The sequence below is a fragment of the Longispora albida DSM 44784 genome (genome assembly GCF_000379825.1).
Taxonomy (GTDB): domain Bacteria; phylum Actinomycetota; class Actinomycetes; order Mycobacteriales; family Micromonosporaceae; genus Longispora; species Longispora albida.
Window position 1 is genome coordinate 450,487 of the sequence record NZ_KB903835.1, and the last position, 55,349, is coordinate 505,835.

Annotated in this window: 56 protein-coding genes (2 of these 56 only partly in view); 32 read left to right on the plus strand and 24 right to left on the minus strand. The window is 70.1% G+C overall.

Annotation, left to right across the window (positions count from 1 at the left end; genetic code table 11):
• From A3G1_RS0125440 to A3G1_RS0125455, 4 genes are all read left to right on the plus strand, one after another.
• On the plus strand, positions 1-1,390 hold the 3' portion of the coding sequence (locus tag A3G1_RS0125440) for an MFS transporter (protein ID WP_425411409.1). Its footprint begins 365 nt before the window's first position; only the last 1,390 of its 1,755 coding nucleotides appear in the window; the start codon falls outside the window, past its left edge; its stop codon occupies positions 1,388-1,390.
• A gap of 3 nt (positions 1,391-1,393) precedes the next feature.
• A complete protein-coding gene (locus tag A3G1_RS0125445) occupies positions 1,394-1,936 on the plus strand; it encodes a hypothetical protein (protein ID WP_018352322.1) in 543 nt (180 codons plus the stop codon).
• On the plus strand, positions 1,933-3,090 hold the full coding sequence (locus A3G1_RS0125450) for a M23 family metallopeptidase (protein WP_018352323.1): 1,158 nt from the start codon (positions 1,933-1,935) through the stop codon (positions 3,088-3,090). The genes A3G1_RS0125445 and A3G1_RS0125450 overlap by 4 nt, the downstream gene beginning before the upstream one ends.
• 83 nt (positions 3,091-3,173) lie before the next feature.
• Positions 3,174-3,920 (plus strand): phosphotransferase family protein, encoded by a 747-nt coding sequence (locus A3G1_RS0125455; protein ID WP_018352324.1) that lies wholly within the window; start codon positions 3,174-3,176, stop codon positions 3,918-3,920.
• A gap of 10 nt (positions 3,921-3,930) precedes the next feature.
• On the opposite strand, the gene A3G1_RS0125460 is transcribed toward A3G1_RS0125455, so the two are convergent.
• The 3 genes from A3G1_RS0125460 to A3G1_RS0125470 form a co-directional block, all read right to left on the minus strand.
• Positions 3,931-4,779: a class I SAM-dependent methyltransferase gene (locus tag A3G1_RS0125460; RefSeq protein WP_018352325.1), complete on the minus strand. Its 849-nt coding sequence runs from the start codon at positions 4,777-4,779 to the stop codon at positions 3,931-3,933.
• A gap of 63 nt (positions 4,780-4,842) precedes the next feature.
• On the minus strand, positions 4,843-5,511 hold the full coding sequence (locus A3G1_RS0125465; protein ID WP_018352326.1) for an NAD(P)-dependent oxidoreductase: 669 nt from the start codon (positions 5,509-5,511) through the stop codon (positions 4,843-4,845).
• A complete protein-coding gene (locus A3G1_RS0125470; RefSeq protein WP_018352327.1) occupies positions 5,508-6,353 on the minus strand; it encodes an NAD(P)H-binding protein in 846 nt (281 codons plus the stop codon). Before A3G1_RS0125470 ends, A3G1_RS0125465 begins: the two co-directional genes overlap by 4 nt.
• Before the next feature lie 67 nt (positions 6,354-6,420).
• Here A3G1_RS0125470 and A3G1_RS0125475 point away from each other — a divergent pair, with 67 nt between their 5' ends.
• On the plus strand, positions 6,421-6,912 hold the full coding sequence (locus A3G1_RS0125475) for a MarR family transcriptional regulator (RefSeq protein ID WP_018352328.1): 492 nt from the start codon (positions 6,421-6,423) through the stop codon (positions 6,910-6,912).
• Positions 6,913-6,923: 11 nt separating this feature from the next.
• Here A3G1_RS0125475 and A3G1_RS0125480 read toward each other — a convergent pair whose 3' ends face one another.
• Complete coding sequence (locus tag A3G1_RS0125480) at positions 6,924-7,646, minus strand: VOC family protein (protein ID WP_018352329.1); 723 nt, start codon at positions 7,644-7,646, stop codon at positions 6,924-6,926.
• Positions 7,647-7,934: 288 nt separating this feature from the next.
• Here A3G1_RS0125480 and A3G1_RS0125485 point away from each other — a divergent pair, with 288 nt between their 5' ends.
• The 3 genes from A3G1_RS0125485 (at position 7,935) to A3G1_RS0125495 (ending at position 11,001) form a co-directional block, all read left to right on the plus strand.
• A complete protein-coding gene (locus A3G1_RS0125485) occupies positions 7,935-10,052 on the plus strand; it encodes a HelD family protein (RefSeq protein WP_018352330.1) in 2,118 nt (705 codons plus the stop codon).
• Positions 10,053-10,110: 58 nt separating this feature from the next.
• The gene (locus tag A3G1_RS0125490) at positions 10,111-10,512 is read left to right on the plus strand and encodes a hypothetical protein (protein ID WP_040479768.1); all 402 of its coding nucleotides are present in this window, start codon (positions 10,111-10,113) and stop codon (positions 10,510-10,512) included.
• 75 nt (positions 10,513-10,587) lie between these two features.
• Positions 10,588-11,001 carry a VOC family protein gene (locus tag A3G1_RS0125495; protein ID WP_018352332.1) on the plus strand — a complete coding sequence of 138 codons (414 nt, stop codon included), beginning with the start codon at positions 10,588-10,590 and terminating at the stop codon, positions 10,999-11,001.
• Here A3G1_RS0125495 and A3G1_RS42140 read toward each other — a convergent pair.
• From A3G1_RS42140 to A3G1_RS0125510, 3 genes are read right to left on the minus strand one after another with little or no spacing between them, the layout of a single operon-like run.
• Complete coding sequence (locus A3G1_RS42140) at positions 10,991-11,782, minus strand: NUDIX hydrolase (RefSeq protein ID WP_026212506.1); 792 nt, start codon at positions 11,780-11,782, stop codon at positions 10,991-10,993. The genes A3G1_RS0125495 and A3G1_RS42140 overlap by 11 nt on opposite strands.
• 32 nt (positions 11,783-11,814) lie before the next feature.
• Positions 11,815-12,240 carry an LIC_13387 family protein gene (locus A3G1_RS0125505; protein WP_157641390.1) on the minus strand — a complete coding sequence of 142 codons (426 nt, stop codon included), beginning with the start codon at positions 12,238-12,240 and terminating at the stop codon, positions 11,815-11,817.
• Positions 12,237-12,830, minus strand: coding sequence for a DUF2867 domain-containing protein (locus A3G1_RS0125510; RefSeq protein ID WP_018352335.1), 594 nt, complete (start codon positions 12,828-12,830; stop codon positions 12,237-12,239). The genes A3G1_RS0125505 and A3G1_RS0125510 overlap by 4 nt, the downstream gene beginning before the upstream one ends.
• A 94-nt stretch (positions 12,831-12,924) precedes the next feature.
• Between A3G1_RS0125510 and A3G1_RS0125515 the strand changes: the two genes are divergently transcribed.
• From A3G1_RS0125515 to A3G1_RS0125530, 4 genes are read left to right on the plus strand one after another with little or no spacing between them, the layout of a single operon-like run.
• Positions 12,925-13,485 (plus strand): TetR/AcrR family transcriptional regulator, encoded by a 561-nt coding sequence (locus tag A3G1_RS0125515; protein WP_018352336.1) that lies wholly within the window; start codon positions 12,925-12,927, stop codon positions 13,483-13,485.
• Entirely contained in the window at positions 13,482-14,417 is a 936-nt protein-coding gene (locus A3G1_RS0125520) for an SAM-dependent methyltransferase (protein ID WP_018352337.1), read from the plus strand. Before A3G1_RS0125515 ends, A3G1_RS0125520 begins: the two co-directional genes overlap by 4 nt.
• A gap of 40 nt (positions 14,418-14,457) precedes the next feature.
• Positions 14,458-15,543, plus strand: coding sequence for an NADH-quinone oxidoreductase subunit D (locus A3G1_RS0125525; protein ID WP_018352338.1), 1,086 nt, complete (start codon positions 14,458-14,460; stop codon positions 15,541-15,543).
• Positions 15,540-16,790, plus strand: coding sequence for a threonine/serine exporter family protein (locus tag A3G1_RS0125530; RefSeq protein WP_018352339.1), 1,251 nt, complete (start codon positions 15,540-15,542; stop codon positions 16,788-16,790). Before A3G1_RS0125525 ends, A3G1_RS0125530 begins: the two co-directional genes overlap by 4 nt.
• Before the next feature lie 36 nt (positions 16,791-16,826).
• On the opposite strand, the gene A3G1_RS0125535 is transcribed toward A3G1_RS0125530, so the two are convergent.
• A complete protein-coding gene (locus tag A3G1_RS0125535; RefSeq protein ID WP_026212508.1) occupies positions 16,827-18,065 on the minus strand; it encodes a hypothetical protein in 1,239 nt (412 codons plus the stop codon).
• Positions 18,066-18,675: 610 nt separating this feature from the next.
• Between A3G1_RS0125535 and A3G1_RS0125540 the strand changes: the two genes are divergently transcribed.
• The 4 genes from A3G1_RS0125540 (at position 18,676) to A3G1_RS0125555 (ending at position 24,029) form a co-directional block, all read left to right on the plus strand.
• The gene (locus A3G1_RS0125540) at positions 18,676-19,827 is read left to right on the plus strand and encodes a sensor histidine kinase (protein ID WP_018352340.1); all 1,152 of its coding nucleotides are present in this window, start codon (positions 18,676-18,678) and stop codon (positions 19,825-19,827) included.
• Positions 19,824-20,489 carry a response regulator transcription factor gene (locus A3G1_RS0125545; protein ID WP_018352341.1) on the plus strand — a complete coding sequence of 222 codons (666 nt, stop codon included), beginning with the start codon at positions 19,824-19,826 and terminating at the stop codon, positions 20,487-20,489. The genes A3G1_RS0125540 and A3G1_RS0125545 overlap by 4 nt, the downstream gene beginning before the upstream one ends.
• Positions 20,490-20,778: 289 nt before the next feature.
• A complete protein-coding gene (locus A3G1_RS0125550; protein ID WP_040479772.1) occupies positions 20,779-21,531 on the plus strand; it encodes an ABC transporter ATP-binding protein in 753 nt (250 codons plus the stop codon).
• Positions 21,531-24,029, plus strand: coding sequence for an ABC transporter permease (locus tag A3G1_RS0125555; protein ID WP_018352343.1), 2,499 nt, complete (start codon positions 21,531-21,533; stop codon positions 24,027-24,029). Before A3G1_RS0125550 ends, A3G1_RS0125555 begins: the two co-directional genes overlap by 1 nt.
• Before the next feature lie 52 nt (positions 24,030-24,081).
• Here the strand turns inward: A3G1_RS0125555 and A3G1_RS0125560 are convergent, their stop codons facing one another.
• The 4 genes from A3G1_RS0125560 to A3G1_RS0125575 all read right to left on the minus strand — a co-directional run bounded on the left by A3G1_RS0125560 (position 24,082) and on the right by A3G1_RS0125575 (position 27,029).
• Positions 24,082-24,891 carry a septum formation family protein gene (locus tag A3G1_RS0125560; protein WP_018352344.1) on the minus strand — a complete coding sequence of 270 codons (810 nt, stop codon included), beginning with the start codon at positions 24,889-24,891 and terminating at the stop codon, positions 24,082-24,084.
• Between the two features lie 67 nt (positions 24,892-24,958).
• Entirely contained in the window at positions 24,959-25,354 is a 396-nt protein-coding gene (gene panD / locus A3G1_RS0125565; RefSeq protein ID WP_026212510.1) for an aspartate 1-decarboxylase, read from the minus strand.
• Positions 25,354-26,160, minus strand: a complete 807-nt coding sequence (gene panC, locus A3G1_RS0125570; RefSeq protein WP_018352346.1) for a pantoate--beta-alanine ligase — start codon at positions 26,158-26,160, stop codon at positions 25,354-25,356. The genes panD and panC overlap by 1 nt, the downstream gene beginning before the upstream one ends.
• The gene (locus A3G1_RS0125575) at positions 26,157-27,029 is read right to left on the minus strand and encodes a Rossmann-like and DUF2520 domain-containing protein (protein WP_018352347.1); all 873 of its coding nucleotides are present in this window, start codon (positions 27,027-27,029) and stop codon (positions 26,157-26,159) included. Before A3G1_RS0125575 ends, panC begins: the two co-directional genes overlap by 4 nt.
• Positions 27,030-27,217: 188 nt before the next feature.
• On the opposite strand from A3G1_RS0125575, the gene A3G1_RS0125580 reads away from it, so the two are divergent.
• The 5 genes from A3G1_RS0125580 (at position 27,218) to A3G1_RS0125600 (ending at position 32,173) form a co-directional block, all read left to right on the plus strand.
• Entirely contained in the window at positions 27,218-28,051 is an 834-nt protein-coding gene (locus A3G1_RS0125580) for a septum formation family protein (RefSeq protein WP_018352348.1), read from the plus strand.
• 16 nt (positions 28,052-28,067) lie between these two features.
• Positions 28,068-28,907, plus strand: coding sequence for a septum formation family protein (locus tag A3G1_RS0125585; protein ID WP_018352349.1), 840 nt, complete (start codon positions 28,068-28,070; stop codon positions 28,905-28,907).
• 70 nt (positions 28,908-28,977) lie between these two features.
• Positions 28,978-30,564 carry an L-aspartate oxidase gene (locus A3G1_RS0125590; RefSeq protein WP_018352350.1) on the plus strand — a complete coding sequence of 529 codons (1,587 nt, stop codon included), beginning with the start codon at positions 28,978-28,980 and terminating at the stop codon, positions 30,562-30,564.
• An 11-nt stretch (positions 30,565-30,575) separates the two neighbouring features.
• On the plus strand, positions 30,576-31,409 hold the full coding sequence (nadC, locus tag A3G1_RS0125595; RefSeq protein ID WP_425411406.1) for a carboxylating nicotinate-nucleotide diphosphorylase: 834 nt from the start codon (positions 30,576-30,578) through the stop codon (positions 31,407-31,409).
• A gap of 2 nt (positions 31,410-31,411) precedes the next feature.
• Positions 31,412-32,173 (plus strand): type III pantothenate kinase, encoded by a 762-nt coding sequence (locus A3G1_RS0125600; RefSeq protein WP_026212513.1) that lies wholly within the window; start codon positions 31,412-31,414, stop codon positions 32,171-32,173.
• Here A3G1_RS0125600 and A3G1_RS0125605 read toward each other — a convergent pair whose 3' ends face one another.
• A complete protein-coding gene (locus tag A3G1_RS0125605) occupies positions 32,174-32,899 on the minus strand; it encodes a class I SAM-dependent methyltransferase (RefSeq protein ID WP_018352353.1) in 726 nt (241 codons plus the stop codon).
• An 867-nt stretch (positions 32,900-33,766) separates the two neighbouring features.
• Between A3G1_RS0125605 and A3G1_RS0125610 the strand changes: the two genes are divergently transcribed.
• Together A3G1_RS0125610 and A3G1_RS0125615 are read left to right on the plus strand one after the other, a co-directional pair.
• The gene (locus tag A3G1_RS0125610; RefSeq protein ID WP_018352354.1) at positions 33,767-34,123 is read left to right on the plus strand and encodes a histone-like nucleoid-structuring protein Lsr2; all 357 of its coding nucleotides are present in this window, start codon (positions 33,767-33,769) and stop codon (positions 34,121-34,123) included.
• A gap of 285 nt (positions 34,124-34,408) precedes the next feature.
• Positions 34,409-36,928: an ATP-dependent Clp protease ATP-binding subunit gene (locus A3G1_RS0125615; protein ID WP_018352355.1), complete on the plus strand. Its 2,520-nt coding sequence runs from the start codon at positions 34,409-34,411 to the stop codon at positions 36,926-36,928.
• Positions 36,929-36,987: 59 nt separating this feature from the next.
• On the opposite strand, the gene A3G1_RS0125620 is transcribed toward A3G1_RS0125615, so the two are convergent.
• Together A3G1_RS0125620 and A3G1_RS0125625 are read right to left on the minus strand one after the other, a co-directional pair.
• Positions 36,988-37,806, minus strand: a complete 819-nt coding sequence (locus A3G1_RS0125620) for a polysaccharide deacetylase family protein (protein ID WP_018352356.1) — start codon at positions 37,804-37,806, stop codon at positions 36,988-36,990.
• A 34-nt stretch (positions 37,807-37,840) separates the two neighbouring features.
• A complete protein-coding gene (locus A3G1_RS0125625; protein ID WP_018352357.1) occupies positions 37,841-38,704 on the minus strand; it encodes an HhH-GPD family protein in 864 nt (287 codons plus the stop codon).
• Between the two features lie 149 nt (positions 38,705-38,853).
• On the opposite strand from A3G1_RS0125625, the gene A3G1_RS0125630 reads away from it, so the two are divergent.
• Positions 38,854-39,468, plus strand: a complete 615-nt coding sequence (locus tag A3G1_RS0125630; protein WP_157641392.1) for a hypothetical protein — start codon at positions 38,854-38,856, stop codon at positions 39,466-39,468.
• 38 nt (positions 39,469-39,506) lie between these two features.
• Complete coding sequence (locus A3G1_RS0125635; RefSeq protein ID WP_026212514.1) at positions 39,507-40,598, plus strand: IS630 family transposase; 1,092 nt, start codon at positions 39,507-39,509, stop codon at positions 40,596-40,598.
• A 107-nt stretch (positions 40,599-40,705) separates the two neighbouring features.
• On the opposite strand, the gene disA is transcribed toward A3G1_RS0125635, so the two are convergent.
• From disA to A3G1_RS36835, 4 genes are all read right to left on the minus strand, one after another.
• A complete protein-coding gene (gene disA / locus A3G1_RS0125640) occupies positions 40,706-41,827 on the minus strand; it encodes a DNA integrity scanning diadenylate cyclase DisA (protein ID WP_051110653.1) in 1,122 nt (373 codons plus the stop codon).
• On the minus strand, positions 41,796-43,253 hold the full coding sequence (radA, locus tag A3G1_RS0125645) for a DNA repair protein RadA (RefSeq protein ID WP_018352361.1): 1,458 nt from the start codon (positions 43,251-43,253) through the stop codon (positions 41,796-41,798). The genes disA and radA overlap by 32 nt, the downstream gene beginning before the upstream one ends.
• A 101-nt stretch (positions 43,254-43,354) precedes the next feature.
• A complete protein-coding gene (locus tag A3G1_RS0125650; RefSeq protein WP_157641393.1) occupies positions 43,355-44,047 on the minus strand; it encodes a hypothetical protein in 693 nt (230 codons plus the stop codon).
• A gap of 131 nt (positions 44,048-44,178) precedes the next feature.
• Positions 44,179-44,859 carry a hypothetical protein gene (locus A3G1_RS36835; protein ID WP_018352363.1) on the minus strand — a complete coding sequence of 227 codons (681 nt, stop codon included), beginning with the start codon at positions 44,857-44,859 and terminating at the stop codon, positions 44,179-44,181.
• 356 nt (positions 44,860-45,215) lie between these two features.
• Here A3G1_RS36835 and A3G1_RS0125660 point away from each other — a divergent pair, with 356 nt between their 5' ends.
• The 4 genes from A3G1_RS0125660 to A3G1_RS36840 are packed head-to-tail and all read left to right on the plus strand — an operon-like array spanning position 45,216 to position 47,573.
• A complete protein-coding gene (locus tag A3G1_RS0125660; protein WP_018352364.1) occupies positions 45,216-45,701 on the plus strand; it encodes a CarD family transcriptional regulator in 486 nt (161 codons plus the stop codon).
• A 32-nt stretch (positions 45,702-45,733) separates the two neighbouring features.
• Positions 45,734-46,411: a 2-C-methyl-D-erythritol 4-phosphate cytidylyltransferase gene (gene ispD / locus A3G1_RS0125665; protein ID WP_026212515.1), complete on the plus strand. Its 678-nt coding sequence runs from the start codon at positions 45,734-45,736 to the stop codon at positions 46,409-46,411.
• Positions 46,408-46,893, plus strand: coding sequence for a 2-C-methyl-D-erythritol 2,4-cyclodiphosphate synthase (ispF, locus tag A3G1_RS0125670; protein WP_018352366.1), 486 nt, complete (start codon positions 46,408-46,410; stop codon positions 46,891-46,893). Before ispD ends, ispF begins: the two co-directional genes overlap by 4 nt.
• Positions 46,890-47,573, plus strand: coding sequence for a tetratricopeptide repeat protein (locus A3G1_RS36840; RefSeq protein WP_051110655.1), 684 nt, complete (start codon positions 46,890-46,892; stop codon positions 47,571-47,573). Before ispF ends, A3G1_RS36840 begins: the two co-directional genes overlap by 4 nt.
• Positions 47,574-47,724: 151 nt before the next feature.
• On the opposite strand, the gene A3G1_RS0125680 is transcribed toward A3G1_RS36840, so the two are convergent.
• Positions 47,725-48,888: a homogentisate 1,2-dioxygenase gene (locus A3G1_RS0125680; protein WP_018352367.1), complete on the minus strand. Its 1,164-nt coding sequence runs from the start codon at positions 48,886-48,888 to the stop codon at positions 47,725-47,727.
• 80 nt (positions 48,889-48,968) lie between these two features.
• Between A3G1_RS0125680 and A3G1_RS0125685 the strand changes: the two genes are divergently transcribed.
• Both A3G1_RS0125685 and fahA read left to right on the plus strand, forming a co-directional pair.
• Positions 48,969-49,781: a hypothetical protein gene (locus tag A3G1_RS0125685; RefSeq protein WP_245563591.1), complete on the plus strand. Its 813-nt coding sequence runs from the start codon at positions 48,969-48,971 to the stop codon at positions 49,779-49,781.
• Entirely contained in the window at positions 49,778-50,929 is a 1,152-nt protein-coding gene (gene fahA / locus A3G1_RS0125690; RefSeq protein WP_026212516.1) for a fumarylacetoacetase, read from the plus strand. Before A3G1_RS0125685 ends, fahA begins: the two co-directional genes overlap by 4 nt.
• A 210-nt stretch (positions 50,930-51,139) precedes the next feature.
• Here the strand turns inward: fahA and hisC are convergent, their stop codons facing one another.
• The 3 genes from hisC to hppD are packed head-to-tail and all read right to left on the minus strand — an operon-like array spanning position 51,140 to position 54,208.
• Positions 51,140-52,216 carry a histidinol-phosphate transaminase gene (gene hisC / locus A3G1_RS0125695; RefSeq protein ID WP_018352370.1) on the minus strand — a complete coding sequence of 359 codons (1,077 nt, stop codon included), beginning with the start codon at positions 52,214-52,216 and terminating at the stop codon, positions 51,140-51,142.
• Entirely contained in the window at positions 52,213-53,013 is an 801-nt protein-coding gene (locus A3G1_RS0125700) for an RDD family protein (protein ID WP_018352371.1), read from the minus strand. The genes hisC and A3G1_RS0125700 overlap by 4 nt, the downstream gene beginning before the upstream one ends.
• A gap of 37 nt (positions 53,014-53,050) precedes the next feature.
• A complete protein-coding gene (gene hppD / locus A3G1_RS0125705; protein ID WP_018352372.1) occupies positions 53,051-54,208 on the minus strand; it encodes a 4-hydroxyphenylpyruvate dioxygenase in 1,158 nt (385 codons plus the stop codon).
• Between the two features lie 84 nt (positions 54,209-54,292).
• Between hppD and A3G1_RS0125710 the strand changes: the two genes are divergently transcribed.
• Positions 54,293-54,796: an Lrp/AsnC family transcriptional regulator gene (locus A3G1_RS0125710; protein WP_051110657.1), complete on the plus strand. Its 504-nt coding sequence runs from the start codon at positions 54,293-54,295 to the stop codon at positions 54,794-54,796.
• Positions 54,797-54,809: 13 nt separating this feature from the next.
• On the opposite strand, the gene A3G1_RS0125715 is transcribed toward A3G1_RS0125710, so the two are convergent.
• Positions 54,810-55,349, minus strand: the 3' portion of a protein-coding gene (locus A3G1_RS0125715) for an SDR family oxidoreductase (protein WP_018352374.1). The gene runs 330 nt beyond the window's last position; 540 of the gene's 870 nt are visible here — the last part of the coding sequence; its start codon lies beyond the right edge, outside the window; it ends in the stop codon at positions 54,810-54,812.

The following is a 55,349-nucleotide window of genomic DNA, read 5'->3' on the forward strand; positions in this document are numbered from 1 at the left end:
GGCCAACGCGCTGCGCGAGCGCGCCTGGCAGCCCAAGGAGCTGTGGGGCTGGGCTGACCCGCTGGTGGAGAAGGCCACCAAGGCGGTGTACACCAAGGTCTTCACGGTCTTCGGCGCGCTGACCCTGGCGGTCGTCGGCCTCTACCTGCTGTGGCGCTCCCGCCAGTCGGACATGTCGGCGACGATGACCACGGCTGGCTGGGCGCTGTTCGTGCTGGTGATCGTGACAGCTCTGGCCACCTGGCCCACCAAGGCCGCAGGCCTGGCCGACGCCACCCTGACCGGCGGCCTGTCCGCCGTGCACGGCGCGGTCGGCCCGTCGGTGAAGGACATCCCGCCGGAGAAGTGCCCGCAGCCCAATCCTGCCGCGTGCAAGGACAACCGGCCGCCGGCCGTTCGCGCCGGCGACAGCGCCGTGGATACGTTGCTGTACAAGAACTGGCTGCGTGGCACGCTCGGCAGCGCGGACAGTGTGACGGCGCAGAAGTACGGCATGGCGCTCTACGACGCCAAGTCCTTCTCCTGGGACGAGGCCGAGCTGATGCGCAAGGAGCCGGTCCAGCGGCAGATCATCATCACCAAGAAGGCCGACGAGTGGCAGCGGGTCGCTGAGCAGATCAAGTCGGAGGACCCGGAGGCCTACGAGTACCTCCAGGGCATGCGCGGCACCGACCGGATCGGGGCCGGCTTCATCGCGATCCTCGCCTCCCTCGCGTACGCGTTCTTCGACATCACGGCCTCGGTGCTCGTGCTGCTCGGTTTCGTGCTGTTCCGCTGGGCGGTGATCGCGGCGCCCGTCATCGGTACGCTCGCGCTGCTCCGGCCAGCGAGCGCCGGTTTCCGCCGGCTGATGAACGCGGTGGTCGCAGCCGTGTTCAACATCCTCATCTTCGGTACCGGGGCGGCGATCTACCTCTTCGCCGTCGACCAGATCATGGGTACCGCTGCCCTGCCTGGCTGGCTGCAGGTGGTGCTGATCTGGCTGTGTGGCGTGGTCGGCTGGATGCTCCTGCGCCCGTACCGGCGGATCACCCAGATGGCTGGCAAGGAGTCGGGTGCCGCGGCCCCCGGCGCGAGCTGGCGGGAGCGCTTCTTCGCCGACCTGCGCTCGGCTGCGGTCGCCTCGAAGGCCTCCACGGAGCCGGAGCAGAAGGCCGCCGACCAGACCAGCACCACGAGCTCGCCGCGCGCGGAGTCCAGGGTGGAGGAGGCCCCGGCCCGCGCCGAGACGACATCCAGGCCCGAGTCGACATCCGCCCCGTCCTCGACACCACGCGAGGCTCCGGTACGGGAGGCCAGGCCGGCTCCGTCCGCCCCGCGTTCCCAGGCGGACACCTGGGGTGGCGAGGTGTACCGCCCAGCGGAGTCCCGAGCGGAGGAACGGGTGTAGCCGATGCGCTGGCTGTCCTATCTGGGTGCCCGGTACGGGATCGCACTCGGCCTCGCCCTGCTCATCGCCGGTCTGGTACTCACGGTCCGGCTCGCGGGGCCCGCGCCGGGCGGCGAGCCCGTCATGCCGGGCGGCACCGGTACCCAGGCTGTACCGGCCACGCAGGAGCACGCCGACGAGGGCCATGACCTGGAGCCCAGCCGGGCGCCGGCCAGCCCGTCGACGGGTGCGGGCTTCGCCCCGCCCGACGTCGTCGCGAAGACGTTCACGTCAGCGTGGCTCCGGCACACGGGTGTGTCGGGGGAGCAGTGGCTGACGGGCCTCAAGCCGTACGCGACCGCCGCGCTGCTCGACAAGCTCAAGGGGGTCGACCCGGCCGGCGTGCCGGCTGAGCGGATCACCGGCGACCCGGTACCGGGTGCGTTCGCCGGCCAGGCATTCGTGGAGTACCGGCTGCCGGTGGATTCTGGCACGCTGACCCTCCGTCTCATCGCCCAGAATGGACAGTGGCGGGTGGACACCATCGACTGGGAGCGCCGAAGGTGAGAAAGAAGGTGATCATTCCGGCGGTGATGGCCGGTGTGCTCGCCTTGCTGTGCTGCGCCGGTGGGATCACCGCTGCCCTGCTCGGCGGGCTCAACCCGCAGGAGGAGCAGCCTGGCCTGAATCTCGCGGCGTGCGGCTCCGGTTCCACGATCGATCTGCAGAAGCTCCCGAAGCTGTCCGAGATGACGCCGGAGCAGATGCGCAACGCCGCGCTCATCGTCCAGGAGGGCCAGCGGCTGACCGTGCCGCCCCGGGGCTGGGTGATCGCGATCGGCACGGCGCTCCAGGAGTCCAACCTGCGGAATCTGGCGAACAGCAACGTGCCGCGTTCCCTGAACATCCCGCACGAGGGTGTCGGCCGCGACCACGACAGCGTCGGCCTGTTCCAGCAGCGTCCGCTGCCGCCGGACGGCGCGGGTGGCTGGGGCACGGTCGAGGAGCTGATGACCCCGGCGACGAGCGCGAAAAAGTTCTACGACAAGCTGCGGACCATCCAGGGCTGGGAGCTGATGCGGCTCACGGACGCAGCCCAGCGCGTGCAGGTCAGTGCTTTTCCCGAGGCGTACCAGAAGTGGGAGCCGATCGCCGCGACCATCGTCGACGCGCTGACCGGCGGCGGGGCCCGCGCGATCGCCGTGTCCAAGCCCGACGAGCTCCGGTGTGCCCCGCCCGGCCAGGTGACGGCCGGCGGCTGGGCCGCCCCGGTCACGCACGAGGTGACCAGCTCGTTCGGCCCGAGGTCCGGCGGGTACCACTACGGCGTCGACCTCGGCTCCCCGCGCAACTCGGTGATCCGGGCCGCCTCGTCCGGCACGGTGATCACCGCGGAGTGCAACGCGCACGTGGGCGGCGACTACTGGGGCTGCGACCGGGACGGCGGCGTCTGGGTGAGCGGCTGCGGCTGGTACGTGGAGATCCGGCACGCGGAGAACATCGTCACCCGCTACTGCCACATGGTGACCCGGCCGAGCGTCCGCGTCGGTGACCTGGTCACGGTGGGCCAGCCGATCGGCATGATCGGCTCGTCGGGCAACTCTTCCGGCCCCCACCTGCACTACGAGGTGCACATGGACGGCGACCTGAGCAGCCGGGGCGCGGTCGACCCCGTGGTGTTCATGGCCGGCCGCGGCGCCCCGCTCGGCAACCCCGGCTAGCCTCCGGCAGCCACCGGTCCGGCTAAGAGGGCCTCACCAAGGATCTCTAAAACACGGCGACGGCTGCTGCTGGCCCCGTGATAATGGCCGGCGTGGATGAAGTCGAGGTTGTCGTCGCGCATTCCGAGCGAGCGACCCTGCGGGTCGGCGACGTGTTCCTGAAGGTCGACGCGGATCAGGCTCGCATGGATATCGAGGTCGCGGCGATGGCGATGGCGCCGGTCCCGACGCCGGAGATCCTGTGGCACAAGCCGCCGGCACTCGCGCTCGCTCCGCTCTCCGGTACAGCGCTCGGCCGCCTGGGCGAGCCGTCGACCGCGTCGCCAGCGGCGTGGGCCGCAGCGGGCGCCGCCTTGCGGAAGCTGCACGACGCGCCGCTGCCGCCCTGGCCCGGCAAGACCCGCGAGGAGATCACCGCGCGCCTCGATACCGAGTGCGCGTGGCTCATCGAGAACGCCGTCCTTCCCGCTGACCTGGTCACCCGCAACCGCGAGATCGCGGATGCCGCGCTCCGGCCGTGGATACCGGTGTTCACGCACGGCGACCTGCAGATCAGCCACGTCTTCACCGAAGGTGACGAGGTCACCGGGATACTCGACTGGTCGGAGGCCAGCCAGGGTGACGCCATGTCCGACATCGCCACCCTGACCCTCGGGCACGAGGACCGCCTGGCTGACCTCGTCTCCGGCTACGGAACCGGTGCCGACCTCGGCGTGGTCCGCGCGTGGTGGTCGCTGCGGAGCCTGCTGGCGAGCCGCTGGCTGATCGAGCACGGCTTCGATCCTGACTCGCCTGGCTGCGAGTTCGACGTGCTGCGATCCCGGATGTGAGCCCGCGCGTTCACCTCAGCCCGGTGTACCGGGCGGTCGCGTGGTTGATCCGCATGCCACAAGGCAACTGGCCGTCTCCGCCCACAATGGACTGGGACTCCGCCAGGAACCGCGAACGCAGCTCCGTCGTCTCCTCCTCGCCGAGGTCGGTCATCTCGTAGAGCGTGAACGCCATGACCTCCCAGACCCGCTCGGGCGTGCCACGCGGGTCGATGATGATCGGCTCCCAGCTGACTGGCTCGAATCCGTGCGGTACGAGGATCTCGTCGAGCCCTTCGCGGTTGCGGGCCCGGCGGTCACCGAGAGGCGGGGTCCGGGCGGCGTCAGGCTGGGCCCGGAAGTACGGCCGGGCCAGTTTCAGGAACAACTCGCGCGCCTCACCCTCGACGGCGCCACCACCCACGCCGACCGAGAACACGCCGCCGGGAACCAGTACCCGAGCCACCTCGGCCGCGACTTGCTCCACATCGGACATCAGCATGAAAGCCATGTGGGACACGACCGCGTCGTAGGCGTTGTCGCTGAAGGGTAGCTGCTGTGCGCGCCCGCACCGCAGATCCGCATCGGCGAGCGCGGGCCGTCGCCGGGCGAAGGCGAGTTCGCCCTCGGACAGGTCGATGCCAGCCAGGGTTTCGGCGCCGGCTTCCGCGAGGAGTTGCAGGAGCATGCCGTCGGCGCAGCCCAGGTCGAGAACTCTCCGCGCGCCGGCGACCCGGTCGGCGATGACCTGATAACTGGTACGCCCATCGGCGGTGAGCAGTTCCTCGCAGCCTTCGGACTGGCGGCCGGGGTTCTCGTTGTGATGCGTGCGCAGGAAGTCCTCGGCGGCCAGGGCTGCTGCTGTCGGCGGCGTCGTCATCCGGCCGACCCTACCGGCCGGACTCCGACGCGACCACTGTGGACATTGGATGGTCCGGCGTGCTCAGCTCGCGATGCCGAGGACCTGCCGGATGGTGTCCGGCTGGTTGAGCATGGCGAGCATGTGGTGCGCGACGTCGGCGCGCGGTACCGAGAACCCGCCTCGGATGTTGCGGTTCAACGCAGTCCGGTACCTGCCGGTCACAGGCCTGTCGGTGAGTTTCGGCGGGCGGGACACCGTCCAGTCGAGCCCGCTGTCGCGCAGGAGTTGCTCGGTGACGGCGAGGTCGGCGTAGTGCGGGCCGAACAGCGCCCGGGTCAGCGGAGTACCCAGATACCGCATCAGGAACCCGTCACCAGGATCGTGCCGGGGCGGCTCCACCTGACCGGGTACCGGCACGGGCCCGACCGGCGCAGCGCTGACGACGACGATCCGCCGGACGTCCTCGGCCAGCATCGCCTGGACGATCGCACGCGTACCACGGGACGTGATGCCAGCGTCCGCGCGCGGGTTCCGCGGGCCCAGCCCGGACAACACGGCGTCGGAGTCGCGTACCGCCGCGGCGAGAACCCCCGCGTCGGGCCGGTCGAGGTCTGCGGCGACCGCGCGAACCCCGTCCGGCAGGTCACGGGGCCGCCGGGCGACTGCGGTGACCTCGTGCCCGGCCGCTACCGCCTGCTCGACCAGGTGCCGTCCGATCCCGCCCGTAGCGGCAACGATCGTGAGCCTCATCGGTCCCCTCCTGCCGTGAAAGCAGAACGGTGATCCAGAGCCCAGGTGGCGTACGTGCGAGCCGGTCGCCCCAGCAACTCCCGGACCGTGCCCGTCGTCGGCCCGGCCTCGCGTGCGTAGTCGGCGAGCGAGCCGAGCAGCCGGTCGGGTACCTCGGCGGGCAGCCCGGCGGCCAGCATGCCCCGCCGGATCTCGTCCGGTGTGGACTCAGCGAACGACAACGGCCGCCCGAGCGCCGTACCGAGCGCGGCGACCTTCTCCGGCTGGCTCAGGGACTCCTCGCCCGTGAGCAGGTACACCTGGCCATTGTGGACGGAATCCGTCAGCGCCAGCGCAGCCACGGCGGCGATGTCGCGCTCGTCGATGGTGGACGTCCTCGCCTCCGGGTACGCCCCTCGGACCGTCCCGGTCAGCTGGATCTGGCGGGCCCAGGCGAGCGTGTTGGCGGCGAAGTCCGCGCAGCGCAGGATCGTCCAGTCCAGCCCGCTGCCCCTGGCGATGTCCTCGACAGCCTGGAACTGCTGCCGGAACCGGGGGAGCCCCGCCGGGTACTGCACCGTCAGCGCAGACAGGACGACAACCCGCTTCGCGCCCGCCCCGCGAGCGTGAGCCAGCAGGCCAGCGGCGTCCGCTCCGGCCGCGCGCGGGCTGAGCAGGATGGCTTCCACGCCGCTGAGAGCGCCGCCGAGCCCGGCGACCTCGCTGGGGTGAACGACCTGTGTGCCGGAGGGGAAGGCGGCGCGGGGATCGCGGGTGACCACGGTGACCTTCGCCCCGCTCTCCACCAGTAGCCGGACTGTTTCCCTGCCGACGGCGCCAGTGGCACCGGTTACCAGGATCATGACCCAACCCCTCTCGCTGTCGTATCGTATGAGAACCAAACTATCTGAGATTCGGAGTTCATACAATATGAGTGCCGTAACATCTGGAGGCCGAAGTGCCCGCAGGCAGCTGACCACCCAGATCAAGGACACGCTGCGGGACCTGCGCAACCAGCTGTCGACGCTCAACCGCCAGGTCGGAGTCCAGCTCGCCCTCAAGGACATCGACATGGACTGCCTCGACCTCATCAGCCGGCACGGGCCGCTGAGCCCGAGCGGGCTGGCCCGCCGGGCCGGGCTGCACCCGGCCACCATCACGGGCATCCTCGACCGGCTGGAACGGGCCGGCTGGGTCGCCAGGGAGCGGGACCCGGCCGACCGGCGCGCGGTCACCGTCCGGGCGCTGCCGGATCGGGGCAGGGAGGTGTACGTGCTGTTCGCCGGCATGAACACGGCGCTGGACCAGATCTGTGCCGGCTACGACGAGCAGCAGCTCGAGCTGCTCGCCGACTTCCTCAGCAAGGCCAACGACGCCGGACTCACCGCGACCCGCACCCTCGCGGACGGTTCCGGCACGTAGCCGTCATCCGGTCACGCGCAGGCGGCCACGCAGAACTCGTTGCCGTCCGGGTCGGCCAGCGCCACCCAGCCATCCCCGCACGGCGCGGTACCGGCGTGCGTGGCCCCGAGCGCGAGCAGCCGGCCGACCTCGGCCTGCTGGCCGCCGCCGTCCGCCGGTACGAGATCGAAGTGCACCCGGCCCTTGCCGGCCTTCGGCTCGACGGGCGGTCCGCCCCACGTGATCTTCGTGCCGCCGGCCGGCGACTGGATCGCGGTCTCCTCGTTCTCGTCCCAGACCAGCGGCCAGGCCAGCGCCTCGGCCCAGAAGTAGCCGACGGCCTGCGAACCATCGCAGGCCAGTGCACCGATGACACCGGTACCGGCGAGGAAGTTGTTGCCGGCCTCGATGACGCAGAACTCGTTACCCTCGGGGTCGGCCAGCACCACGTGACCCTCGTCCCCGGTCTGGCCGACGTCGGCGTGCCGCCCGCCGAGCCTGAGTGCCGTGGACACCGTCTGCTTCTGCCCCTCGGGCGACTCGCTCGTCAGGTCGAAGTGCATCCGGTTCTGGACGGTCTTCGGTTCCGCGGCTGGCACGAGCCGGATCCGGTATCCGCTGCCGGAGCCGGGCAGGAGCGCGACGCCGCCGTGCACCTCCTCAGCCAGCTCCCAGCCGAGGAGCCCGGCCCAGAACCGCCCTGCCCGTGCTGGTTCGGCCGCGTCGAAAGTGATCGCGAACAACTGGGAACCCATCCGCCTGCTCATCTCCGATCCGCGCCGAACGCGGATCTGTCGCCGTACGCGCAGCACTCTGCCGCCTGATGATCGGGAGCCTAGAGACGAGCAGGCGGCATCGCAGCCGACTTACCAGGGGATTCACCGGAAAGAGGGGCTGGAGAAGAACCTCAGCTATCCCCTCTGCTGTATCCAGCATATCGGCGTGTCAAGCAGATCAAATCGCCCTGGATGCTGATTTTGCGGCCCTGGCCAGCACCTACTCTCGACAAGCACGCGAAGAACCATGCTTTTCGAAGGAGCCACGTGTCCGAACTCGCTTCCGAGCTCGTATCCGAAACCGAACGTCAGATCGCCGTCGAGCAGCAGGTAGTCGACAAGGTCTACGACCGTCTGGAGGTCATGCGCGCACAGGCGAGGGAAGTGAAGCAGGAAGGGCACAGCCGGGGCATGTCCGGCCCGCCGACCGGGCTGGTCGAGCGGGACGTCCTGGTGCTGGGCGCAGCCGCCCGGATGTCCGACCTGGACGGCCAGGAGGACGGCATCGTCTTCGGCCGCCTAGACTTCGAGGACGGGTACACCTACCGGGTCGGCCGGCTCGGTGTCCGCGACGAGGACAAGGAACCGCTCGTCGTGGACTGGCGCGCCCCGGCGGCGGCGCCGTTCTACCGGGCGACCCCCGGCGAGGCGCTCGGCGTGGACCGGCGGCGCGTCATCACGTGCGAGGGCCCGAAGGTCGTGGGCCTCGACGACGAGGTGCTGTCCGGCAAGGACGTCGAGGGTGTGGTCGGCGAGGGCGCGCTGCTCCGGTCGATCACCAGGGAACGCGGCGAGCACATGCGCGACATCGTCACCACGATCCAGCGCGAGCAGGACGAGGCGATCCGGGCACCGGCGACCGGCGTCACGCTGATCTCCGGCGGTCCCGGTACCGGCAAGACGCAGGTCGCGCTGCACCGCGCCGCGTACCTGCTCTACACCGACCGGGGGAAGTTCTCCGACGGCCGGGTGCTCGTGGTCGGCCCGTCGACGGTGTTCACCGAGTACATCGGGAAGGTGCTGCCGGGGCTCGGCGAGGACAGTGTCCACCTGCGGGCGCTCGGTGAGCTGTTCGACGGGGTCGTCGCGACCCGCCGGGACTCCGCAGAGGTGGCCCGGGCCAAGGGCGACCTGACCATGGTCCGGGTACTGACGGACCTGGCCTGGGACACCCCGCCCGGCGCGCCGGACCGGCTCGGCCCGCTCACGGCCGACGTGCTGGCGAAGGCCCGCGCGGACATCCGGAAACAGTGCGAGGCGAAGGACATCAAGCCGAACGGTGCCCGCCCGGTGGCGGCCAGGGTGCTCACCGGGCTGCTGGACGGCCGGACGGTACCGGACGCCTTCCTCGACGTGTGGTGGCCGCCGCTGACCCCGCAGGACGTGCTGCCCGCGCAGGACGGGGAGTGGACTGTGGACGACGTGCCGCTGCTCGACGAGCTCGCCGAGATCCTCGGTACACCGGAACTGCCGAAGGCCCGTGTGCCGGAGTGGCAGCTGCGTGAGCTGGGGAGCGGCGCGCGGCTGGCCGAGACGTTCGTGATGAGCTGGAGCCTGAACAACGGCTGGCAGCTCTACGCGCCGGGCCTGGCCACGCCGATGGCGGCGACCGGCGACTCCCTCGAGGCCACCGACTACTGGGCGGCGCAGCGCTGGGCGGCCGCCGTCATCCTGCGCGAGGGGCACAAGGTCACCGGCTGGCGGGACGGCTTCGACCCGTACGGCGAGGAGGGGTACGTGCCGGTGCTGGCCGAGCCGCTGCCGGTCGCGGAGGCCGAGGAAGCGGCGCCGGACGTGTACCTGCACGTCATCCTCGACGAGGCCCAGGACCTGTCGCCGATGGAGTGCCGCATGATCGCCCGGCGGGCCGCCCACGCCTCCATGACGATCGTCGGCGACCTCGGCCAGGCCACCCACCCGCTGGCAGCCGGTACCTGGCCGGAACTCGTGCGGCGGCTGGGCAAGCGGAACCTGCGGATGCTCGACCTGCCGACCGGATACCGGGTGCCGCAGGTCATCGCCGACTTCGCCGCCCGCGCGCTGGCCGAGGGGATCGAGCCGACCCGGTCGTTCCGCCCCGGCGGCACGCTCACGATCCGCCAGGTCGAGGACCTGGCCGGGGCGATCGCTGACGAGAAGGGCGAGAAGGAGGCCGCGGTCATCGCGCCCGACCACCTGGCGGCGGCGCTGGGCGCGATCCCGGTCAGCCAGGTCAAGGGCCTGGAGTACGACCGGGTGGTACTGGTCGAGCCCGCCGACATCGTGGCGGCCGAGCCCCGTGGCATGAACCGGCTCTACGTCGCCCTGACCAGGGCCGTCGCCGAGCTGGTCGTGCTGCACACCAAGCCGCTGCCCGCCGCCCTCACCGAACCCGCCGCTTCATGAACACGCGGCCGGGCCGGGGAACACGACCCCGGCCCGGCCAGTACCTACGCTGGTGATCATGGACTTCATCGACGAGCACTCGATCCGCATCCCCGCGTCGCGCGAGCGCGTGTGGGCAGCCCTCAAGTCCTACACCGCCACGTCGCTCGGCGTCGGCGGGCCGGTCGCGAAGATCCTCGGTACGCAGCCACCTGCGGGCTTCGAGGTGGCCGCCAGCCGGCCGGGCGAGCACCTGGAGCTGGTCGGGCGGCACCGCTTCTCCCGGTACAGGCTGGTGTTTGGCCTGGCCGAGGAGGGTGACGGCGGCACACGGCTGAGTGCGAGCAGCTACGCGGACTTCCCTGGGCTGCGGGGCAGGGCCTACCGGGCGCTGGTCATCGGGTCGGGCGGGCACGTCCTGTTCACCCGGCACGTGATCCGGACGATCGGGAGCTTGGCCACGCGGAACCAGCCAGCCTGACCGCCTGATCGTTCACCCGGTCTGATCAGGGAGAACGCGCCTCGGACACCAGATACTGCCACTAGCGTGAACCGCATGGACATCAAGCTCTCGCACACGTTCCTGCCGGTCGACGACCCGGACAAGGCCGTCGAGTTCTACCGGGACGTCCTCGGCCTCGAGGTCCGCAACGATGTCGGCTACGAGAAGATGCGCTGGATCACGGTCGGCTCGCCGACCCAGCCCGAGGTCGACATCGTGCTCCAGCCGCCGGCCGCCAACCCGGCCATGTCCGAGCAGGACAAGGAGGCTATCGCCGACCTGATGGCCAAGGGCTTCTACGGCGCGGTCGTCTTCTGGACCGACAGCTGCGACGCGACCTTCGAGCACGTCTCCGCCGCAGGGGCCGACGTGCTCCAGGAGCCGACGGACCAGCCCTACGGCGTGCGGGACTGCGCCTTCCGCGATCCGGCCGGCAACATGGTCCGCTTCGCTGAGGCTAAGTCCTGAGGGTCCTCAGGTAGTGCAGCACGGCCGCCGTTGTTGGCGACAGGTCCACATTGGGCAGTTCGTCAGCTGGTACGAGGCGGGCCTGAGCGTCCTCCGGCACTCCGGCATCGATCTCGCCGGCGAAAGCGTGCAGCTCCACGGCCGGCGCGTCACCGGTCAGATCAGGTCGTAGGTCCTGCCACAGTGGACGCAGCTCGGCGCTGAGCCCTGTCTCCTCGGCCAGCTCGCGGACGGCGGCCTCGGCTGGCGTCTCACCCGCTTCGACATGGCCGCCGGGCAGGCCCCACTGGCCGGGCTCGGCGGCGGCGTCCTGCGCGCGGAGCCGGAGCAGCACCGAGCCATCCGGGCTGGTCAGGGCGACAACGGCGATCCTGGTCGGCAGCCCAGGCCGGTCCTCGCCGCCGCCTTCACCCATTCCACTGAGGACCCGATGCCGGAGCAGTGCGTACTGACCCCGGCACCGGCCGAGCGGCCCGGCAGGCCGATGCCGGACGACACCACCGGTCACGACCTCGCCGGGCCGGAACTGCCCGGCCGTCAGGTCCGCGTCCGTGCCGTCGGGCAGCCTGTTCCACCAGTGGAAACCGAGCCGCACGCCGTCCTGGTGGACCTCGCCGCACACCAGATCCCCGCCGAGCAGGTCCTGGACGACCAGCGCCGTGGGCCCGCACTGCCCGCGAGCCGGGTTGCCGGGGTGCCAGCTCGCCAGGTCGTGGGGGTCGCAGGTGTCTGGCCCCCAGGCGGAGAGGAAGAACGGCCGGAGTTCGTCCACGGTCAGCATGCCCAGCATCATGGCCCGGGGGTACGACAGTTCTACGAGGACGGCCGCGGAGCCCGCGACCACGCCACGCCGAAGGCCACCGTCGCCACGGTGAACAGCGCGATCGGCGGAGTCGGCAGGAGCCACACCGACACGGCCAGCACGACGGCGGACATGCCGAGCGCGAGGGCACACAACGACCGGTTCACCAGGGCCGGAGCCAGCCGGGCCATCCGCAGCAACAGCAACCCGCTGAAGACCAGCGCGACGCCCATCGCGAGCGACATGCCCTGGCTGATCTCGTCCATGCCGCGCTCGATCCCGCCGAACGCCAGGCGGTACTCGCGCATCGCCGCCGTGGCCCGGGCGATCTCCGGCGTCTCGGTGCGCAACTCCATCAGCGCGTCGAGCACGAGGTGCCCGGTACCGGTGGCGATCCAGGCCCAGGCGCCGACCCGGAAGGCCGTCAGCCGCTTCACGAGCCGGCCGCCCACTCGCGCCCGATCATGCGGAGCAGGGCCGGGTACACGCCGACGTACCGGAACGGCTTGATCGCCGTCATGTACAGCGAGCCGAGCAGCCCGTTCGGCTTCACCAGGACCGTCATCTGCGCCCGGTGGCACCCGGCGCCCGGGTCGGGTACCCACCCGAGGTGCATGACGGTGTGGACGGTCCGGTTGGCCATCTCGGCGGCCCACTCGTCGTGCGCCTGGTACACGGAACGGAAGGGCGCAGCCTGGAGGTCCGGCCCGCGATCACCGGCGCGGAGGTCCTCGGGCAGCCGGTCGCGGAGGCTCGGTACCCGGCCGCCGAAGCCGTCGCCGGGCCTGTCCCAGCCGAGCAGCTTCCCGAGCTTCCACCGGATCGCGAACAGCACCTTGGCGACCGGCGCGTCGATCGGCGAGTTCCTGCCGCCGCCGTCCCCGCTCGCGAACTGCCGTACCAGCCGGGCCAGGTCGTCCGGCCCGCCCGGCGTCGGCAGCGCCCAGACGTCCTCGACGGTGAAGTCCGGTGCGATCTCGTGGATCCGCCATGGCCTGCCGGTGTGGGCGGTACTGGGGAGTCTCATCTCGTGCCCCGATCTATACGATGGCGTATGGATTGAGGCTAGCCCGATGTATACGGTGCTGTATAGATCGGGGAGGACGTGAGGGGAGACACACATGGCCCTGCCCCGTACGCCGCGCGGCGCATGGATAGAGGAAGGGCTGCGGGCCCTGGCGGCCGGCGGGCCGGAGGCGGTGCGGATCGAGCCCCTCGCCCAGGCGCTCGGCGTCACCAAGGGCGGCTTCTACGGCTACTTCGCCAACCGTGACGCCCTGCTGGCCGAGATGCTCGACGCCTGGGCGCACGGCGTGTCCCAGTCGGTCATCGAGCAGGTGGAGCAGGGTGGGGGAGACGGCAGGGCGAAGCTGACCCGGCTGTTCACGATCGTCGCCGAGTCCACGGACGCCGTGGTGCGCGGCATCGCCGTCGACCTCGCGATCCGCGACTGGGCACGCAGGGACCCGGCTGTCGCCGACCGGCTCCGGCAGGTCGACAACCTGCGCATGGACTACCTGCGGACACTGTTCTCGTCGTTCTGCCCCGATCCCGCCGACGTCGAGGTCCGGTGCATGCTGACCTTCTCAGTACGGATCGGGACACACCTGATCGGCGTCGACCACGGCGCCTACAGCCGGGAGGACGTGATGGGACTGGTCACGAAGGAACTGCTCAGGTGACGGCCGAGACCTGGCGGCAGGCCACGGAACGGGCACTGTACGGGCCGGGCGGCTTCTTCATCCGCAACGCACCGGCCAGCCAGTTCCGGACCAGCGTGCACGCCTCGCCGCTCTTCGCCGGAGCGCTCGCCAGGCTGGCCCGGCAGGTACACGACGCGCTCGGCCGTCCACAGCGGATGGACATCGTGGATGTCGGAGCCGGGCGGGGCGAGCTGCTGACCGCGCTCGGCCGGGAACTCGCCGACATCGCCCCGGCCCTCACCGCCGTCGAGCTGGCACCCCGCCCCGGCGGGCTGCCCGAGGACATCGCCTGGCGCCGCGACGTACCCGAGGCGACGACCGGGCTGCTCATCGCGACCGAATGGCTCGACAACGTGCCCGTCGACGTCGTCCGCCGCGACGAGGACGGGCTGATCCGGCTGGTCCGCACCGACGGGACGCTCGGCGAGCCCGCCGGGGCAGAGGACCTGGCCTGGCTGGCCGAGTGGTGGCCGGACTTTGCCGAAGCCGAGCCCGGCTGGCCGCGGGATCGCGCCTGGCGGAGAGCCACCGAGGGGCACACCGGCCTGGCGCTCGCCGTGGACTACGGGCACACGCTGGCGGATCGGCCGGTGGGCGGGTCGCTCACCGGGTACAGGGAAGGATTGCAGGTCGATCCGCGGCCGGACGGAAGCACGGACATCACCGCGCACGTGGCCATGGACTCCCTCGGACCCGGACTGCTGCTCACCCAGCGGGACGCGCTGCTGAAACTGGGGGTGACCGGCCAGCGCCCGCCGCTGTCCGAAGCGAGCACCGATCCCCGCGGCTACCTGGCCAAACTCGCCGCGGCCGGCCAGGCGGCGGAGCTGTGCGACCCCGCCGGGCTCGGCAGGCACTGGTGGTTGCTCCAAAGCAGGGGCCTGGACATGGGACGATGCTGGCGTGACTGAGTTGACGGTAGGTGTCGGTGCCGGGCTGGAGACGGCCGACATGGTGCTGAACATCGGCCCCCAGCACCCCTCGACCCACGGTGTGCTCCGGCTGAAACTGACCGTGGACGGCGAGCGGGTGACCGCCTGCGAGCCGATCATCGGCTACATGCACCGGGGCGCCGAGAAGCTGTTCGAGGTGCGCGACTACCGGCAGATCCTCGTGCTGGCCAACCGGCACGACTGGCTGAGCGCCTTCGCCAACGAGCTGGGCGTGGCGCTGGCCGTCGAGCGGCTGATGGGCATCGAGGTCCCCGAGCGGGCGACCTGGCTGCGCACCGGCATGGCCGAGCTGAACCGGGTGCTCAACCACCTGATGTTCCTCGGCTCCTACCCGCTGGAGATCGGCGCGATCACCCCGGTCTTCTACGCCTTCCGGGAACGCGAGAAGCTCCAGGCCGTCATGGAGGAGGCAGCCGGCGGCCGGATGCACTTCATGTTCAACCGGGTCGGCGGAATCAAGGAGGAAGTACCGGCGGGCTGGACGCGCCGGGCACTCGAGACGATCGCCGAAGTCCGGGCGGGCATGAAGGACATCGCCCAGCTCATCCGGCACAACGACATCTTCCTCGCCCGGACGAAGGGCATCGGCGTGCTGACGGCGGAGGCCGCGGCGGGGTACGGGGCCTCGGGGCCGGTCGCGCGGGCCAGCGGCCTCGACTTCGACCTGCGGCGCGACGAGCCGTACCTGGCGTACGGCGAGCTGGACGTCCCTGTCGTCACGCGGACGGCCGGCGACTGCCACGCCCGGTTCGAGTGCCTGCTGGAGCAGGTGTACGTCTCGCTCGACCTCGCGGAACAGTGCCTGTCCAAGGTGGACACCCTGACCGGCCCGGTCAACACCCGGCTGCCCAAGGTCGTCAAGGCACCGGAGGGCCACACGTACGCGTGGACGGAGAGCCCCCTCGGCGTCAACGGCTACTACCTGGTGTCCCGGGGCGAGAAGACGCCGTGGCGGCTCAAGCTGCGCACCGCCTCGTACGCGAACGTCCAGGCGCTGTCGACCCTGCTGCCCGGCTGCCTGATCGCCGACCTGGTGGCCATCCTCGGCTCGATGTTCTTCGTGGTCGGCGACATCGACAAATGACGGAGCCTGGCGACCTCGCGGAGCTGCTGACCTTCCTGCGCCGGCTCGGCGTCGCCATGTGCGACGCCGGTGACCCGGTCAACCAGACCACGGAACGCCTCCAGCGGATCGCCGACGCCTACGGCGCCGACCAGGTCCGGCTGTTCGTGCTCCCCACCGGCGTCTTCGTCCGGGTGGGCGGGCCGAGCGGCAGCGCCGACTTCTCCGAGGCCACCGGCAGCGGGCTGCGTCTCGACCAGATCACCAGGCTGTACGAGCTGATCGCCGACGCCACGGTCGCCAGGGTCACCCCGGCGGAGGGTCTGGCCCGGCTCGACGAGATCCGCGAGGCCCCGCCGAGGTTCGGCACGTGGACCACACTGCTCGGCCACGTGTTCTTCACCGTCGGCGTCGGGCTGCTCGTCGAGCCGACCCTGCGGGCTGTCGGTGCCTTCGTCGTCCTCGGCTTCGGCGTCGGCCTCCTCGGCCTGCTGGCCCGGCGCAGCCGCTCACTGTCCCTCGCGCTGCCCGTGCTGGCGAGCATGCTGGTGACCGCCATCGCGTACCAGGTGGCGGGCCCCTGGCTCAACGACACAGCCCTGCGGATCCTCATACCACCGCTCGTCTCCTTCCTGCCCGGCGCGACCCTGACGATGGCGACCGTCGAGCTGGCCACCGGCGCGATGATCTCCGGCTCGGCCCGGCTCGTGTACGGGGTCAGCCGGCTGCTGCTGCTCGCCTTCGGGATCGCCGCCGGTACCCAGCTCGCCGGTGCCCACGAGGCTGACGTCACCAAGATCGCACCGCTCGGCGCGTGGGCGCCCTGGCTGGGCGTCGCGATCTTCGGGCTCGGCGTGTACTTCTACTTCTCCGCGCCCACCCGGTCACTGCTCTGGCTGACCCTGATGCTGTACGTGGCCTACGCCGGCCAGTACTTCGGCACGCTCCTGATCGGCGCGCGGTTCAGCGGCTTCGTCGGTGCCCTCGTGATGACCGTGGCCGCCTACTGGCTCCAGCGCCTGCCGTCGGCCCCACCGGCCCAGGTGCTCTTCCTGCCCGCCTTCTGGCTGCTCGTACCGGGCGCCCTCGGGCTGCTCAGCCTCACAGAACTCGCCACGGACGTGCCGATCGGCGCGCGGGACGCGATCGGCGCGCTGCTGACCCTCGTCTCGATCGCGCTGGGCATGCTGGTCGGCTCCAGCCTCGGCCGCTACTCCTTCAAGGACCTGATGGAGGTCGTCCCCTACCGCGCGGCCCGCCGCCGCTGAACCTCCGGCCCGCGCTGCTCGCTGTGTACGGCCTGCCTAGCGCCAGCGTTCGTCCCGGGAGCGTTCCTCGCGCGGCCGGTAGCCGGTGTCTTCCTCGTACGTGTACTCCCGGGGCGGCGTCCACCCCGACAGCGTGCGCTCGTCCTCGTCCTCGGCGCCCCGCCACGACGAGCTCTCGCCCCGTCGCGGCGCGTTGTTCTCCCCGTCGCGCCATGACGACTCGATCGCCTCGCGCTGCTGGCGGCGCCCGGAACGCGGCGCGGACGGTTCCTGCCGCACGGAGGCCCACCGGTCGGAGGCCCGGAACTCCTGCCCGTACTCACCCGAGCGGATCTCTGCCCGCCGCTCGCCCATCCGCAGCTCGTCGCCGTGCTGGTCGGAGCGCATCTCGGCCCACGCCTCCCCGGCCGACCGGGCGGTGCCCGGCTCGTCCAGCTCGGGGTCGGGTGACCGCAGGTCGGCCCACGGATCCTTGCTCCGCGGCCCGGTACGCATGTCGGAGAAGCTGGGTGCCTCCTCGGACTCGGCCCGGCGCGCGGCCCGGCGGCCGTCACCACGCGGACCGAGATCACGCGGGTCGGGCTCGCGGGACACCTGCGGCTCGTCGCGCCACCGCTCGCCGCGCGGCACGTCCCTGGCCGGCATCTGCTGAGGCTGCTGCCAGCTTCTCGGCTGCTGGGGCTGCGGCTCGGGCTCGGGGTCCGGCTCGCGGCGCGCCCTGCGCGGGGCGTCCTCCACCGGCTCCGGCGCTGCCCGGCGGCCGTAGGACACCGGCTCGGGCTCGTACTGCCGCTGCTCGTGCTGCTGCCCCCGTGCGATCACGGGCGGCGTGCCGAGCACAGCGGACGGCTCGATCCGGCTGGTCTCGATGGCCGGGCGGGAGTCGTACTCGCGCGGCCGGGCCGTCGCCCGTGCGACCACGGGCGCTGGGGCCGGTGGCGGAACGGGGGCCGGTGCCTCCTGCGGGTACGCGGCGGCACGGCCACGCCCCGGCTCACCAGGGTGAGCGTGGTCGGCGGTGAGCGTGGTCTGCCGCGTCGTCACCTGCACGGTCTCGGTGTGGTGCACGACGCCGGGGCCGCCAGCGGGCACCGAGGCCGTCGCTGTGACCGGTGCCGCGCCCACCGGCCGCCGCTCGCGGAGCGAGTCGACCTCGTTGCGCAGGCTCTGTACCTCGCGGAGCAGCGCGGCATGGGTGGCCTTCGCCGCGGTACGGATGTCGTCGCGGACGTCCTCGCGGAGCAGCTCCAGCTCCTCGGCGAGGGTCGCTTCCATTTCCGCACTCATAGCAGTGCTCTCGCGACGGAGCGTAATAGAAAGTCCAATGAGCACGATGGAGGCGATCGCGAGTGCAGCGGCAACGCGCAGTGGGCCCCCATCCTGGCCGAGCAGCAGCAGTGCGGCTGCGACTGGAGCCAGGCCCACCCCGATCCAGAACAGGATCGTTGGCAGACCGCCGCCCCGACGTCCCTCTGCGGAGTCCGAGGCCGGCATGGTTGCAGACAGTACCGAGTGTTTCAGCTTTGCGAAATAGGGAGGCGCCACAGAATCCCACTTTCCCCCTGAGCCTGTCCCGGGCGGTTTTCCTCCCTTTCCCAGGTGTCCGAGTGTTTCCTCAGTCTCCGAACCTTTCGGAGTTCACGAACCCTTCAGAGTTCGCGAACCTTTCCCAAGCCTTTCCCGGTGCCGGCGCCAGTGCCGATGCCGGTGCCTTTCACCGGATGCGCCGGATGCGGCCCTTTCCTGGCGGACCGGCCCTTTCCTGAGCCCACCCGGTCGTGTCCCGAACCTCACCCCGGTCCATGTTTCCCTGGTGCGACACGGGTAACGAACTTCCCCAGGGACAACGAGCGAGAGAGCTTCGGGTACTGGCTACGCTCGGTGAGTGCCCCGCACACTCTTCGGCCTGCCCCTGCGCAGCGTGCTGTTCGACAGCGCGCTGCTGTTCGGCTTGTTCCTGCTCACGGTGCTCAGCGCGCTGCCGGAGGGTGGTGGCGGCGCCGACTCGCTGGTCCTCGGCCTGCCGATGGTCGTGGCGCTCGCGTTCCGGCGGCACTACCCGACTCCGGCCTGCGCGGTGGTGGCCCTGCTCGCGCTGACGCAGACGTTGAGCGGGTTCCAGGTGATGCCGTACGACGTGGCGGTGCTGATCGCCGCCTACAGCGTCGTGAAGTACGCGAAACGCCTCATCGAGGGCATCTTCGCCGGCCTGGCCCTGCTGGTCGGGGTCGTCCTCGCCTCGCTGGAGAACGCGGACGCCAACTGGGAGACCGTCATGGCTTCCGGCGTCACGCTGATCTCGGTCTGCGCCGGCGTGTGGTTCGCCGGGCTCAACGCGCGTACCCGCCGCCTCTACGTCCGCAACCTCGAGGACAAGGCCAGCACGCTCGAGCGGGAGCGGGAGCACCTCGCCCGGATCGCGGTCGGCGAGGAGCGCAACCGGATCGCCCGCGAGCTGCACGACATCGTCGCGCACAGCCTCGCCGTGATGATCGTGCAGGCGGACGGCGCCCGGTACGTGCTCGACTCCTCGCCGGAGACGGCCCGCACGGCGCTCCAGACGATCGGTGACACGGGCAGGCAGTCGCTGGAGGAGATGCGGCGGCTGGTCAGCGTGCTCCGCGACAGCGGGCAGCCCGAGCGCAACGTGCCGGTGCTCGACCAGCTCGACGTCCTCATCGAGCGCTCGTTCGCCGCCGGGCTGGTCATCCAGCGCGTCGACCGTGGCCAGCCGCGCCCGCTGCCCCAGGCGCAGCAGCTCACGGCGTACCGGATCGTGCAGGAGGCGCTGACCAACTCGCTCAAGCACGCCGGCGCCGGTACCAACGTCTCTCTGACCCTCGAATGGCTGCCGTCCGCGCTGAACATCGCCGTCATCGACGACGGTGGCGGCAAGGTGGCCTCGCCGATCGGCTCCGGCGGGCACGGCCTGGTCGGCATGCGCGAGCGTGTGACGCTCTACGGCGGTGAGCTGATCGCCAAACCGCGCCTGGTCGGCGGGTTCGAGGTCATCGCTTCGTTACCCTTACCGGCATGACCATCCGGATCTTCCTCGTCGATGACCAGTCGCTCGTCCGGGCCGGATTCCGGATGGTGCTGGAGGCCCAGCCGGACATGACGGTGGTCGGCGAGGCTGGCGACGGGGCCGACGCGCTGCGCCAGCTCCGCGACACCGAGGCTGACCTGGTCGTGATGGACATCCGGATGCCGGTGCTCGACGGCGTGTCGGCGACGGAGCGGCTGACCGCGATCCCCGGCGGCCCGAAGGTCCTGGTCCTGACCACCTTCGACACGGACGAGGACGCCTTCGCGGCCCTCCGCGCCGGTGCCAGCGGCTTCCTCCTCAAGAGCGTCCCCCCGGAGGAGCTCCTGGCCGCGATCCGGGTCGTCGCTGCTGGTGAGGCCGTCGTCGCGCCGCGGGTCACCAAGGCGCTGCTGGACAGGTTCGCCGGGCAGCTCGGCCCGCAGTCGGCCAGCGCGTCCGACGCGCGCCTGAGCCTGCTCACCGACCGGGAGAGCGAGGTCATGCTCCTGGTCGCGCAGGGCCTGTCCAACGCGGAGATCGCCGAGCGGCTGTTCGTCGCGGAGGCCACGGTGAAGACCCACATCGGCCGCATCCTCACCAAGCTCGAACTGCGCGACCGGGTCCAGGCCGTCATCCTCGCCTACGAGTCCGGCCTGATCCGCCCAGCCGGCTGATGGTCGTTTGAACTTCTAAGGGCAAACCCATATCAGTTTTTACCCGGCAGCCGATCTCCCACCCCTCTTCCCGCCCACCCCTGCACGGACGCGGCGGAAACGGAGCCCCCGGCGTACATCTCAGGAGTGACGGCCGAGTGCCTGGTCGCGGGCACTCTCCGGGATAACCCTCCTCACCGGTACACCTTGAGGACTACGGCGCGCCCCCTAGTGATGCGACCGCCGAGCTACGCGAAGTCCAGTACAGAGGCGGACGCCCGCGGACGGCCACCGCCATAGCGTGGTCAGCATGAACCAGAACGCGTCAGCAGTGGCCGCCATCGGCCTGAGCAAGCAGTACGGCACGGGCGAGGCCACGGTCGTCGCCCTCGACAACGTCAGCCTCCAGTTCGCGCCGAGCCAGTTCACGGCGATCATGGGGCCGTCGGGCTCGGGGAAGTCCACGCTGATGCACTGCCTGGCCGGGCTCGACCGGCCGAGCGCCGGCACGGTCCGGATCGGGGAGCACGACGTGACCCGGCTCGACGACAAGCGGCTGACGCTGCTGCGGCGCGACCATGTCGGTTTCGTGTTCCAGAAGTTCAACCTGCTCCCGGCCCTGTCCGCCGCGGAGAACATCATGCTGCCGTTGTCGATCGCCGGGAAGAAGGTCAACGGCAAGTGGTTCAGCCAGGTCGTCGCGGCGGTCGGCATCGCTGACCGGCTCGGCCACCGGCCGAGCGAGCTGTCCGGCGGCCAGCAGCAGCGCGTCGCGGTGGCCAGGGCGCTGATCACGCAGCCGCTGGTCATCTTCGCCGACGAGCCGACCGGCAACCTCGACTCGCGTTCGGGCGCCGAGGTGCTCCGGCTGCTCCGCGAGGCCGTGGACAGCCTCGGGCAGACGGTCATCATGGTCACCCACGACCCGGGCGCGGCCTCGGCGGCCGACCGGGTGGTGTTCCTCGCCGACGGCCGCCTGATCACCGAGCTGCACAAGCCGACACCGGACCGGATCCTCGACGTCATGGGCAGCCTCGACAAGGCCACGGCGGTCGCGGCCTGATGTTCAAGCTGACGATCAAGTCGCTGCGGGCCAACGCGGTCCGCCTCGTCCTTTCCTCACTCGCGATCGTGCTGGGCGTGGCGTTCATCGCCGGCACGTTCGTGTTCACCGACGGGCTCAAGGCCGCCTCCTACGAGAAGGTCGGCAAGCTCGACCAGAAGACCAGCGTCGGCGTGGCCCTCTCCGAGACCGCCTACCGCAACGGCACGTCAGACAGCCGCCCCGGCTTCGACCAGGCCACTGTGGACAAGGTCGCGGCCCTGCCGGGCGCCAAGGCCGCCGAGGGCGTGATCCGGGTCTCCGGCGGGCTGATCGGCGCGAACGGCAAGCCGGTACCGGGCTACGGGATGCTCTCCAGCATCCCCACGAACAAGGATCTCCAGTCCTACGAGGTCACCTCCGGCCGCCTCCCCGAGCGCGAGGGCGAGATCGTCGTCGACACCCGCACGGCGGACAAGCAGGGCTTCAAGGTCGGCCAGCAGGTCAAGGCCGGCGGCGACGCCGGGGCAGGGGTGTCGCTGACCCTGGTCGGCATCGTGAACGTCGAGGGCACGCAGATCGACTTCGGTGGCCCGTTCATGGGCGTGACCGGCTCTGAGGTGATGAAGCTCAGCAGCACCAAGAAGTTCGAGGGCATGGTCGTCGCGGCCAAGCCGGGCGTGACCGACGAGGCGCTGGCCAAAGAGGTCAAGGGCGTCGTCGGCGACCTCGGCGACGTGAAGACCAAGCAGCAGCTGCTCGACGCCGGGCTCGCCCAGGTCGTCGGCCAGGTCGACCAGTTCAACTATGTCCTGCTGACCTTCGCCGCCATCTCGGCCTTCGTCGCGGCGTTCGTCATCGCCAACACGTTCACCATCGTGCTCGCCCAGCGGGCCAGGCAGACCGCGCTGCTCCGGCTGGTCGGTGCGACCCGTGGCCAGGCCTTCCGCTCGGTCGTGCTGGAGTCTGTCGTGGTGGGCCTCACGGCCTCGGCGGCCGGCATCGTCGCAGGTCTCGGCGTCGCGGCCGGGCTGGAGGCGATCCTGCGCAAGATGGGCCTGCCGTTCGAGGGCGGCTTGGTGCTCACCTGGCAGACCGTCGTCATCTGCCTCGTGCTCGGCACGGTGATCACGGTCGTGTCGACCCTGGTGCCCGCCTGGCGCGGTACGCGGGTCGCGCCTGTCGCCGCGCTGTCGGACGCTGCGGTCGAGACGGCCCGCAAGGTCGGCAAGGTGCGCATCGTCTTCGGCGGGCTGATCCTCGCGGCCGGCGTCGCCAGCCTGGTCTTCGCTGGCGTCCTGGAGACGTTCCTGTTCGTCGGCCTCGGCGGCGTGCTGACCTTCACCGGCATCGTGATGTTCGGCCCGGTCCTGGTGCCGGCCCTGGTCCGGCTGCTCGGCTGGCCGCTGGGCAAGCTGTTCGGCGCGACGGCCAAGCTGGCCACCTCCAACGCCATCCGCAACCCGCGCCGGATCGCCGCCACCGCCACGGCGATGGTGATCGGCATCGGGCTCGTCTCGGCCTTCCAGGTCGGCGGCGAGAGCGCGAAGGCCGGCATCGTGAAGTCGATCGACGCGAACATCGGCGCCGACTTCATGATCCAGTCCTCGGGTGGCGAGGTCAGCCAGGACGTCGTCGACCGGCTGAAGAAGCTGCCGGAGCTGCGCGCGGTCACCGAGCCGCGGAACCGGGTGGAGAACGAGATCCTCATTTCCTCCGCCCACCCGGAGTTCGTCAAGCCCCGCAAGGGCAAGGTCGTCGACGGCGACCCGGGCAAGCTCGCGGCCGGCACGGCAGTGGTCTCCGAGCCGACCGGCAAGAAGGTCGGCGACAAGGTCACGGTCAACGGCAAGTCCTTCGAGGTGGTCTCCGTCCTGAAGTACCCGGAGGTCAACAAGAAGCCGGACACCGAGAAGCGGTACGCGATCACCGACGCCGACTTCACAGCCCTCTACCCGGAATCGCGGCCCTTCGAGGTCAACGCCGCCCTGGCCCCCGGCGTCAAGCTGGACAAGGCCCGGGACACGGTGAACACCCTCCTCCAGGACTACCCGACGCTGACCCTGATGGACCGGGCCGCGTACAAGCAGCAGCTCACCTCCACAGTGGACGTCATGCTGGCCTTCGTCACCGCCCTGCTGGGCCTGGCCGTGGTGATCTCCCTGATCGGCGTCGCGAACACCCTGACGCTGTCGGTCGTCGAGCGCACCAGGGAGAACGGCGTGCTCCGCGCCGTCGGCCTGACCAGCGGCAGGCTCCGGGGCATGCTGGCGGTCGAGGCGGTCATGATGGCCGTGACCGGCGCGCTGCTCGGGGTGGCCCTGGGTGCCGCGGTGAGCGCGGGAGCGGTCAACTTCATGAACACCCTGAGTGGCGGCGACCAGTTCGCGCTGGTCGTGCCGTGGCTGAAGCTGTCGGTCATCCTCGGGATCGCCGGCCTGGCAGCCCTGGCCGCCTCGGTCCTCCCGGCCCGCCGCGCGGTGAACCGCCCCGTCGTGGAAGCACTGGCCGCCGAGTAACAACCGCTACACAGGACCCCTCACGCCCCCGAGGCGTGAGGGGTCCAGCCCGTCATGCGTAAGGAATGGGCTTCGTGCCGAGTCCCTTGAGGACGGACGCGAACCGCTTGCCCTTCGGCGCACCCAGGAAACACCGGTAGAAATGATTGCCGGGCTTCAGATCCGGAGCCAGCGGCCCGATCCATATGTTGAACACCTCGGCGTTCGGCCCGCCCAGGTACTTCACGCCCAGGGCCTCGCACTGCTTGATGGCCATCGTGTTGAGATCAGCGGCCGTGGACGGCAACGCGTGCACCGGCAGCTCGACGAACCCGGTGAATTCGGCGGTGTGCGCGCCCGAGCAGTCGGCTACGTGGGCGATGTCGCTGAGGCTGTTGTTCTCCCACCGGAGGTCGGCGCATCCCAGCTGCATGCCGGGGTTCTTCAGCGCATCGTGCAGCCTCCCCGTCCGGGCGACGAACTTACGGGAGATGATCGTGCTCGTCTCGGCCATGACGCAGGAGAACCAGTCCGGCCCGTGGAAGTACTCCAGCTCGACGCGGCCGGTGAGGTAGTCGGCCCCCAGGATGGCCTTGGCCTGGAGCGTGCACAGGTCGAGCTGCGCCTTGCCGGGTGTGCCGACCAGTGGTCCCGAGTAGTAGGTCTCGAACTCGTGGGGCTCGGAGCAGGGTACGACTGTGCCGGTCGCCTTCGGGAAACGCGAGGCGGAGTATGGCCCCTGCGATCGCCAGCACTCGTCGGCTCTCAGCACCGGGGGGACGGGCACGGGTGGCAGGCCGGTGACCTCGGCGTCGGTGCGGACTGTCACGGTGCACCCGGCAAGGAGCAGGCAGGACAGCAGTAAGACGCCGAGGGTCCTCATGGGGGCTGAGCGTAGAGCGCGCCCGGGGCTGTGGTCAGCCCCGGGCGCTTCGTGAGTCGGATGACGGTCAGGACAGCGGCACGCCCTCGGCGGCCACGGTCGGGTCGTTGCCCAGCTCGATGATCTGGTTCTTCGCGTTCACGTGGACGACCTTCGGCAGGTAGGACTTGGCCTCGGCCTCGTCCATCTGCCCGTAGGCGATCATGATCACGAGGTCGCCGGGGTGCACGAGGTGCGCGGCCGCGCCGTTGATCCCGATCACGCCGGTACCCCGCTCACCAGGGATGACGTAGGTCTCCAGCCGGGCGCCGTTGGTGACGTCGACGATCGCCACCTTCTCGCCGGGCAGCAGGTCCGCGGCGTCCAGCAGGTCCTCGTCGATGGTCACCGAGCCGATGTAGTGCAGATCGGCCTGGGTCACCGTCGCGCGGTGGATCTTCGACTTCAGCATCGTACGCAGCATCAGCACACCTCCACGGGCGCGTTGTCGATCAGACGGGTGGTACCGACCCTGGCTGCCACGAGCAGCCGTCCGGGGCCGGGGGTGGCCGGGCCGAGCAGGGTGTCGGTCAGAGCCAGGTAGTCGAGGTCGACGCCGGTCAGCTCGGCCGCCGCGGCGTCGAGGATCTCGGCGGGGGTACCCCGGCGGCAGGCGAACAGCGCGCGGGACAGGGCCAGCGCCCGCTCCCGGTCCTCCGCCGACAGGTACCTGTTCCGGCTGGACAGCGCGAGACCGTCGGCCTCGCGTACCGTCGGCACGCCGACGATCTCCACGCCCATGTCGAGGTCGCGGACCATCTGCCGGATGAGGGCGAGCTGCTGGTAGTCCTTCTCGCCGAAGTACGCGACGTCGGCACGGGTCAGCCGGAGCAGCTTGTGGACGACGGTCAGCATGCCGGCGAAGTGGCCGGGCCTGCTGGCGCCGTCGAGGATCTCGCCGGTCGGGCCGGGGTCGATCCGCACGGACGGGGTGACCGGGTAGATCACGTCGTCGGCGGGCGTGAAGACCACGTCGACGCCGATCTCCCTGCACAGCTCGAGGTCGTCCTCCAGCGTGCGCGGGTACTTCGCCAGGTCCTCGTTCGGCCCGAACTGGAGCGGGTTCACGTAGATCGTGGCGATGACGTGCTCGGCCTCGGCGCGGGCCCGGCGGAGCAGTTCCGCGTGCCCGGCGTGCAGCGCGCCCATCGTCATGACCACCGCGGTGCGGCCGTCGTGCTTGGAGACGGCCGAGTCCAGCCAGACCCGGTCGGCGACGACGAGCGTCATGACTCCACCGCCAGTACCCCCAGAAGATCTTCCGCGTCGACGGCCTTGAGCCGCCCACCAGAGATGGCGCGGTCCGCGGTCCTGCGCGCGAGCGCGAGATAGGCGGCGACCGATTCGGGCATGGTCTCCGACAGCACGCCCAGGTGCGCGGCCACGGTGCCGGCGTCGCCACGGACCACCGGCCCGGACAGCGCGGCGTCGCCGAGCCGCAGCGTGTTGTCCAGCGCGGCGGACAGCAGCGGGGCGATCATGCGCTCCGCGTTGACCACGCCGGAGGAGCGCAGCAGGTCCACGGCCTCGTTCACCAGCGTGACCAGGTGGTTCGCGCCGTGCACGAGCGCGGCGTGGTAGAGCGGCCTGGCAGCCTCCGCGATGAACTCGGGCTCGCCGCCCAGCTCGACGACCAGGGCCTCGGCGATCAGTTTCAGCTCGTCGGGAGCTGTGATCCCCCAGGAGATGCCGTCGAGCCGGTCGAGGTCCTCCGCCCGGTTCGTGAAGGTCATCGCCGGGTGCAGCGCCATCGGCAGGGCGTGGCGGCGCAGCGCCGGCTCAAGAACATTGATCCCGTACGCGCCAGCGGTGTGCACCACCAGCTGCCCGGCCGGGAACTCCAGCGAGCCAGCCAGCCCCGGCAGCGTGTCGTCGGGCACGGTGAGCAGGACGAGGTCGGCCTGGGCGATCACCTCAGGCGGGGGAAGAATCGCGGTACCGGGGAGCAGCCGCTCCACCCGGCCCCGTGAGGCTGCCGAGACTGCCGAGGCGGCGGTCACCCGGTGACCGGCTCGTGTCAGCGCCGCCCCGAGGACAGCTCCGACCCGGCCAGCCCCGATGATGCCGACGCGCAGGCGTCCAGGGCGTTCGTTGTGCATGTGCGATCCAGTCCTGGTTGGGGTACCGGTCGTCGCCAGTATGAACCCCGGCCGGCGCCCCCAGACAGACTGTGTGGCGCATTGCACCTCCGTGTCCGCGGGGGAACACGGACAGCGGAAACCCGGCGTCGTCTGGCACACTCAACGCTCCCTCCGCGCCCCGCCCTCCCCGCACAAAGAGAACATTCGTGACGTCTTTCCAGAAGAAACTCCTCGGCGGTACCCTCGCCGCCGTCATCCTGATCACCGTCGCCGCCGCGGTGACCCTCGGCCCGATCGCCCTGCGCGCCCTCACCGGGAAGCCCAGCACCCCGGCTGGCGGGCCCCGCGCCGGTACCTGCTGGGCGACGAACGCGGCCGCCGCCGTGACCTTCCTGCTCGGCTACGACCGCCAGGTCGACTGCTCCCAGCAGCACGTGATCGAGTCGGCGTACGTCGGCGAGCGTGGCGACCAGTCGGAGCCCGACATGGTCAGCTCGTGCTCGGACCGGGTGAAGGAGTTTCTCGGCGACCGGTACGAGGCGGCCCAGATCCAGATGTACGTCCGCCGCGAAGCGCGCTGGTACTCGTGTGACCTCGCCGTGGTCAAGTCCCTCGACGGGAACCTCGCCGGGCGGACCGGCTCGCTCAAGGGCAAGGCGGCAGACCTCGCGATCACCTGTGGCGCCGCCAGGTACGAGCAGGACCAGGTCGAGGACCTGGACTGGGTGACCTGCCAGTCCGGCCACGACACCGAGTTCTCCGGCCTCTACACGATCTCGGCCGGGAACCTGCCGGACGACGACGAGGCCCTGGGCCAGGCCATCCTCTCCGGCTGCCTGAAGACGACCGCGAAGTACCTCGGCTGGTCCGACGACGAGCTGGAGGAGAGCGAGCAGCTCGCCTACTGGTACTGGGGTGCCGACCTGGGCCAGGCCAAGCTCGGCTACCGCACGTTCAAGTGCTTCGCCAGCACGTACGACGAAGGCACCCTGACCGCCTCCGTCAAGAACATCGGCACGGGCACCCTGCCCCTCAAGTGATCCGAAGAGAACATTCGTGACGTCTTTCCAGAAGAAACTCCTCGGCGGTACCCTCGCCGCCGTCATCCTGATCGTCTGCTGCGCCGCCGTGCTGGCAGGCCCCCGGCTCGTGGCCGAGTTCCGGAGCAGGGTGGCCAAGCCAGCTGCCGGCGACGCGCCCAAGGCTGGCACCTGCTGGGACGCGAAGCCGAAGGCCGAGAGCGGCTTCCCCGAGTCGTACGGCTCCCAGGCCCGCTGCGGCGACGTGCACCTGATCGAGACCGTGTACGTGGCCAAGCGCGGCAGCGAGACCGATGCCGGCCTGGTGACCTCGTGTGTGGCCGAGCTGGAGAAGTACCTCGGCGGCCGGTACGAGGCCAGCCAGCTCCAGCTCAACATCCGCACCGTCGCGGCCTGGTACTCGTGTGACGTGGCCCAGTCCCCGTCGCTGGAGGGCAGCCTCACCGTACGGAAGGGCTCGCTGCGGGGCAGGTTCGCCGAGGTGGCGCTCGCCTGTGGCGCCGGAGAGTACAAGGGCGAGTCGATCACGAACATGACGTTCGTCTCGTGCCAGGGCGACCACGACAGCGAGTTCGCCGGCCTGTACACGATCGCGGCCACCAACATGCCAGAGGACGACGCCGCGCTGGAGAAGGCTGTGTTCGCCGGCTGCTCGAAGACCGTCGCCGGATACCTGGGCTGGACGACCGCCGAGCTGGAAAGGTACGAGAAGCTCAGGTACTGGTACTGGGGCTCCGACCTGGAGAACGCCAAGGCCGGCCACCGCACCTACCAGTGTTTCGCGAGCACCTTCGCCGGAAGCACCCTGACCTCCTCCCTCAGGAACATCGGCAGGGCCACGCTCCCCATCAAGTAGCAGTCCCGGGAAGCCCCCGAGTGACGCAACCAACCGAACGGCCGCGTCACCGACGGTGCAGACTGTGGGGATGCACAGACTCTCCGCGCCCGAGCCGGGCTGGTTCGAGACCACGGACGTGCTGGTCGTCGGCTCGGGGATCGCCGGGCTGACTGCCGCGTTGCACCTGCGCGAGGCGGGCCACCACGTCACTGTCGTCACCAAGGTCAACATTGACGACGGCTCGACGCGCTGGGCGCAGGGCGGGATCGCCGCTGTGCTGCATCCGCTGGACACGCCGGAGGCGCACGCCGACGACACGCACGTGGCCGGCGTGGGCCTGTGTGACCCGGTGGCCGTGAAGGTGCTGACCGAGGAGGGCCCGGCCCGGATCAGGGAACTGATCCGGATGGGCGCGACCTTCGACCGCAACCCGGACGGCTCGCTGATGCTGACCCGTGAGGGCGGGCACCACGCGGACCGGATCGTCCACGCCGGCGGCGACGCCACGGGGGCCGAGGTGCAGCGCGCGCTCCACGCCGCTGTCCGCCGCGATCCCTGGATCCGTCTCGTCGAGCACGCCCTCGTCCTCGACCTGCTCAAGGACAGGACAGGCCGGGCGGCGGGCATCACCCTCCACGTCCTCGGCGAGGGTACGGAGGACGGCGTCGGCGCCATCCTCGCCCGAGCCGTCGTCCTCGCCACCGGCGGCCTGGGCCAGATCTTCAGCGTCACCACGAACCCGGAGGTCTCCACAGGGGACGGCGTCGCTGTCGCGCTCCGTGCCGGGGCCGTCGTCACCGACCTGGAGTTCGTCCAGTTCCACCCCACCTCCCTGTACCTCCCGGGCACCCGCGCCCAGCAGCCCCTCGTCAGCGAGGCGCTCCGCGGCGAGGGCGCGCACCTGAAGGACAGCCAGGGCAACCGGTTCATGCTCGGCAGGCACGAGCTGGCCGAGCTGGCCCCGCGTGACATCGTCGCCAAGAACATCACGCGCGTCATGCACGAGGAGGGCACCGAGCACGTCTGGCTGGACGCCACCCACGTCCCGGACGTGACGAACCGATTCCCGACCATCACCGCGTACTGCCACGCGGCGGGCATCGACCCGACCGCCGACCTGATCCCGGTCGCGCCGGCCGCGCACTACGCCTCGGGCGGTGTCCGTACCGACCTGCACGGCCGCACCAGCATCCCCGGCCTGTACGCCTGCGGCGAGGTCGCGTGCACCGGCGTGCACGGCGCCAACCGCCTCGCGTCGAACTCCCTGCTCGAGGGCCTGGTCTTCTCCCGGAGGATTGCGGAGGACATCGCGCGGGAACTCCCTTCACAGGCAGATCCCGTGTTCGGCGGCGCAGAGCAGAAGGTCGTCGACGAGGCGATCCGGCCGAAGCTCCAGCGCGCGATGTCCCGTCACGCGGGCGTGCTGCGCAGCGAGTCCTCGCTGGACGCCGCGTCGGCCACGCTCACGGAGCTGGGCGGCCACCAGGGCCGTCCGCGCAACGTGAGCTGGGAGGCCACGAACCTGCTGACCGTCGCGAACGGCCTGCTGCGCGCCGCCGCGTACCGGAAGGAAACCCGTGGCTGCCACTGGCGGGAGGACTTCCCGGAGGCGCAGGAGGCTTTCCGCGGCCATGTGCTGCTCGGCCTGGACACCATGACCTGGGAGGACATGTGAACATTTCCACTGTGGACGCCCGAGAGATCGATCGGATCGTCGCCACGGCGCTCGCCGAGGACCTCGGCCCCAACGGTGTCGACGTCACCTCGATGGCGACGATTCCCGAGGACCAGACCGACATCGCAGAGCTGGTCGCCCGGGCCGACGGCGTGGTGGCAGGCCTGGAGGTGGCCGCGGCTGTCTTCCAGGCCACCGGCCCCGTCAAGGTCGATCTTCTGGTCTCCGACTCCGATTTTGTACGCGAGGGTACGGTGCTCGCCACGTTCGAGGGCCCGAGCCGCTCCCTCCTGATGGCGGAGCGCACCGCGCTCAACCTGCTGTGCCGGATGTCCGGCGTGGCCACGCACACCCGCCTGTGGGTCGAGGCCCTCGAAGGCACGAAGGCCCAGGTCCTCGACACCCGCAAGACGACGCCGGGCCTGCGCGCCCTGGAGAAGTACGCCGTGCGGGCCGGCGGCGGCACCAACAAGCGCATGGGCCTGTACGACGTCGCCATGATCAAGGACAACCACAAGCTCGCGGCCGGCTCGATCTCCGTCGCCTACGCCCGGGTACGCGAGACGTTCCCCGACGTGACGATCCAGGTCGAGGTGACCACGCTGGACGAGGCGGTCGAGGCGGTCTCCGTCGGCGCGACGTTCCTGCTGCTGGACAACATGACACCCGGCCAGGTCCGCGAGATCGTGGCGGCCGTGGGCGGACGGGCAGAGCTGGAGGCCACCGGCAACCTGACGCTCGATAAGGTTCGGGCGTACGCCGAGACGGGCGTCGACTATCTGTCCGTCGGGGCGCTGACCCACTCGTCACCCATCATGGACATCGCGCTGGATCTGCGGAGGTAGACGTGTTGCTCGCCATCGACGTGGGGAACACCAATACGGTGCTGGCTACCTTCGAGGGCGAGCGGCTCGTGCACTCCTGGCGGATCAAGACCGATCCGCGTTCGACGGCCGACGAGCTGGCCCTGACCTACAAGGGCCTGCTCGCCTCCGATTCCGTCCAGATCACGAGTGTCGCGGCCTGTTCATCGGTACCCGCTGCGCTGCGCGAGCTGCGCTGGATGCTCGACCGCCACTTCGGCGGCGTCCCGGCCGTGGTGGTCGAGCCCGGCGTCCGCACCGGCGTACCCCTCGCGATCGACAACCCGAAGGAGGTCGGCTCCGACCGGGTCGTCAACACGCTGGCCGCGTACCAGCTCTACGGCGGGCCGTCCATTGTGGTCGACTTCGGTACCGCGACGAACTTCGACGTGGTCGGCCCGAAGGGCGAGTTCATGGGCGGGGCGTTCGCGCCCGGCATCGAGATCTCGATCGACGCGCTGGCCGCCAGGGCAGCCCAGCTCCGCAAGGTCGAGCCGATCCGGCCGCGTTCCGTCATCGGCAAGAACACCGTGGAGTGCCTTCAGTCCGGCCTGGTCTACGGCTTCGCGGCGCAGATCGACGGGCTGGTGCACCGGATGGTCGCCGAGCTGGGCGGCTCGGTCGCCGCCGTGATTGCGACCGGCGGGCTGGCCCCGGTGGTGATCGAGGAGTGCGAGACGGTCACCGCGCACGAGCCGCTGCTCACGCTGATCGGCCTGCGCATGGTCGCCGAACGCGTCCGCTAGCTAGCCTCTCGGCAGCCGCCGCGCCCGCATCGCCACCGTCACGTACGGCAGCTCGAAGGGCTGGGGCATCGGCGCGACCAGCGCGCGCAGCTCGTCCTCCACTTCGGCCTGCCGTTCGGCCGTCGCGGTCAGGTAGTACGAGCGGCTGCGGACCAGGGAGATCAGGGTGTCGGCGGTGTGCGCCGTGACGTGCCGGTAGGTCGTGCGCTCCGTCTGGCCGAAGGCCGGCCCGAAGTCGCCCGGCACCTCGTGCAGCACGGACTGCGCCTCCGACTCGGCGATCTTCGAGATCTCGCGTACCCAGTCGACCGACTCGTCCCGCAGGTTCCACACGGGACCGAAGATCCCGCCGTCCTTGAGCACCCTGGCCGCCTCGTGGTGTGCCCGCCCGGGATCGAACCAGTGGTAGGCCTGCGCGGCGACGACGGCGTCCACGGAGGCGTCGGGCAGCGGGATGGCCTCGGCCGTACCGGCCAGTGCCGTCACCGACGGCCCGATCAGCGCGCGCATCGCCGGGTCGGGCTCGACGGCGATCACCTCGTGGCCCAGCCTGGCCAGCAGGCGGCTGAAGATCCCCGTACCGGCGCCCAGATCGGCGACCCGCAGCGGGGACCTGCCGAGCAGCCAGGTCGCTGCCTCGGCGGGGTAGGAGGGTCTTATCCGGTCATAGAGGTCCGCGGCAGGCCCGAAGGACAGGGCCTTGCGGGAGAAGTCGAAGGCGTCCATCGGAGGGGAACCTATACCTTTCAGTGCATACAAGAAAGGTGCAAGTCTGGCGGTCCAGGTCGGACAGCGGGTCGCGTTCCGCTCACCGGACCACGCGCTGTGGCCGCCGCCGGCCGCGGGGCCGGACGGCCGGGCAGGTCACGTACCGTGCCGGCCCGTGTTCGCAGGGTTCTAGCTCCCGGTAAACGGGCGGCCAGCGGCCGGTAAAATTTACGGAATCCCCACGCTCGGCGGTGGCCGCCGTACGCCCGCCGCAGTCGTCACCAGGTAAGACATTGACAACTATCTCCGTATCTGCCTGAAGCGCACCTTAAGAGATGAGTGGGTGACGGAATCGCGGCAGGTTGATTTGGTGGCAGTGAAATTCTGGCGCCCTTTAGCCGCGTCGTCACCGATCGTGATTGGCCCGTCCCTCTCCAGGCCTTCGCTACTTGTATTCGTCCCGGCAGGACGCCCGGCGGCCGAAAGCCCCGCGCTTTCCCGGCGGCTGTCATCGCGCCGTCATCACACCGTGATCGGGTACTTCCGCGCGGATAGATTCGTACAAAGGTTCGATACCGGACAGTGGAAAGCCGGCCGGGAACCCCGCTCGGGCCGGCTGTGCGCGCGGGAGGAAGGAAGACGCAACCCTGGGCGCCAAAGGATCATGCCGCCGGATTTTTTGCCGTCACTGGGTACTCGGCGGCCACATTCATAGTCACCGTAGCCGCCAAGCCATGCACGTGGATGGCCTTGATGCCGCCTTGATGGCCCGTAGATGGGCTTGTTCGGCCAAAGCCTGTGGTAAATGAATTGTCGCAGGCGCTTTTCTTTCCCTACTGCGTGGGCTATCTTTCTTTTAATTTGTTGGGAAAGAAGGGAATAGCCGTGGCACAGAAGGTGCACGTCGTCCTCGTTGACGACCTCGACGGTGGTACTGCCGACGAGACCGTGAGCTTCGGGTTGGACGGGGCGAACTACATCATTGACCTGTCCAGCGAGAATGCGAAGGTACTCCGCGAGTCCCTGGCGAAGTACATCACCGCAGGCCGCCGCCAGCGCGCCGGAGCTGGGCGCCCGGCAGCACGCCAGGCGACGGCCGCAGCCCGCACGGGCGGGGCGAACGACCGGGAGCAGAACAAGGCGATCCGGGACTGGGCCGTCCGCAACGGCCACAAGGTCTCCAGCCGTGGCCGGATCTCGCAGGACATCGTCGACCTGTACAACACGCAGGCCGGCCGCTAAATAGCGCCAGCGAAGCAGCAACCGCCCGGCCCCTGGTCCCTGGGGGCCGGGCTTGCTTTTTCGCTCTTGGCGTAGCGCCCGAGCAGGGGGAACACCTCAAACAGGCCGTTGGTTAGGGCAAACAGGGAGCGCAAGCCGTCCAGGGCCCGCGACCCGGCGTCAAGCTACCCCGGAAGTGTCCGGGGCCAGCGATAGAGTAAGGGCACGGATACCAGGAGGTGTCCGCGAGCACACCCGGTGCCGTGACACACCCAGAGGCCACCGCGCACGTGAGGAGCACGAGGAATGTTTGAGAGGTTCACCGACCGCGCGCGGCGTGTTGTCGTCCTGGCCCAGGAAGAGGCCCGGATGCTCAACCACAACTACATCGGGACGGAGCACATCCTGCTCGGCCTGATCCACGAGGGTGAAGGCGTGGCCGCCAAAGCGCTGGAGAGCCTCGGGATCTCCCTGGAAGGCGTGCGCCAGCAGGTCGAGGAGATCATCGGCCAGGGTCAGCAGGCGCCGAGCGGGCACATCCCGTTCACGCCCAGGGCCAAGAAGGTCCTCGAGCTGTCCCTGCGCGAGGCGCTCCAGCTCGGTCACAACTACATCGGCACCGAGCACATCCTGCTCGGCCTGATCCGTGAGGGCGAGGGCGTCGCGGCCCAGGTGCTCGTGAAGCTGGGCGCCGACCTCAACCGGGTCCGCCAGCAGGTCATCCAGCTCCTCTCCGGTTACCAGGGCAAGGAGCCGGCCGCGGCTGGCACCACCACGGAGGCCGCCCCGTCGACCTCCCTGGTGCTCGACCAGTTCGGCCGCAACCTGACCCAGGCCGCCCGTGAGGGCAAGCTCGACCCGGTGATCGGCCGGGAGAAGGAAATCGAGCGGGTCATGCAGGTGCTGAGCCGCCGGACGAAGAACAACCCGGTCCTGATCGGCGAGCCCGGCGTGGGCAAGACCGCGGCCGTCGAGGGCCTGGCCCAGAAGATCGTCAAGGGCGAGGTCCCGGAGACGCTGAAGGACAAGCAGCTCTACACCCTCGACCTGGGCGCGCTGGTGGCCGGCTCGCGGTACCGGGGTGACTTCGAGGAGCGCCTGAAGAAGGTGCTCAAGGAGATCCGGACCCGCGGCGACATCATCCTGTTCATCGACGAGATCCACACCCTGGTCGGCGCCGGTGCCGCCGAGGGCGCGATCGACGCGGCCTCGATCCTCAAGCCGATGCTGGCCCGTGGCGAGCTCCAGACCATCGGTGCCACCACCCTCGACGAGTACCGCAAGCACCTCGAGAAGGACGCGGCCCTCGAGCGCCGGTTCCAGCCGATCCAGGTCAGCGAGCCCTCGCTGGCGCACACGATCGAGATCCTCAAGGGCCTGCGCGACCGGTACGAGGCGCACCACCGGATCTCCATCACCGACGCGGCGCTGGTCGCGGCGGCCACCCTGGCCGACAGGTACATCTCCGACCGGTTCCTGCCGGACAAGGCGATCGACCTGATCGACGAGGCCGGCGCCCGGATGCGGATCCGCCGGATGACCGCCCCGCCGGACCTCCGTGACTTCGACGAGAAGATCGCCCAGGTCCGCAAGGACAAGGAGTCCGCGATCGACGCGCAGGACTTCGAGCGGGCCGCGCAGCTCCGCGACAAGGAGAAGACCCTGCTCGGCCAGAAGTCGCAGCGGGAGAAGGAGTGGAAGGCCGGCGACCTCGACATCGTCAGCGAGGTCGACGACGAGCAGATCGCCGAGGTCCTGGCCAACTGGACGGGCATCCCGGTCTACAAGCTGACCGAGGAGGAGCAGTCCCGGCTGCTGCGCATGGAGGACGAGCTGCACAAGCGGATCGTCGGCCAGGTCGACGCGGTCAAGGCTGTCTCCAAGGCGATCCGCCGGACCAGGGCCGGACTGAAGGACCCGAAGCGCCCGGCTGGCTCGTTCATCTTCGCCGGTCCGTCCGGTGTCGGTAAGTCCGAGCTGTCCAAGGCGCTGGCCGAGTTCCTGTTCGGCAGCGAGGACGCGCTGATCCAGCTCGACATGTCGGAGTTCCACGACCGCTACACGGTCTCCCGGCTCGTCGGCGCGCCTCCCGGCTACGTCGGCTACGACGAGGGTGGCCAGCTCACCGAGAAGGTGCGGCGCAAGCCCTTCTCCGTGGTGCTGTTCGACGAGATCGAGAAGGCCCACCCGGACGTGTTCAACACGCTCCTCCAGATCCTGGAGGACGGCCGGCTCACCGACGGCCAGGGCCGGATCGTGGACTTCAAGAACACGGTCATCATCCTCACCACCAACCTGGGTACCCGTGACGTGGCCAAGGCCGTCTCGCTGGGCTTCCAGGCCTCCGAGGACACCGACGCCAGCTACGACCGGATGAAGACGAAGGTCAACGACGAGCTCAAGCAGCACTTCCGGCCGGAGTTCCTGAACCGGATCGACGACACCATCGTCTTCCACCAGCTCTCCGAGCCGAACATCCTCGAGATCGTCGACATCTACGCCGCCCGGATCGAGGCCCAGCTCAAGAACAAGGACATGGGCCTGGAGCTGACGGAGAACGCCAAGAAGTACCTGGCGAAGAAGGGCTTCGACCCGGTCCTGGGTGCCCGGCCGCTGCGCCGGACGATCCAGCGGGAGATCGAGGACAACCTGTCGGAGCGGGTGCTCTACAACGAGCTCAAGCCGGGCCACATCGTCCTGGTGGACGTCGACGGCGACCCGTACGACATCGACCAGACGAAGCTGGTCTTCCAGGCCTCGGAGAAGCCTCCGCAGGTGCCGGACGCGGTGCCGGCCGAGCTTTCCGGCGAGCCCACCACCGAATAGCCGATAGCGGTGACGAAACCGGCCCGGGTGCAGCTGCTCCCGGGCCGGTTTCGTATGCCTTACGGCAGGTAGGACTCCAATAGCGCCGGGGTCAGGTTGTTGGCCTTCATGGCGCTGAGCGCCGCGAGGAAGTCGTCGGCGTAGGCGTCGCGGAAGTGCATGAGCATAATGTCGCCCGGCTGCATCTTCCCCCATTCGCCCTGGTAGCGGACTTTCCCCTTGTCGACGGTCTGGGTCCAGTGGAATACGGCTTTCATGCCGCAGTCCCTGGCCGCCCGCAAGGTGGTCTGGTTGTACTCGCCGAATGGCGGCCGGAACAGGGTCGGCCGTTCGCCGAACAGCTTCCCGAGTTGGTCGGCGCTGCCGCAGATCTCTTGCTTCTGCCGTTCGTAGCTCAGGCTGGGCATCGACAGGTGATTGAGGCTGTGTGCCTGGATCGTGGCCCCGTTGCGATGCAGGTCGGTGAAGAAATCCGGTTTCTCGGCCGCGACCGGCCCGAGCAGGAAGAGCGTGACCGGGATTCCCGCGGCTTTCAGCAGGGCGAGTGCCTCGGGCTTCTTCACCCAGCCATCGTCGATCGTGAGAAAAGCGACGCGCTGCGTGGTCGGGATCCGGTTCAGCAGCGGCGCCGTTGGCCCACCGGCCAGAGTGATTTTCTCCGGTACCGGCGGGGGATCGAACTTCGGCAGCCGCCCGTCGAACGGACTGGCCGCCCGGCTCGGCGTCGCCGTACCCGTAGCCGTGCCCGTAGGCGAAGGAGTGGTTCCCGCGCTGGCCGTCGGCCCGGCCCACCGCCCGGCCGGCTCCCCGGTACCGCAGCCCGCGAGCCCGAGAACGGCAGTGAGCAGCAGCAGGCTGGTCCGGTGCAGTAGGCGCATCGGGCCATCTTATGGGCCGCCTGGCCGGTACCCGCTAACCGGGCAATTCGTACAGCCGCCCCGGGAGTTCCCTGGCCAGCCCGTCCTCGACCAGCCCGGCGAGCGCCCGCCCGCGCTGGACGGCATCCGGCCACACCGCGTCGAGCGCCGCCAGCGGTACCGGGTCGACGGCCTCCCGCAGCAGCGCCATCATCAGCCCCCGGACCTGCCGGTCGGTCCCCGCGTACCCCTGGGGCTTGCGAGCCGGCCCGGTCGCGGCAGGCTGCCCGGCCGCCCGCCACGCGCACGTCTCGATGACCGGGCAGTCCACGCACTTCGGAGCCCGTGCGGTGCACACCAGCGCCCCGATCTCCATGTACGCGGCTGACACCAGCGGAGCGTCCACTTCGGGCAGCAGCGACTCGCACAACGCGAAGTCCGCCGGCGTCGTCGCCGCTCCGCCGTCGGCAGCCCCGCTCACGGCCCGCGCCAGGAACCGGCGCACGTTCACGTCAACCACCGGTACCCGCTGGCCGAACGCGAACGCCGCCACAGCCCGCGCGGTGTAGGCACCAATTCCCGGCAGAGCCAGCAACCTGTCCACATCGGACGGTACAACCCCGTCGCACTCTTCCGTGATCGCGACCGCGCACGCGTGCAACCGCAGGGCCCGCCGCGGGTACCCGAGCCGGTTCCACATCCGGATCGCCTCGGCCGGCGTGTCCGCTGCCAGGTCGGCAGGCGACGGCCAGCGTTCGAGCCACGCCGTCCAGGCCGGCAGTACCCGGACGACCGGCGTCTGCTGGAGCATCACCTCGCTGACCAGGATGCCCCACGGGGTGGCTTCGGCCGCCCGCCAGGGCAGGTCGCGGGCGTGGCTGTCGTACCAGGTCAGGGCCTGGGCGGCGAGAGTGGTCATCGGTGCTGATGATGGCATGCCTGGCAACCGGCGGCCGTGCCGGGCGTGCCGGTGCCCGGGATTGTGGCTCACTCGGCTAATGTGACGGGATTATGCGATCGACGGTCGGACCCCTACCGCCCGCCGTCTACTGGCGGCGTCGAGTCATAGTGCTCGGAGCGATTCTGCTCGTCCTGCTGGCTGTTGTCTACGCCTGCCAGGGCTCAACTCCCCACGATGCCGGCGCGGTCTCCAGCCCCACGCCGAAGCGCACTGCCCCAGCTACGGCACCGTCCACTTCGGGCGGTGCGACCTCCCCGGCGACCGCGAGTCCCCAGCCGGGCGCGACATCCAGCACCACCCCGGACCCGGCCGTGGCGGCCCTGCCGCCCTGCGCGGACACCGACATCGCCGTCACGGCGGCCGTGGATCGTGACCCGATCCCGAGCGGTGCGGTGCTCCAGGTGAAGCTGCGCATCAAGAACACGTCGGCCAAGCCGTGCAGCCGCAACGTGGGCGCCTCCCAGCAGGAAGCCCTCGTACGCCAGGGCGACAAGCGGATCTGGTCCTCCGACGACTGCAACCCGCCGGCCAGCGCGAAGGACCCCGACGTCGTCGCGCTCGCCCCGGGCGTCGAGCAGGAGTTCCACACGTTCTGGCACACGACGACGACGTCCAACCAGGCCGGGTGCAAGGACAAGGTCCTCGCCCCGCTCGGCGCCTACGAGATCGTGATCCGCTTCGGCGCCAAACTCAGCAACCCACTGCCGATCAAGGTGACCTGAGCTAGTGACCTGAGTCAGAGATTTGCTGTTGGTTGGGTATGAGCCGTCCGGGTCCGAAGATTCCGCCGTTGTCTGTGTCTGATGCCGAGCGGGTTGTGCTGGAGGGCTGGGCGCGTCGCAGGTCGACGTCTCAGGCGCTGGCGCTGAGGTCACGGATTGTGCTGGAGTGCGCCGCCGGGGATTCGATTATGGAGGTGTCCCGTCGGCTGGGAATCACTCCGGACACGGTCCGGACCTGGCGGCGCCGGTTCCTGGAGCGCGGTGCGGACGGCCTGTGTGACGAGCCCCGGCCTGGCGTCCCGCGCAAAATCACCGATGCTGATGTCGAGCGGGTCATCGTCAAGACCCTGGAGGAGACGCCACGTAACGCCACGCACTGGTCGACCAGGTCGATGGCCGCGGCAACAGGCATGTCCCAGTCGGCGATCTCGCGGATCTGGCGGGCGTTCGCCCTCGCGCCGCACCGATCCGAGACGTTCAAGCTGTCGACGGATCCGCTGTTCATAGACAAGGTCCGCGACGTCGTCGGCCTCTACCTCGATCCGCCAGAAAAAGCCCTGGTCCTATGCGCTGACGAGAAGTCGCAGATCCAGGCCCTGGACCGCTCCCAGCCCGTCCTGCCGATGATCCCCGGAGTCCCTGAACGCCGCAGCCATGACTACATCCGGGTCGGCACCACCACCCTGTTCGCCGCCCTGGAAGTCGCCACAGGCAAGGTAATCGGATCCCTGCACCGCCGCCACCGGGCAGCGGAGTTCAAGAAGTTCCTGGCCAAACTCGACAAGGAAGTCCCGCACGAGCTCGACGTCCACCTCATCCTGGACAACTACGCAACCCACAAGACACCCGGCATCAAGCGGTGGCTCCTGGCACATCCCCGGTTCCGCCTGCACTTCACACCCACCAGCGCGTCCTGGCTGAACCTCGTGGAGCGGTGGTTCGCCGAGCTCACGCAGAAAAAGCTCAAGCGCGGCGTCCACCGCTCCGTCCAGGCCCTCGAACGCGACATCCGGACCTGGCTCTCCGACTGGAACGAACACCCACGGCCCTTCGGCTGGACCAAAACCGCCGACGAAATCCTCGACAAACTCGCCCACTACTGCCGACGAATCTCTGACTCAGGTCACTAGGGCGTGTCCTGCCGATCTTCGCCGGGCCGCGCCGGCCTGAGAGCACGACCGGCGGCGCCGCTCGCACTCTCAGGCTCGCGGCGACCTCGGCAAGATCGGCAGGAACCCTAGACGTACCGCTCCAGAATGGACGCCTCGGCCAGGCGGGACAGTCCCTCCCGGACACTCCTGGCCCGGGCGTCGCCCACGCCGTCCACGGCCTGCAGGTCCTCGACCGTCGCGCCGAGCAGCCGCTGGAGGCTGCCGAAGTGGTCGACGATCCGGTCGATCACCGTACCGGGCAGCCGGGGCACCTTCGTCAGCAGCCGGAAGCCACGCGGGCTGACCCCGGCCTCCAGCGCGTCCGTCGACGACGGGTACCCGAGGGCCCGGCCGACCAGCGTCAGGTCCAGCAGCTCGGTGGCCGACAGCGCGTCAAGCTCGGTCAGCGCCTCGCCGACCGGCCGGGTACTGCGCCGGGGCGGAGCCAGGTAGTCGCGGACGACCAGTGTCCGGTCGGCGTCCACGCCGGCCATCAGCTCGTCGAGCTGGAGCGCCAGCAGCCGCCCGTCCGTACCGAGCTCGATGACGTAGCCCTCGATCTCGTCGGCGATCCGCCGGACCATCTCCAGCCGCTGCACGACGGCCATCGCGTCGCGCACGGTGACCAGGTCCTCGATCTCCAGCGCGGACAGCGTCCCAGCCACCTCGTCGAGCCGCAGCTTGTACCGCTCCAGCGTCGCGAGCGCCTGGTTGGCCCGGGACAGGATCGCGGCGGAGTCGTCGATGACGTGCCGCTGGCCCGAGACATACAGGCTGATGATCCGCATCGACTGGCTGACCGAGATCACCGGGTGGCCGGTCTGCTTGGCGACCCGCTCGGCGGTGCGGTGCCGGGTGCCGGACTCCTCCGACAGGATCGTCGGGTCGGGCATCAGGTGCACGGCGGCCCGGACGATCCTCGTCCCGTCGCTGGACAGCACGACACCGCCGTCCATCTTGCAGAGCTCCCGCAGCCGGGTGGCGGAGAATTCGACATCAAGGGGGAAACCGCCGGTGCACAGGCTCTCGACCATCTTGTCGTACCCGAGCACGATCAGCCCCCCGGTACGCCCCCGGAGAATGCGCTCCAAACCGTCGCGGAGCGCTGTGCCCGGAGCCATCAGCGCGAGCGTGGCGCGCAGTGGGTCATCGCGGTCGATCGGCACGACAGCGAGTTTAGCCGGTCGGCCCGCTGGCCGCCTCCGCATAGGCCGTGGCAGCGGCGTGCAAAGCCATCCGCAGATCGGACACTTCGAGCACCCGCATCCCGTCCGGAGCCGACTGGGCCGGCTTGCGCCCGCCCGGCCCGTCCACAGCGTTCGCCGGGCCGCAACCAGGAGGAACGAGCGCCAGCCTGTACCCGAGCCTCGCCGCCTCGGCCAGCCGGCGCGGCACCGCGCCGACCCGCCGCACCTCACCGGTCAGCCCGACCTCGCCGATCGCGATCAGGTCGGGCGTGAGGGGGATGTCGTGGGTGGCCGAAGCCACGGCGAGGGCCAGCGCCAGGTCGGCGGCCGGCTCGGTGATCTTCATACCGCCGACGGTCGCGGCGAACACCTCACGATCGTGCAGCTTCAACCGGGCCCGCCTCTGGAGCACGGCGAGCACCATCGCGAGCCGCGCCCCGTCCAGCCCGCTGACCGTACGCCGCGGGCTGCCAGCCGTCTCGGCCCCCACCAGCGCCTGGACCTCGGCGAGCAATGCCCGGCGCCCCTCCATCGTGACCGTCACACACGTACCGGGCACGGCGTCGGCGTGCCGCGTGATGAACAGCCCGGCCGGGTCGGGCAGCGAGGCGATGCCGCCCTCGTGCATCTCGAAACAGCCCACCTCGTCGGCGGCCCCGAACCTGTTCTTCAGCCCGCGCACGAGCCGCAGCGACGAGTGCCGGTCGCCCTCGAAGTTCAGGACGACGTCGACCAGGTGCTCCAGCACCCGGGGCCCGGCGACCGAGCCGTCCTTGGTGACGTGTCCGACCAGGACGGTCGCGATGCCCCGCTCCTTCGCCGTGGCGACCAGCGCGGCGGCGACGGCACGGACCTGCGTGACTCCACCCGGTACACCTTCGGTGGCTGGTGAGGAAACGGTCTGCACCGAGTCGACGATCAGCAACCCGGGCTGGACGGCGTCGATGTGCCCGAGGATCGCCTGGAGGTCGGTCTCGGCTGCCATGAACAACTGCTCGTGCAGTGCGCCGATCCGCTCGGCGCGCAGCCGGACCTGGCTGGCCGACTCCTCGCCACTGACCACCAGCGCAGGGCTACCAGCCGTGGCTGCCCACTGCTGGCCCACGTCGAGCAGCAGCGTCGACTTCCCCACACCCGGCTCACCGGCCAGCAGCACCACGGCACCCGGCACCAGGCCACCGCCCAGCACCCGGTCCAGCTCGGGCACGTTCGTCGGTTTACGGCGGGCAGGCTCGGCGCTGATCGTGGCGATCGGCCTGGCCGGCTCGCTCGGCGCGCGGGCCGTCACGTTACGCAGGGCGGGAGCCTCCGCGCTGACCTCGATGATCGAGCCCCACTCGTTGCACTCCGGGCAGCGGCCGAGCCAGCGTGGCGGCCGGTGACCGCAGGCGTCGCACTGCACTGCGACCTTCGCGGCCTTGGCCCGGGGCGTCTTCGTCGTGGTCACGGAGCAACGCTAACCCACCCCTGTGACACTTCCCGCACACCAGGACAGCAAAACGGCGGTGTACCTGGTCAACCCAGGCGCACCGCCGTCAGCGCGAAAACTCAGTGACCGCCGCCGCCCTGCGTGGCCTCGCCGTGGGTCTCGCTGCTGGCGCGCGGAGCCGGAGTCGACGGCGGGCCGACCGGCACCTGGAACACCTTGGTGGTCTCGACCTGGCCCTTGTCGTTCTCGAAGGTGAACTTCATCGGGACCTGGTGACCGGCCAGCAGCTTCTCGCTCAGGCCCTTGAGCTCCAGCGCCCCGGCCTGACCCGGCGTCAGCAGCGCGTACCCGCTGCCGGCCACCGTGATGTTCAGCGGGCAGGACCCACCGGCGGCCGGAGCCGACGGAGCGGCCGAAGGCGCAGCGGAAGCCGAACCAGACGGCGTCGGCGCGGGAGCCGAGGCGGAAGCAGCCGGTGCGGCGGCCGTGCCCGCGCCCACGCTGGTGGCCTTGTCGCTCTCGGCCTTGCACAGCTTGATCGGGGTGGTGCCCTGGTTGAAGACCCGGACGACCAGCGGGGCGTTACCGCCAGCCGCGTAGCCACCCTCCTTGTACTGGACCATCAGGTCCCGGAGCGCGACGGACCCGGTGACCAGGCCGTCGGAGTCCTTGAAGGCCACGGTCTGGGTCGCGCCAGGCACCGCGGCGGCCTGGTCGGAGGTCTGCGTCACCTGGCCGGCGCTGCACCCGGACAGCGCGAGTGCTGCGACCCCAAGGGCCAGCACCGGAATGGTGGTAGTCAGACGGCTCACGGTCGGTCCTCCTCGATAGCCACAGCCAGACCGGTTGACAGCCTAGTTGTCGCAATCGAGGCCGCGGTGGCTACCCCGCCGAAATCAACCCGGCCAGCTCAGCGCCACCCCGGAGCCGCCCCGGTAGCCGCTCAGCCGGCCAGCGCGAGCAGATCCGAGCTGAAGTCGTCGACCGTGTTCGTACCGGGGATCAGCCGCGTCACCTTGCCGGTGCGGTCGAGCAGGATCACCGAGGCCTTGTCCGGTACGGGTATGCCGGCCCCGGCCTCCTTGCGGACTTGCCCCGCCGGGTCGCCCAGCCGCATGCCGAGCCCGGTCGCCGCCGGCGGCTGCTTGCCCACGAGCAGCACGGACACCCCGGACGGCACATTGTGGGCCACGCTCGTCGCCAGCGGTACGCACGTGCAGCCGTCCAGCAGCAGCACGGCGGCCGGCAGCTGGTCCTTGAACCGGACGGGTGTGCCCTTCTCGTCGGTCAGGGTGATGTCGGCCAGCCCCGGATCCGCGCTCGGCCCCGACGACGGCGCGCGCCCGAGCGGCCCGGCGATCGACAGGAGGCTGCTCAGCCCGAGCAGCAGCGCGAGCCCAATGATCATGATCGGTGCCCGCAGGATCGACCCGGTACCGAACCAGCGCCCGCGCCTGGCAGCCCAGCGCAGCTGCCTGCGGACCCTGGTGACCTCGTCAGCCAGCTCGGAGATGTCGTCGGGGATGACGATCCGGCCCCACTCGGCCGGCAGGCCTGCCACGGGCTCCCTGCCGTCGTCGGAGGGCAGCCGGGCGCCGTTGTCGTCCTCTCGCCACGTGGCCATGACCACCACCTATCGCCGTGAAGGAGACCTCCGGTACCGCACGCTTTAAGCCCTCCTTTCCACTTTCCCGCACGGCGGGGGCGGGCGCCAGAGGGCTGACGGCTCCAATTCACGGAGTGACGCTGGCCGCAGCCAGGGAGTGACACCGGCCTCACCCTAGTCCGAAATAAGGGATTGGTCCCCCATACTTGTCACTGGATCGTTACTCCATGTGGCTGCGCGGGTGCGGAGCAGCGAGGCGCGGTGGTTGTCAAGTGGCTCACATGGCCTCTGAGCTGCGGTTTTGTCGCTCAGCACACTGTCCGGACTGCTGCGGAGCGTGTTACCCTAGACACAGCGAAAGGGGTTTCAAACCTATGGCTTTCAGTGTCGGCGAGACCGTTGTATACCCCCACCACGGGGCCGCACTCATCGAGGCAATCGAGACTCGGGTCATCCGAGGCGAAGAGAAGCAGTACCTGGTGCTCAAGGTCGCCCAGGGTGATCTCACTGTCCGGGTGCCCGCTGAGAACGCCGAGATCGTCGGCGTGCGCGAGGTGGTTGGCGAAGAGGGCCTCACCAAGGTCTTCGACGTCCTCCGCGCTCCGCACACCGAGGAGCCGACCAACTGGTCGCGGCGGTACAAGGCGAATCTGGAGAAGCTTGCCTCCGGCAATCCGCTGAAGGTGGCGGAGGTCGTGCGTGACCTCTGGCGCCGGGAGCGGGAGCGCGGGCTTTCCGCAGGTGAGAAGCGCATGCTCGCCAAGGCCAGGGACATCCTGGTCGGTGAGGTGGCACTTGCCGAGAAGAGCACCAAGGACGATGCCGAGGGTCTCCTCGACAAGGTGCTCCTGGAGGCGTGACCAAGCAGCACGATCTGGCCGAGGGCCGCGGGATGACCACGCAATCCGAGCAGCGTGGTGATGTCGCGGCCCTCGTTCCGGCTGCGGGCATGGGCCTGCGGCTCGGGCCCGGAGCCCCCAAAGCCCTCCGTGATCTGGCTGGCGAGCCGTTGCTCGTGCACGCCGTCCGCCGTCTCCGTCAGGCCCCGTCCGTCGGCTGTGTCGTGGTGGCCGTGCCGCCGGGTGCGATCGAGGACGTGCGCGCGATGCTGGGGCCCGAGGTCCTGCTCGTCGAGGGCGGTGCGACCCGGCAGGATTCCGTGGCGCTGGCGCTCGCCGCCGTGCCCGGGCAGTACAAGATCATTCTGGTGCACGACGCCGCTCGTGCGCTGACTCCGCCCGCCGTGGTCGAGCGGGTCGCCGAGGCCGTGCGGGCAGGTGCCCCGGCCGTCATTCCCGTCCTGCCGGTGGTCGACACCATCAAGCAGGTCGACGCTTCCGAGCTGGTCACCGCGACCGTCGACCGCGCGGTCCTGCGTGCGGTGCAGACCCCGCAGGGTTTCGACCGCCAGACCCTGGTGAGTGCCCACGACCAGGCCGATGACGCGCTCACCGACGACGCGGGGCTGGTGGAGCAGATGGGTGTAGCGGTGCTGACGGTCCCCGGTGACGAGCTCGCCATGAAGATCACCCGCCCACTGGACCTGCGGATCGCCGAGGCTTTGCTGTGATTGTCCCCCTGGTCGGCATCGGTACCGACGTGCACGCTTTCGCCGAGGGCCGCGAGTGCTGGATCGCCGGGCTGCACTGGCCGGGCGTGACGGGGCTCGCCGGGCACTCCGACGCCGACGTCGTGGCCCACGCCGCCTGCAACGCCCTGCTGTCCGCAGCCGGTCTCGGTGACCTGGGTTCCAACTTCGGTACCGACCGGCCGGAGTGGTCGGGGGCCTCCGGCGTGGCGCTGCTGACCGAGTCGGCCCGGCGGGTACGCGAGGCGGGCTTCGAGATCGGGAACGTCGCGGTGCAGCTCATCGGGGTGAAGCCGAGGCTGGGGACCCGCAGGGACGAGGCACGGCGGGTGCTGTCCGAGGCGGTCGGCGCGCCGGTCAACGTGGCAGGGGCGACGACCGACGGGCTGGGCATGACCGGGCGGGCCGAGGGGCTCGTCGGGCTGGCGACCGCGCTGATCTATCCGGTTACGCTCGACCAGTGACTGACGAGACCGCCGATGTGTACCTGAGCCGCGCCCGGCTGCTGTTCGACCTGGAGCGCTGGCAGGAGGCCAACGGCGAGCTGGAGGCGGCCCTGGCGATGGCGCCCGCCGACCCGGATGTCCTGAGCCTGATGGCGTTGTGCCAGCTCAACCTCGGGAACTCGGAGCGGGCGGCCCAGTGTGCGGCTGTGGCGACGAGCGTGGCACCCGGGCACGAGGACGCGCTGATCACCCGAGCCTGGGTACTCGCGTCTGCGGGGGACCCGGGGCCTGCGATCGGGTACGCGGAGGAGTTGCAGCGGGAGTTCGGCGGGTCGGCGTACGCGACGCTGATCGCCGCGGCGCTGCTCGGCGTGGTGAGCGGCGGGCAGCCGGCCCTGGACGCCGCGTGGACCGCCGTACGGCTGGCGCCCGCCGATCCGGACGCCCACTGGGTACTGAGCCGGATCGCGCACCGGATGGACCTCGTCGAGGTCGAGCGCAACGCCGCCGACCAGGCCCGGGGCCTGCAGCCGTTCCCCCGGCAGCGTGCTGGGGTGTGGAAGCTGTGGTGGGCTCGCTACGGCGGGATCGCCGACGCCCAGCCCCGCTCGTCGGCCTGGCAGGAATGGCTGCCGATTATCAAGATCGCAGCCGTAGTGGTCGCGATCTTCCTAGCCCTCGCCTGGCTCGCCAAGTAGTTCACTGTGCGCGGCCGGTACACCTGAATGCCTTTGATCTTGCTCTTGATCTGACCTGAGGTGGCCCGCTGAGCGGAAATCTGACAAGCAGAACAAAAGCCCGTGTACAACCAGTACACGGGCTTTTGTTCTGCGCAGCTCAGATTTTCGCTCAGCGGGTCGGCAGCTTGCTCCACGTCCAGGCGTAGTCGGTGTCTTCGACAGCTAGTCCGGGCTCGCAGAGGTCGAGGGGGCGGAAGGTGTCGACCATGACGGCGAGTTCGTCGAAGAAGTCGGCGCCGATGGCCCGCTCGGGGGCTCCCGGCTGGGGGCCGTGGGTGAAGCCGCCCGGGTGCAGGGAGATCGAGCCCTGGCCGATGCCGGAGCCGCGCCGGGCCTCGTAGTTGCCGCCGGTGTAGAACAGCACCTCGTCGGAGTCGACGTTGTGGTGGTTGTAGGGCACCGGGATGGCCTCGGGGTGGTAGTCCACCTTGCGGGGCACGAAGGAGCAGATCACGAAGTTCGGCCCCTGGAACGTCTGGTGCACCGGCGGCGGCTGGTGGATCCGGCCGGTGATCGGCTCGAAGTCGCGGATCGAGAAGGCCCACGGGTACATGTGGCCGTCCCAGCCGACGACGTCGAACGGGTGGTGGGCGTAGGTGAACTTCGTCCAGCCGGTGCGGTGCTGGACGTAGACCTCGACGTCCTCGCCGTCCTCGATCAGGGGCTCGGAGGGGCCGCGGACGTCACGCTCGCAGTACGGGGAGTGCTCCAGGAACTGGCCGCGGACCGACAGGTAGCGCTTGGGGGGTCCGATGTGGCCGGTCGCCTCGACGACGAGCATCTTGACCATGCCGTCGGGCACGACGCGGTAGATGATCGAGGTGGGGACGATCAGGTAGTCGCCCGCCGTGAACTCCAGGACGCCGAACGTGGTCTCGAGGCGGCCGGAGCCCTCCTCGATGTACAGGCACTCGTCGCCGATCGCGTTGCGGTACAGGACGGAGGTCTGGCTGGACGCGACGTAGGAGATGCGGCAGTCGGCGTTGGCCAGCATGTGCTGCCGGTCGAGGATCGGGTCGGCCTGCGAGCCGAGCTTGGCCGTCACCAGGTGGCGCGGCTTGAGCGGCTTGTTGGGGATCCGGCTCCAGGCCTGCGGCTCGTACTCCTCCGCGGCCACGATCGCCGTCGGCAGGTAGCGGTGGTAGAGCAGCGAGGAGTCGCTGGAGAAACCCTCCTGGCCCATGAGCTCCTCGGCGTACAGGCTGCCGTCGGGCTGGCGGAACTGGGTGTGCCGCTTGTGCGGAACCTCGCCAACACTCCGGTAATAGGGCATCTCAACCTCCGCTTGTCCGATAATCGGACGCCATGCCTAGTACTTGTCCGCTATTTGTAGCGTCGCCTAGAGTATGGGATGTGTCAACGTCTGCTGTGCCACCCCTGCTCCAGGGCCTGATCGACGACGCGGCCGTGTTCCCGCCCGGCAACGCGCCGCTCCCCGCTGCCATCATCGCGCACCGTGAGCACCGAGCCGCCTGGTATGCCAGGTTTGTCGGGCCGCTGCTCGTGAAGGCCTCGACGGCCGCCTCCGGTGAGCTGCGCGAGCTGGTCGAGCCTGCCGAGCGGTTCCAGGTCGGGCTGATCGGCGACACCGGGCCGGAGGGGCTGAGCCTCGCGACGACCGAGCTGGAGCGGCACGGGATCGTCGTCCGGCAGTACGAGGTCGCGGTGCCGGTCGGCCAGCTGCGAGGCTTCCTGGCCGACGAGCGCCCGGCCGGGATCACCGCCTACGTCGAGCTGTCGCGCTCCCAGGACTGGCGGGCCGGGCTGGACCTGCTGGCCGGGTCGGCCGTGATGCCGAAGTTCCGGACGGGCGGGCTGTCCGCCGAGCTGTTCCCCAGCGTCGGGGAGCTGGCGGACATCCTGGTCGCCTGCCGTGAGCGCGGGCTGCGGGTCAAGCTGACCGCCGGCCTGCACCACGCCGCCCGGCACGCCGACCCGGTGACCGGATTCACCCACCACGGGTTCCTGAACATCCTGGCCGCGTGCCTGGAGCCGGGGCGGGAGGCCGAGCTGCTGGCCGTGACCGACCCCGAGGAACTGGCCGGCGTCGTCCGGCCGTACCTCGGGACGGAAAGGCAGCTCTGGGTGGGTTTTGGGACCTGTAGCGTGACAGAACCGCTCGAAGACGTCGTCAAGCTGGGCCTCGCGGAGGAGGAGAAGAAGTGAGCTGGGTACCTGGGGCTGATGGACCGTGGGGCGTGCACAACCTCCCCTACGGCGTCGCGGACGGCCGGATCGTGGTGAGGATCGGGGACTATGCCCTCGACCTCCAGTCGGTGCTGGCCCTGGAGGCGCTGCGCGCCCCGGTGCTCAACGACTTCATGGCGCTGGGCCCCTCGGCCTGGGCCGCCGTCCGGGAGCGGATCGTCGAGCTGCTGAGCAGCGAGGAACACCGCGCGGAGGTCGAGCAGCACCTGAGCCCGCTGGCCGGCAAGACGATGAGCCTGCCGTTCACGGTCGGCGACTATGTGGACTTCTACTCGTCCGAGGACCACGCGACGAACGTCGGGAAGCTGTTCCGGCCGGGTCAGCCGCCGCTGCTGCCGAACTGGAAGCACATCCCGATCGGGTACCACGGGCGCAGCGGGACCGTTGTCGTGTCCGGCACCGAGGTCAGGCGGCCCAGCGGGCAGCGCTCGGCCGACGGCGGGCCGGTGTTCGGGCCGTCTGTGCGGCTGGACATCGAGGCCGAGGTCGGCTTCGTGGTGGGCGTGCCCTCGGTGATGGGCGAGACGGTCGGCGTGGACTCCTTCGCCGAGCACGTCTTCGGCGTGGTGCTGGTCAACGACTGGTCGGCGCGGGACATCCAGGCGTGGGAGTACGTGCCGCTGGGCCCGTTCCTCGGCAAGTCCTTCGCGACCTCGGTGTCGGCGTGGGTGACGCCGCTGGCGGCGTTCGCCCGGGTCGCGGCTCCGGCTCAGGACCCGGTCGTCCTGCCGTACCTGGCGGAACGGGAGCGCTACACCTTCGGCCTTGACCTGGAGGTGGACTGGAACGGGTCCGTCGTGGCCCGGCCGCCCTTCGCCGGCATGTACTGGACGCCGGCCCAGCAGCTGGCGCACATGACCGTGAACGGGGCCAGCGTGCGGACCGGTGACCTGTTCGCCTCCGGCACGGTGTCGGGTCCCGAGCGCGGACAGGTCGGCTCGTTCCTGGAGCTGACGTGGTCGGGGGCCGAGCCGGTCAAGCTGGCCGACGGCAGCACCCGGACCTTCATCGAGGACGGGGACACCGTGACGCTGACGGCCACCGCGCCGGGCGCGAACGGCCAGGCCCTCGCGCTGGGCGAGGTCACGGGGCGCGTCGTCGCCTGATCACCGCCTCGCACTTCCGCCGGTCAGTGAACTGTCGTCGCTGGCCGGCGGTGCCGCGTGTCCGGCTGGGGGCTTCGGATCGCACGCGGCGAACAGGCCGGGCTCCTTCGCCCTGATGGGGTGAAGGAGCCCGGCTCTGCTGGGTGTCCAGGGGGGACGGCTGGGATCGTGGGGCGCCGCCGCTGGTACAAAATTATGGTTTTGCGCTTTTTACAGCGCTGCTTCGGCGACCTTGAGCATGGCGTCGTTCTCCGCCGGGGTGCCGATCGTGATCCGGACGCCGTCGCCCTGGAACGGGCGGACGATGACGCCGCGCTGCTCACAGGCCTGGGCGAAGGCGAGGGACTTGTCGCCCAGCGGCAGCCAGACGAAGTTGGCCTGGCTGTCCGGCACGTCGACGCCCAGGGCGCGCAGGCCCTCGGTGACCCGGCCGCGCTCGGCGACCACCAGGTCGACCCGGCGCTGCATCTCGTCCTTGGCGGACAGTGCGGCCAGGGCACCGGCCTGGGCTGCGGCGCTGGTCGAGAACGGCGTGACGCACTTGCGGACGGCGTTGGCCACCTCCGGCGCGCCGTGCAGCCAGCCGATCCGCAGGCCCGCCAGGCCCCAGGCCTTGGACAGGGTGCGCAGCACGACCACGTTCGGGCGGTCACCGAAGGCTTCGAGGGCGTCGGGCACCTCGGGGTCGGTGACGAACTCGCGGTAGGCCTCGTCGAGGACGATCAGCACGTCCTTCGGCGCGGCGTCGAGGAACGCGGTCAGCTCGGCGCGGCGGAGGAACGTGCCGGTCGGGTTGTTCGGGTTGCAGACGAACACGATGCGGGTCTTCGGCGTGATCGCCTTCAGCATCGCGTCGAGGTCGTGGCCGTGGTCGGGCGTGTTCGGCACCTTGACGCTGGTGGCGCCGGCCGTGGCCGCGATGATCGGGTAGGCCTCGAAGGACCGCCACGAGTACAGGACCTCGTCGCCCGGCAGGCAGGTCGCCTTGACCAGGTGCTCGGCGAGCGCGACGGAACCACAGCCGGTCGCGACCGAGGCCGGGTCCACGCCGTACACCTCGGCGAACTTGGCGCGCAGCTCCAGCACGCCCATGTCCGGGTAGCGGTGGGACTGCGTGGCGGCCTCGGTGACGGCCTCCACCACGCCGGGCAGCGGGCCGTAGGGCACCTCGTTGCTCGCCAGCTTGATCGCCTCGGGGATACCCAGCTCACGAGCCAGGTCCGCCGGGGAACGACCGGGAACGTAGTTCGGCAGCGCCTCGAGGTCCTCGCGGGTCAGCCGGGTCATGTGCGTACTCCTTCACGTATGTCCACCACGACGGTGTCCACCGCGCGGTCATGCATGCACTGCTGGTAGGGCCGGTTGAGCACCCCGGAGATCACGTCGATGAACTGGAAGGCGAACCCGAGACCGCAGCAGCCGTACCAGAGCAGGCACGGAATCGACATCTGCGCCCAGCGCCGCAGCGACCGGCCCACCCCGAGCCTGCCCAGCGGCTCACTGCGCTCGTCGCCCTTCAGGCGGACCACCCGGATCCCGACCACGCGCTTGCCGAGCGTCTGGCCGGTGCTCGCGATCCCCGGCACCTCGTACGCGCCCCAGACCGCGATCAGCACGCCGATCATCGCGAACATCAGGTACGCGAGCCGCTCCGGCGGGTCCGGCAGGGTGCCACCGGCGGCGAACTGCGCCTGGTACTCCCTGGCCCACGGCACGAACGTCTGGAGGAACAGGTACAGGAACCAGCCGTTGGCCACCAGGACCAGCAACGACACAGCCGTGACGTCGATGATCCTGGCGACCAGCCGGGCACCCATCGTCGCGAGCGGAAAGCCGTGCGGCCGGGGAGGTGGCCCGGCCGCACGCAGCTGTGCACGGGGCAGCCCGCCGAAACCAGGCGGAGCCTGCGGAACCGGGGGTGCCACGGGCACCTGCGCCGGCGTGGCCAGGATCGGGCCCGGCGGCGGGGTGGCGTCCAGCGGGAGGGAGTCGCCCACCCACTGCTCGCCGTCCCAGAACCGCTGGGTGTCCGGATCAGCCGGGTCGCGATGCCAGCCGGGCTGCACGCCTTGGTCGTTGGTCACGGCCCCTATATTGCTACAGCCGTTCCCCCGGGGCCCGCTACAGGTTGCCGCGCTGCTCCTGCTCGCGCTCGATCGCCTCGAACAGCGCCTTGAAGTTGCCCTTGCCGAAGCCCAGCGAGCCGTGCCGCTCGATCATCTCGAAGAACACGGTCGGCCGGTCCTGCACCGGCTTGGTGAAGATCTGCAGCAGGTAGCCGTCCTCGTCCCGGTCGACCAGGATCTTGCGCTTCTTCAGCTCCTCGACCTCGCAGCGCACGTGGCCGATCCGGGCCCGCAACTCCGGGTCCTCGTAGTAGGAGTCCGGCACGTCCAGGAACTCGACGCCGTTGGCGCGCATGGCGTCCACGCTGGCCAGGATGTCGTTCGTGGCGAGCGCGATGTGCTGCACGCCGGGCGACTCGTAGAACTCCAGGTACTCGTCGATCTGCGACTTCTTCTTGGAGATGGCCGGCTCGTTCAGCGGGAACTTCACCTTGCGGGTACCGCTGGCGACGACCTTCGACATCAGCGCCGAATACTCGGTGGCGATGTCGTCACCCACGAACTCCGCCATCTTGGTGAAGCCCATGACCTTCTCGTAGTACTGGACCCACTCGTCCATCTTGCCCAGCTCGACGTTGCCCACGACGTGGTCGACAGCCTGGAAGTACCGCTTCGGGCCGGTGGTGCGCTCGACGATCGGGCCGCGGGCGGCGAAGCCCGGCAGGTGCGGGCCGGAGTACTTCGAGCGGTCGATGAGCACGTGGCGGGTCTCGCCGTACGTCCGGATCGCCGCGATCCGGACGGTGCCGTGCTCGTCGGTCAGGTCGTGCGGCTCCTCGACACCCACGGCGCCGTTGGCGATCGCGAACTTGTAGTTGGCGTCGACGTCCGGCACCTCGAGGGCGACCTCGATGACGCCGTCACCGTGCTTGGCGTAGTGCTGGGTGGCTGCGGAGTCGGCGCGGACACCGCCGGCGAAGACGAAGGTGGCCCCGCCGGAGGTCAGCACGTACTCGGCGTGCTCACGGAAGCCCTGCTCCGGGCCGCGATAGGCCACACAGGTCATGCCGAAGGCCGTCGAGTAGTAGTGCGCGGCCTGCTTGGCGTTGCCGACATAGAACCGGACGTGGTCCCAGCCCTTGATCGGGAACTGGTCGGTCGAGATGTCGTGCTCGACTGCACCGACAAGCTGGTCGTCCAGGGTCTGCGTCATGGCCGGCTCCTCAGTAAGACATGGTTTCGACCGAAGAATGACTCCGGGTCGCCGGGTAGGCAACTGTGCGCCCTGCCAGTAGTCATGTTGCGCAGACTGTTCGCCGTCTACGCTGGAACAGTGGACAAGTTGTCTAGCATCGACGAGCTCGACGCCCGGCTCATCAAACTGCTCGCCGACGAGCCCAGGATCGGCGTCCTCGAATGTTCCCGGCGGCTCGGCGTCGCCCGCGGCACGGCGCAGGCCCGGCTCGACAAGCTGATCGAGCGGGGCGTGCTCCGCGGCTTCGGGCCCGAGCTCGACCCGGTCGCGCTCGGCTACGGCGTGATGGCCTTCGTCACCCTGGAGATCCGCCAGCGCCGCGGCCACCAGCCGGTCGCCGACCACCTCGCCGCCATCCCGGAGATCCTCGAAGCGCACACCATCACCGGTACCGGCGACCTGATGTGCCGGATCGTCGCCCGGAGCAACGCCGACCTCCAGCGCGTGATCGACCAGATCGTCTCGGACGAGGGCATCGTGCGCGCCTCGACGATCATCGCCCTGGAGGAGCAGATCCACTACCGGGTACTGCCGCTGGTGGGCTGACCCGGTTGAAGGGTCAGCGGAAGTCGGCGGCGTGGTCGCGCGCCCAGTCGGCGAAGGTCAGCCCCGGCCTGCCCAGCACCTCCTCGACCGTCGGCCAGACCCGCATCAGCGCCGACCAGTCCTGCTCCTGGTTGGCGTCACCCTCCGACGGCGCCCCGCCGTACTCGGCGAACCCCAGCATCAGGTCGGCCGTCTGCGCGGCGAGCCCGCCGAACGTCTTGAGCTCCGCACGGGCCTGTTCCCTGCTGACCTCCTCGTACCCGACCGGTTCCCCGATGCCCTCGGCGATCGCGGCCACCTGCTCGCGAACGGTCATCCGGCGGGGGCCGGTCAGCGTGTACGCCCTGCCGTGGTGCCCCTCGCCGAGCAGCGCGGCCACGGCTACGGCCGCGATGTCGGCCTCGTGGATCGGCGCGTCGCCCGGAGTGTCGCCGTACGGATACCGCACGACCCGGCCGGCCCGCACCATCGGCGCCCACAACGGCAGCATGTTGCCCATGAACCCGGCCGGACGGACATGGGTCCACTCCAGGCCGGAGGACTCGACGACCGT

Excerpts from the sequence above, each read along its gene's own strand:
- A3G1_RS0125445 (WP_018352322.1), top strand. The coding sequence starts at position 1,394 with ATGCGCTGGCTGTCCTATCTGGGTGCCCGGTACGGGATCGCACTCGGC.
- A3G1_RS0125455 (WP_018352324.1), top strand. The coding sequence starts at position 3,174 with ATGGCCGGCGTGGATGAAGTCGAGGTTGTCGTCGCGCATTCCGAGCGA.
- A3G1_RS0125460 (WP_018352325.1), bottom strand. The coding sequence starts at position 4,779 with ATGACGACGCCGCCGACAGCAGCAGCCCTGGCCGCCGAGGACTTCCTG.
- A3G1_RS0125465 (WP_018352326.1), bottom strand. The coding sequence starts at position 5,511 with ATGAGGCTCACGATCGTTGCCGCTACGGGCGGGATCGGACGGCACCTG.
- A3G1_RS0125470 (WP_018352327.1), bottom strand. The coding sequence starts at position 6,353 with ATGATCCTGGTAACCGGTGCCACTGGCGCCGTCGGCAGGGAAACAGTC.
- A3G1_RS0125475 (WP_018352328.1), top strand. The coding sequence starts at position 6,421 with ATGAGTGCCGTAACATCTGGAGGCCGAAGTGCCCGCAGGCAGCTGACC.
- A3G1_RS0125480 (WP_018352329.1), bottom strand. The coding sequence starts at position 7,646 with ATGGGTTCCCAGTTGTTCGCGATCACTTTCGACGCGGCCGAACCAGCA.
- A3G1_RS0125490 (WP_040479768.1), top strand. The coding sequence starts at position 10,111 with ATGGACTTCATCGACGAGCACTCGATCCGCATCCCCGCGTCGCGCGAG.
- A3G1_RS0125495 (WP_018352332.1), top strand. The coding sequence starts at position 10,588 with ATGGACATCAAGCTCTCGCACACGTTCCTGCCGGTCGACGACCCGGAC.
- A3G1_RS42140 (WP_026212506.1), bottom strand. The coding sequence starts at position 11,782 with ATGCTGACCGTGGACGAACTCCGGCCGTTCTTCCTCTCCGCCTGGGGG.
- A3G1_RS0125510 (WP_018352335.1), bottom strand. The coding sequence starts at position 12,830 with ATGAGACTCCCCAGTACCGCCCACACCGGCAGGCCATGGCGGATCCAC.
- A3G1_RS0125515 (WP_018352336.1), top strand. The coding sequence starts at position 12,925 with ATGGCCCTGCCCCGTACGCCGCGCGGCGCATGGATAGAGGAAGGGCTG.
- A3G1_RS0125525 (WP_018352338.1), top strand. The coding sequence starts at position 14,458 with ATGGTGCTGAACATCGGCCCCCAGCACCCCTCGACCCACGGTGTGCTC.
- A3G1_RS0125530 (WP_018352339.1), top strand. The coding sequence starts at position 15,540 with ATGACGGAGCCTGGCGACCTCGCGGAGCTGCTGACCTTCCTGCGCCGG.
- A3G1_RS0125535 (WP_026212508.1), bottom strand. The coding sequence starts at position 18,065 with ATGGAAGCGACCCTCGCCGAGGAGCTGGAGCTGCTCCGCGAGGACGTC.
- A3G1_RS0125545 (WP_018352341.1), top strand. The coding sequence starts at position 19,824 with ATGACCATCCGGATCTTCCTCGTCGATGACCAGTCGCTCGTCCGGGCC.
- A3G1_RS0125550 (WP_040479772.1), top strand. The coding sequence starts at position 20,779 with ATGAACCAGAACGCGTCAGCAGTGGCCGCCATCGGCCTGAGCAAGCAG.
- A3G1_RS0125555 (WP_018352343.1), top strand. The coding sequence starts at position 21,531 with ATGTTCAAGCTGACGATCAAGTCGCTGCGGGCCAACGCGGTCCGCCTC.
- A3G1_RS0125560 (WP_018352344.1), bottom strand. The coding sequence starts at position 24,891 with ATGAGGACCCTCGGCGTCTTACTGCTGTCCTGCCTGCTCCTTGCCGGG.
- panD (WP_026212510.1), bottom strand. The coding sequence starts at position 25,354 with ATGCTGCGTACGATGCTGAAGTCGAAGATCCACCGCGCGACGGTGACC.
- panC (WP_018352346.1), bottom strand. The coding sequence starts at position 26,160 with ATGACGCTCGTCGTCGCCGACCGGGTCTGGCTGGACTCGGCCGTCTCC.
- A3G1_RS0125575 (WP_018352347.1), bottom strand. The coding sequence starts at position 27,029 with ATGCACAACGAACGCCCTGGACGCCTGCGCGTCGGCATCATCGGGGCT.
- A3G1_RS0125590 (WP_018352350.1), top strand. The coding sequence starts at position 28,978 with ATGCACAGACTCTCCGCGCCCGAGCCGGGCTGGTTCGAGACCACGGAC.
- A3G1_RS0125605 (WP_018352353.1), bottom strand. The coding sequence starts at position 32,899 with ATGGACGCCTTCGACTTCTCCCGCAAGGCCCTGTCCTTCGGGCCTGCC.
- A3G1_RS0125615 (WP_018352355.1), top strand. The coding sequence starts at position 34,409 with ATGTTTGAGAGGTTCACCGACCGCGCGCGGCGTGTTGTCGTCCTGGCC.
- A3G1_RS0125620 (WP_018352356.1), bottom strand. The coding sequence starts at position 37,806 with ATGCGCCTACTGCACCGGACCAGCCTGCTGCTGCTCACTGCCGTTCTC.
- A3G1_RS0125625 (WP_018352357.1), bottom strand. The coding sequence starts at position 38,704 with ATGACCACTCTCGCCGCCCAGGCCCTGACCTGGTACGACAGCCACGCC.
- A3G1_RS0125635 (WP_026212514.1), top strand. The coding sequence starts at position 39,507 with ATGAGCCGTCCGGGTCCGAAGATTCCGCCGTTGTCTGTGTCTGATGCC.
- disA (WP_051110653.1), bottom strand. The coding sequence starts at position 41,827 with ATGCGGAGGCGGCCAGCGGGCCGACCGGCTAAACTCGCTGTCGTGCCG.
- A3G1_RS36835 (WP_018352363.1), bottom strand. The coding sequence starts at position 44,859 with ATGGCCACGTGGCGAGAGGACGACAACGGCGCCCGGCTGCCCTCCGAC.
- A3G1_RS0125660 (WP_018352364.1), top strand. The coding sequence starts at position 45,216 with ATGGCTTTCAGTGTCGGCGAGACCGTTGTATACCCCCACCACGGGGCC.
- ispD (WP_026212515.1), top strand. The coding sequence starts at position 45,734 with ATGACCACGCAATCCGAGCAGCGTGGTGATGTCGCGGCCCTCGTTCCG.
- A3G1_RS0125680 (WP_018352367.1), bottom strand. The coding sequence starts at position 48,888 with ATGCCCTATTACCGGAGTGTTGGCGAGGTTCCGCACAAGCGGCACACC.
- hisC (WP_018352370.1), bottom strand. The coding sequence starts at position 52,216 with ATGACCCGGCTGACCCGCGAGGACCTCGAGGCGCTGCCGAACTACGTT.
- hppD (WP_018352372.1), bottom strand. The coding sequence starts at position 54,208 with ATGACGCAGACCCTGGACGACCAGCTTGTCGGTGCAGTCGAGCACGAC.
- A3G1_RS0125710 (WP_051110657.1), top strand. The coding sequence starts at position 54,293 with ATGTTGCGCAGACTGTTCGCCGTCTACGCTGGAACAGTGGACAAGTTG.